This window comes from Paenibacillus tyrphae (assembly GCF_027925525.1).
GTDB classification, from domain to species: domain Bacteria; phylum Bacillota; class Bacilli; order Paenibacillales; family NBRC-103111; genus Paenibacillus_G; species Paenibacillus_G tyrfis_B.
Window position 1 is genome coordinate 115,344 of record NZ_BSDJ01000010.1, and the last position, 57,671, is coordinate 173,014.

Consider the following 57,671-nt stretch of genomic DNA (forward strand, 5'->3'; position numbering starts at 1 on the left):
GGCGCGTACAGTAACGGCAGTACATGGAGCATTGGTTCGTGACCAGGAACAGCACACGGTCCGGATAACGGTGGGTTAAGCCCGGCGTCGGGGAATCTTCGTCCTCGTGGAGCGGGTCCTCCAGGTCGTATTTCGTTTTCAGCAGCTCCGCGGAGATCGGCACCGACTGCAGGCGGATCGGGCAGCGGGGATCGTCCGGGTGCATCAGCGAAGCGTAATACGGCGTTATATTCAATGGAATCGTTTGCGTCGAAATGCGCACGCCTTCCTCTTCCTCGGGCGTCAAATTGACGACCTGCTTCAACTCGTCCAAGGTGCGGATCGTGTGCGTCAATTGCCACAGCCAATCGTTCCACTGCTCCTCCGTCACGTCTTTCCACAGTTCGACGTCTTTCCAATGCCTTTTGCTGCTGAGAGGGGGAACATTTGCTTTGCTTTGCGGGTCCATCATCGGTACGCTCATCCAGAGCACCTCCATTGATCGTTTTCACTTAATGTATAAGCAAAAACCATGCCAGTACTGGGAGATGCTGTGCCCACGCCGACAAAATTCCACCGCTACGGCTTCCTCGCGATCCCGTACCGGTTCAGCTTATACTGCAAAGCCTGCCGCTTGATCCCCAACGCTTGCGCGGCAAGGCTGATGTTGTACCCGTGACGCTTGAGCGCGTCGACGATCGCCTCCCGCTCCATCTGCTTCATCCGGTCGGTTAATTTCCCTGCCGGGAACGCGGTAAGGTCCGGCTTCCGCAGAGCGGGAACCGGCACGGGACAGGGAACTTCCCGCAGATTCGCGGGCAGGTGACGATCCTCGATGATCTCCTCTTCCGGCTCGATCATATTGAAGGCGGATTCGATGGCATGCCCCAATTCGCGGACGTTGCCAGGCCAGGCGTAAGCCATGAACCGCTGCATGGCCGACGGAGCCAGTCCCGTAATTTTCATGCCGAACATCGGATTGAACTTCTCGATAAAATGCTGCGCGAGTAGCGGAATGTCCTCCTGCCTGCGCAGCAGCGGCGGGAGCTGCAGGTTGACGACATTGAGCCGGAAAAAGAGGTCTTGCCGCAAAATGCCCTTTTCCAGCGCTTCCTGCGGTTCCATGTTCATCGCCGCCACGATTCTGACGTTCACCTGCTGCTCCGTCGTCCCACCGATTCGCCGCACGATGCCGTCCTGCAGCACCCGCAGCAGCTTGGCCTGAAGCAGCAGATCCAAGCTGTTGATCTCGTCCAGAAACAGCGTGCCGCCGCTGGCCTGCTCGAACAAGCCCGCACGGTCCACCGCTCCGGTGAACGCGCCTCGGGTCGTGCCGAACATGATGCCTTCCATCAGGTCGCCGGGTACGGCGGCGCAGTTCTGCGCGATGAACGGATGATTGCGGCGGACGCTCGCATTGTGCATGCTCTGGGCAAATAACTCCTTGCCCGTGCCCGTAGCCCCACAGATGAAGACGGGAGAGCTGGTGCGGGACGCTTTTTTGGCTGTAGAAACCGCTTCCAGAAACGCCGGGCTCTCTCCGATTAAGTCGCTGAAATGATAGCGGGCCGCGCCCGTCTTTTTGCCGTCCTTCTGCTTGGCTTGGTACAACTGGTGGCGCAGGTCCAGAATCTGGTCGTGAAGCTGGACGACGCTGGTAATGTCCTTGGCGACCTCCAGAGCGCCCGTAAGCTGATCGTTATCGAAGAGCGGATACGTGCGGTTGATGGTCGTAATGCGTTTGCCCGTGACGTTGACGTAGGTCTGTATTTTTTCGGGCACCTCTTGTCCGGTCTGCAGCACTTTGGCCAGCGTGCTCGTTTCGTGGGTTAAGGAAGGGTAGACGTGAAAAATATTTTTATGCAGCACCTGCTTCCGCGCAAGGCCGTCGATCTCCGCCATTTTGTCGTTATAAAAGACGGTCGTGCCTTCCCGGTTCACCAGATGGACGCCCACGTCGACCATATTTAATATTTTCTCGAAATATTGGGACCCGAATTCGTTCGGATCGGACATCAGGATCACCGCCTCCAGAAAAATCTCTCAACTAATAAAATATGACATGTCGAATAAGAAAAGAACATCGGCCTCCTCGCGCGAATAAGGTACGGAACTATTCTACTTGATAAAAACAATTAAGGCAAAAATTTGAAATGTTAAAAGAGTCGTCGGAGCATGAAATTTTGCATCCTGAGAAAACCTGGCGAAAAAAATTTTGCGCCGCCGAGAACCAAACGGAGACCGCCAACACTCTAATGGGGTGTATTCCTGATCGCAACAACGGTTGCGGCGGCCGGCTTGTTTATGGCTTCGATTCCGGCGGCGCAGGTGCCGCAGAAGGCTTTTGCAGCAGAACAGTTAATTGGAGACGGAGCTCGATCCGAAGACAGTGGAAGGGGCGCGTCAGGTGATGCAGGAGCTGTGGCATTACCGGGCCGCTTCCCGGTAATCAGGCGGGGCTCATCGGTCTTGTCCAGAACGGAAAGGCGTTGGAGCGCAAAAGCTTGAAGTTCGTCGGGAAGAACGGAGAGGCCTACTCGTACGTACAAGAGTTTTCGCCGCTGGATAAAGAGCAGCCCGTTCGTCTGACGACCTATACGATGCCGCAAATCGATTTTTATAAGGAGCTGGAAATGCGGATCCCGATCCGCTGATGGGTTTAAAGCCGTGCGGTCCTTGGTAGAAGGACTTGCACGGCTTTTTTTTCGATTTACAGCGAACTGAAATATACGATGGCGGCCAGAAGCAGGTTAGGGAATCCGATCATAAAACAGTACGTTGCCCACTTCCCTCTGGCTGCTCTATCCTTGGCGGTACTGATCCAATAGTTGGCCCTCGCCCGATCACCGCTTACGCTAGAAGCTGTAAGGATGGCTGCCGCTCCTGTAAAAATCAGCCCGACTATCCCGGCATACGTATAAAATATGGCGGGGTCTTGCAAAAACATAGCGGTCAGTGCGACAACGAGCAAGTAACCCAGCCCAAGGATGAGGGAGTTTCTCACAAGCGATCACGCCCCATTTTCGATGGAATCCTATCCAATTCGAACTTTCTCATTTAAGTTTACTATCGTTTAAAAAAATATTCCATAGTTCTTCGATCGGAACGACGGATCTGGCGCGATCGGTAACAGGGGCGCCGTCTGTCCAAAGGAACGGATAAATCGACACTCCCTGATTTCCATCGATAGGCCGAATCTCTTCTGCCCAGCCTTCCCACCGAAAAGTCTCATAAAATTTTTGCACATCGCCAAAGCAAGCCCAATATAAAAAATCCGAAAACCCCATATCCAGACTTTCCCACTCCAAGGTATCGGGAGCAAAATAAAATACATCTCCCGGTTTGCCCTCGAAGGCTCCGCCGTTCAGCGCAAAAAAGCCGCCTACTACGTCGTCGGCGATCAAGAACGATGAAGGAAGTCTTGTGCTTTTTCCATCGGCGCCGATTTCATTCCATGTGATCAAATTCCTCGGCAGCCGTCGACTGCCGGAACCCAAGATGCGCAGCCAACCGTTCTCGATGAGGATGCCGCCGGTATAATACGCAACAGTACCTAAGACGGATCGGGTCGTCACTTGCAGTTGATGCAGTACCTCTGCGGCTTCGTGCGGATTCGCGGGTAAAATTTCGACGGTATTGGCAGCCTTGGCAACCCAGTCCTGCACTTCCAGCCATGTGGACTCCGTTTCGTCAATCAGTTCATCCAACGATTTCATTTATAGCACCTCATTTCATAAGGACCTCTCTTCATCCAAAAATTATACAACAACACGATCTCGATAAAAAATTTAACGGTTCGGAGTTAACCAAAGTTAATATCCTTCGGTTATTCCATTTGGTACTCTAGATGTAACTATTTGGACCCAAAGTAACAAGGAACTTTCGAAGGAGTGAATTCGAGTTTGATCCATATCACATTACGGAGACTGTTCTGGTGCGCGGTCTTTTTGGCGAGCGTGTTTGCAGGGGGGAGTCAGCTTGCGCATGCGGCAGTCATGATGGAACCATTGCCGGATTCGGCGAACTTGCCGGAAAATATTTCGGGCGTTACATCCAGCTTGGTGCAGTCCGGCAACCGCATCATGGTGACCGGGGGGCAAAAGGCAAATTCGTCTACTTTTGCGCGGTATTCCTATACATTCAACCCGACGGATCGGTCCTGGACTTCGCTTGCGCCGCCCTTGCAGCTTTCTTATCACAAGCAAAGCATGCTGAAGGACGGAAGAGTGCTTGTCACAGGCGGGTCGAAGTTCGTCCCGGGGACAGGATACGTTTACAATAACGTGGCCAAAATTTACAGCCCCTACTCCAATACCTGGTCTGATGGCGCGTCATTGCCGGTAGGGAGTATATTCGGAAACACCCAAAGCACCTTGCTGGACGGCCGGGTGCTTATCGTAGGCGGTGCGAACGAGATTTGGTCGGGAATGGACCGCAGCACGATGTATAATCAGGCCTATGTATACGATCCGGGTATGAATCGTTGGGAGGAAGCGGCTCCTTATCCTTATCCCATTTACGATGCTGCACAGAGCACGCTAAAGGATGGACGCGTTCTCGTTACCGGCGGGCAGAGCCATTACGTCTACCGCTTCGATGCTTATTTGTACGATCCATCGAATAATACGTGGACCAAGGCGGGGAATCTGCCGTTTGAAGGCGACACGTTTTTCCGCCATGCCCAGGTGACGCTGCCGAACGGCAAAGTGCTGGTGATGGGAAAAAAGTATTTCTATATATACGATCCGGCGACGAACCAATGGACAAAGGATACGGCTACGATTCGACAGCTGACCAATGCCCAACTTTCGGTATTCGGGAATGATGTGTATGCTATGGGCGGATATGACGAGAATTGGGAAACCAATGTGAACGTATATAAGCTCACGTTTGATTTTACGCCGCCTACGGCCCCGGCGATTAGCGGCCCGGGCCCCGAGTGGAGCACACAAGACGTAACGGCGGTGATCACGCCGGGCACGGATGCGGACTCCGGGGTCGCCCGTACGGAGTACAGCTTATCCGGGGCGACGACACTCGGCTGGACGCCTTACAACGATGGAGACAAGATAACCATTACGAATGACGGACAAACCACGATTAGCGCAAGAACGATAGACCTCTCAGGCAATATAAGCCCAATCGCGACGGCCGTCGTCAAAATCGATCGCACGGCGCCGACGCAGCCGGTAGTCAAGCTTTCGGCAGCGTCATGGACGGCCTCCGATGTCGCGGTAACGATTACGTCCGGAACCGATAACGGCGGGTCCGGCGTGAATCGTACGGAGTTCAGCTTATCCGGTGCGACGACGCTGGCTTGGACGACGTATACCGGTCTGGTGACGATCACGGCCGAAGGCCAAACGACGGTAAGTGCGCGAACGATCGACAACGCAGGGAACATCAGCAGCGTCGGGACTGCCGTGGTGTCCATTGATAAGACGGCGCCGACGGCTCCGGCGGTTATTCCGGCGACCTCGCAATGGACCTCTGCGGCAAACGTCGCGGTGACGATCACAGGGGGAACGGACAGCGGCGGCTCGGGCGTAAACCGTACGGAGTACCGCTTGACGGGAGCGACGACGTTGGGGTGGACGACATACACCGGGCCATTGTCGATCGCGGCCGAGGGCCAAACGACGGTAAGTGCAAGAACGGTAGACAATGCGGGGAATACGAGCGTTACCGCCTCGACCGTCGTCAAAATCGACCGGACAGCCCCGACGGCGCCATCCCTTAGCGCATCCGCAGGTTCATGGACCGACTCGGATGTCACGGTGACGATCACGGGAGGAACGGATAGCGGCGGCTCGGGCGTGAACCGAACGGAATACAGCTTGACGGGAGCGACGACGCTCGCATGGAAGGCCTATACGGACCCAGTGACGATTACCGCCGAGGGTCAAACGACGGTAAGTGCGCGAACGATAGACAATGTGGGAAATATAAGTGTTATTGCCTCGACCGTCGTAAAAATCGATCGGACAGCCCCGACGGGGCCGACCCTTAGCGCATCCGCAGGTTCTTGGACGAATTCAGACGTCACGGTAACGATCACAGGAGGAACGGACAGCGGGGGTTCGGGCGTGAACCGAACGGAATACAGCTTGTCAGGAGCGACGACGCTCGCCTGGACGGCTTATACGGGCCCGGTGACGATTACCGCCGAGGGTCAAACGACAGTGAGCGCGAGAACGGTGGACAATGTCGGAAATATGAGCTCGACCAACACCGTTGTTGTGAAGGTGGATAAAACAGCGCCGACCGTACCGACAGTAAGTCCGGCGACCATGCAATGGACCTCCGCGCCGAACGTGGCTGTGACGATCACAGGAGGGACGGACAGCGGGGGCTCGGGAGTGAAGCGAACGGAGTACAGCCTGACGGGAGCGACAACGCTCGCATGGACGACGTATACGGGCCCGTTAGCGATTACGGCTGAAGGCCAGACGACGGTAAGTGCGAGGACGATAGATAATGCGGGGAATATAAGCGCTATAGCCTCGGCTATCGTGAAAATCGACCGGACGGCGCCAACGGCTCCTGCCCTTAGTTCATCCGCCGGTTCTTGGACGAATGCGGACGTCACGGTAACGATCGCAGGAGGAACGGACAGCGGCGGCTCGGGCGTGAACCGAACGGAATACAGCTTGTCAGGAGCGACGACGCTCGCGTGGACGGCCTATGCGGGCCCGGTGACGATTACGGCCGAAGGCCAGACGACGGTGAGCGCAAGGACGATAGACAATGCCGGGAATACCAGCGTTATTGCCTGGACCGTCGTTCGCATCGACCGGACGCCTCCGGCGGCCCCTATCATCACGGCGCCATTGGCAGGGGCGGTTCTTCCGAACAACAAGCCGACGGTGACCGGCACGACTGAAGCGAATGCGACCGTGAATATCACGTTGGACGGTGGGGCGAGCTCGACCGTGACCGCGGACGGAAGCGGCCGATGGTCGTATACTCCGGCCGCCGCGCTGGCGGATGGCGTCCACAAAGTCAAGGCGGTTTCGAAAGACGCCGCAGGCAACGAAAGTCCGGCTTCTGCGGAAATATCGTTTACCATCGATACGCAGCCTCCGGCACCGCCGATGATCGGAACACCGGTCAACGGCGGTTGGATCAATAGCCGTCGGCCGGTCATTACCGGTCAGGCGGAAGCGGGCGCGACCATAGCGCTGTATTTGGACGCGGCTCCGGTCGGCACGACGACCGCAGACGGCAGCGGCACGTGGACGTACCTGTGGCCTACGGATTTGGCTGACGGTGCGCACAGCCTGAAAGCTACCGCAGCGGATGCGGCGGGGAATGTCAGTCAGGCGTCCGCCGTGGTCTCTTTCACCGTAGATACGCAAGCTCCGGCCGCCCCGGTTATCCTTACACCAGCCGACGGGGCCATCACAGGCAGCAACCGGCCGATGATCTCCGGGACCGCCGAAGCGGGGGCAGTTCTTATTATTGATTTGGATGGAACCGAGACGGCAGCAGGGACGGCAAATGCCGGTGGCAACTGGTCTTATTCGCTACCGGACGCTCTGACGGATGGCAGGCATGCGATCAAAGTACGGGCGAAGGATGCGGCGGGAAATATTAGTCCCGCGTCCGCGACGGTGCATTTTACGGTAGATACCGAAGCGCCCGCGGCTCCGGTTATCCTTGCTCCGGCCGATGGTACGGCGACGAAACAAAGCAAGCCGGTTATTCGAGGAACTGCTGAAGCCTATGCCACCGTCCGTGTGGTCGTAAACGGAAGTCCGGCAGGCACTGTGATGGCGAATGCTGGAGGCAGTTGGACCTTTATTCCGCCTATCGTATTCGGCGATGACGTCTATACGGTTAGGGCGACGGCAACGGATGCCGCAGGCAATATTAGTCCGCCATCCGCGGAGATCAGGTTCACGGTAGATACGTTGGCCCCTCCGGCGCCTGTCGTGACAAACCCGGCTAACGGCGCCGTGACGAACCGGTCGAAGCCGACTATCGCGGGCAAGGCGGAAGCCAGTGTCACGGTGAGCGTGTACGTAGACGAAGTGCCGCTGGCGGAAACGGCTGCCGACGCGGGAGGCAAGTGGAGCTACACGCTTACGGATAGCCTGGCTGTAGGTACGCATGCTGTGAAGGCGCAGGCGACGGATGCGGCCGGCAATGCGGGACCGTTTTCCGCGAGCCATACGTTCACGGTCGTATCGGACAATGCATTACTGCAAACCTTGCAGCTCAGCGACGTCACGTTGAATGAAACGGTTACCGGGACGACTTACCGGTACACGGCACAAGTTCCGTTTTCGGTGACGGCAACTACGGTGACTGCCGTTCCTGTCGACGGAAACGCCTCGGTTCTGGTGCTGCAGGACGGCGAAGCCATTTCAGGACCGCTTCGGCTCCGTGTCGGAGCCCAGACGATCACGATTCAGGTGACGGCGCAGGACGGAACGACGGTTCAGCTCTACAACGTACTGGTGACGAGATCGCCCTCCAGCGAAGTGCAGTTGAGCGAGCTGACGCTGAGTCACGCAGCTCTGGCTCCGGAATTCCAAGGTGGGATGACGCGCTATACGGCGACCGTTACGAACGACGTCTATGCGCTGACGGTGCGGGCAAAGGCGGCGAGCAGCGAAGCCTCGATTCGCATCAACGGACAATTTTTTGCAAGCGGAGAGGCGGTCCTGCCTGTGGAGCTTCAGGTGGGAGCCAACCCGATAACGGTCGCGGTGACCGCGCAAGACGGAGTCACGACGCAGTCGTATACGGTGATGGTACACCGGAAGCCGAGCTCCAATGTCCTCTTGAACGGGCTCCTGTTATCAGAGGGAACTTTGAGCCCGGCGTTCGATAGCGGCATTGTTCATTATGAAGCGGCTGTCGAGCATGGGGTGACGAGCATGACGGTGACGGCATCGGTCTATGACCGGAATGCGCTGCTGACCGTTAACGGCAGAGAAGTGGCGAGCCATCAGCCGTCCCAACCGGTCGAGCTTCAGGTTGGCGTCAACCGCCTCGCGATAATGGTAACTGCCCAAGACCGCGTCAGCACGCAGGCCTACACGGTGGAGGTCACCCGCAAGCCAAGCACGAGCGCCGGCTTAACCGGTCTAAGGCTGACCGATGCGGCGCTGTCTCCGGCATTTGACAGTGAAATCACCGCATACGAAGCGAGCGTAGGCCATTCGCTCGGCAGTACGACAGTGACGGCGTCGGTCTATGACCCGAACGCTCGGATCTCGATCAACGGCAAGGTGACGCTTAGCGGGGAAGCATCTGCGCCGATTGCCTTGCAGGTTGGGGCAACAACGATTCGGATTACGGTAACGGCGCCGGACGGGCAAACTGTGCGGACGTATACGGTGCGCGTTCATCGGGAGGCTGCCCCGGAGCAGCCGTCGGACTCTTCCTCCGGGGGGAATGCGGGTGGAGGCGGCCCGGCTCCTGTCGAGGAGCCTAAAGTGCCGCAGAAGCCGGCAGTGCCCGACCGACAGCCCGCTGTACCCGATAAGCCTGCCGGTTCTTCGGCAGCTTGCGCCCCGGTGGCGAAGGTGCGTTTTACCGATATGTCCGGACATTGGGCGGAGTCATCGGTTTCGGAGGCCTCCGGCTGTGGCATCGTCGACGGGTTCGACGACGGAACGTTCCGGCCGAACGATCCAGTCACCCGAGTCCAGTTCATCACGATGCTGGTCCGGGCTAAGGGAATCGACAAGTCGGGGGGGATAGCTCCTGCTTCGGCAGCCTTCGCGGATCAGGAAGCCATTCCGTCTTGGGCCGCCGAAGCTGTGTTGATGGCCGTACAGCGCGGGATCGTTGACGGGTATGAGGACGGAAGCTTCCGTCCGGATGCGCAAGTGACGCGGGCCGAGATGACCGCGATGACGGCTCGCGCCTCTAACTTGCAAGCAGGGCCCGAAGCGGAGCTCTCGATGTTTACGGATGCGACGGATATTCCCGTCTGGGCCAAGGGCTATATTGCCGCCGCCCGGCAGCACGGGTTCGTTCAAGGGCGGGAAAATGGGCGCTTTGCGCCGCAGGAGCATACGACACGGGCGGAAGCGGCCGTGCTGCTGCTGCGGTGGGCTCGTTCGGCGGATCAATAAGCAGAAAGTAAAGAACGCAAACCTGGCAAGGTTGGAGTCGCCGGGTTTGCGTTTCTTTTTGCGGGTTAGAGAGGTTCGTCGTTCAAATAGCTGGCATCTCGTAAAGAGGTCGTCTGCCACTGCTTCAATTGCCGTTGGCGCGGTGTTATTTCGTTGCCAGGCGTGTCCTGCTCGAAAGTCGCATTTTGGTCAGCCCATATTTTCGCAAATACGATGCGTCTCGCTTCATAAAACGGGCATCTGCCGTTGATCTGAATACCGTGTACGGTCGGATATAATTCGGAATAGTTACTTCCACCACTTTATTAATCGGCGAATCCAAAAATATTATTTGAAAGTAACGTTATTTTTGAGTAATATTTATAATTGATATTGGTTGTGCGTATTTTTTTTGTTTCACGAAACGAAAGTGAGCACGATTGTTACACGAGCTGGGTTGACTCAACCCGCCTTACACCTAATGTAGAAGCACAGACGTTCCCAAGCGGGTATTGATAGCGGTAGAGTCTTTAATCCGCATCGAGCTTTTCCTGGCACCGGGGAAGATATAATCAAGAGAGAACTTGTTATGCGGCATGCTTGCAAATGAAGGTGCCTATGCACAACATTTTCAAAGGAGTGAAGTCAAATCATAGCTAAAGTCTTGCAAGTGATTCTGGCCGTTTTTATTTTTACAGGGGGCATTATAAAACTGTTACGTGTTCCGTTTCAGGTTGAGCATTGGCAGCACTACCAATACCCATTGTGGTTCATGTCAGTAACCGGATTTCTTGAACTGATTGGAGGTATAATGCTGATTGCCAGTATCCGGAACCGACGGTTGGCTATTGGGGCAGGCGCATTATTGGTAATTCTCTTGTTAGGAGCGATTCATGCCCATATTTTTCGGGCAAATCAACCGGTTGCAACCACCATTCCCGCATGGGTCTGTTTGATTTTGTCGATCATGGTCATTATCCGGAACCTGAAGAAAGTATAATTGGCACGATACAAGCAGTTGCGAAAGCAGCTATCCTTGTGTCTTAACGATTTTCTCTATCTTCTGCAATTTGTCGTGCCATTTTAAAGCTATTCATAAAGTATTCAAGCGGTAACTCTTCTTTGTAATCTTCGTCATGTTCAAAAAGTTTGAAGTTCGCTTTATGTTGAATTAAATCTTCGACTAAATCTTTCATTTTTTCCATCTCATTATTATTCACATAATCAACTTCCATAAGAGGATTGATATTACTAATACGAGTTTTAATCTCTGATAGATCTAAACCCGTATGTTTCTTGATAGTCATTAACAAATGACTAGCGCTTTCAGATAAAAGCGTTATAGCGATTCTCGTCATAGACAACTCTTCCTTCTTTTTTATATAAAATGCACGTAAGAAAGGGAGTTTTTCATATTGATTCCATTTTCCCTTTATGATTTCTAGCCAGATTTAAAACTTCAATACCAAAATTCAAGCCGTAGTCATCAGCATCATAAATACTCTCATACATTCGTCCAATATATTCAAAATCAGGACTCATATAATCTTCTGGAATAGCACCACCTATTTTTGATGAAAAATACCTATCCTCTTCCTCATCACTATAAATTCCAAGACCAATCTCTAATACATCTGGTTCTAGCCCTTCTTCATAGTATATGATACGCTCTTTTAATCGATTAATAGGAATACCTTCATTATTACTATTCAATTCTGCACCAATTGGTACTTCTACAATAATTGGAATATCTTCTTCATTAACATCTTGATATATTTGCCAACATAAAACCCCTTCAATATTCGGAAACTTCTCCTTATCGCAATAGATTTGCATTACAAATCCATATTGTTCATCTTCGAAATAAAATAGGGAATTTTTTCAGGTTTATGAGTTGGTACCCCTCCAATTTTATCAAGGTAAATATTTTTTTCATCTCCTGGAACACGTTCCCTCGTTTTCATGTAGAATACCCGTTTCATTTTTGCCTCCTGTTCTTCTAGTGTTTTGCAAATAATTTTATCTTATTATCATATCCAGCTTCTCTAGAGCTTTTTTTCACTTACACCAAAGTGAATATCTACAGGCCTATTATCAACATGAGGTTACTAAAGCATTATCAGCGTTACCCGTCCCCTATGTTGTAAAACCAATCTACTAAAAAGTAACGGCGGTTGCTAAGACTACTAGCGATACCACCTATTAGCTTGCCTGTTTTCTGCTTGTTCGGGGAGACGGAACGCTGTCATCATGCCGTAGATTATTGTTGGGGTTGTAAATGGGCTTACACAAAAATATGTTGACAGACCCTGTTAGAAGTTTTCTTGTTTCCAGTCAGTCTCACATTTTTTTTCGTAAGTTATAAAACCTTCAGTCGAATATCTTTTTTCAAGCATTCTGCTAGCTTCGTATTTACTACAATCCTTCTCCATATAAATTTCATCTTGTAAAAATAATATAAATATAGAACTAGAGGCATCGTTATTCGCCAAATAGAAGCCCAATAATTCGTTGTATTGAGTGCTAAAAAACAAACCTATATACTCTATTTTGAGTTTAATATTTTCCTTGCATTCAATTAATCCTTCATAACTAGCAAATAAATTAAAATCATCCAAATCGTAAATTCTATTCACTGAGATTAACGGATTCATGCCTTTTATATACAAGCCTATAACATCACCATTATCTTTCTCAAGGAAAAGGACATGGTCTAATCTCTCATTATCATCCTCATCATGTAAATAAATCATATTGGAAATTTCTTTTTGCTCGAAAAAATAATCAAACTTTTTTGTAAAAGATATTATATAGTTATTCATAGTCGTCCTCACTCTCTAATCAAATCTAATTCGGATTTTAACTTACTTGATAAACGATCTCCTTTTTTATTTAAGAAAGTCAATAGTTCGTTTGTATTTCGATTAACTAAAACAACTGCATCACCCTGAACAAAAGCGTCTACAGAGTCGATTGTATTCCACTCAAAAGGTTTCGAATTGCGAGATTTTTTGAGTCATTTACAATTGATAAAATGAACTCTTTCATCCCTTCTTTATCCCCTTTTTTAACTGGAACACCTAAATCCCTTGAAGTTTCATAAATATCTTGAGCATGTTTTTTAATTTTTTTTGGAATTTGGATTAAAATTCGCACCAACATTACCCGTCCCCTTAGTACTAATCGGTTATAATAACTTAAGGAATATTTTGCTGCAAACCGATTGGAATTTTTAAACTTCTTGGGGGCTTGATCATGGAACCGGTAGTGAAGCATGCATGGAATTTATCTGAAATGGATGCAGTCAAACTGCAACAAGAGTTGTCTTTAAAAATCGTAAAGGAAGATCAACTTAAAGAAGTTAATTATGTGGCTGGAGTAGACGTAGCGTACAGCGAACATAGTGACAAATTAATCGCGGCAATCGTTATTTTAGAAGCAAGTTCATTACATATCATAGAATCGGTTGTGGTGGAAGACATGGTTCATTTTCCATATATCCCCGGTTTGTTTTCATTCAGGGAGATTCCTCCTCTGCTCAAAGCATTCAAGCAAATAAAAACCCCTCCGCAGCTCATCGTCTGCGACGGTCAGGGAATGGCTCACCCCAGACGATTTGGATTAGCGAGTCATTTGGGAGTTCTATTCGACATTCCTACCATCGGATGCGGAAAAACGAAGTTATTAGGGGAGTTCCAAGACCCTGAAGTAAAAAGAGGTTCCTCTTCTCCATTAGTTGATCATAGGGAGGTGATCGGGGCTGTGTTAAGAACTCAGGATCATGTTAAACCTATTTTCGTGTCCATTGGTCATCGCATTTCCTTAGCCACGGCTTGCGAATGGATCTTAAAGCTCTCCCCGAAATATCGTTTGCCGGAAACAACGCGGCAAGCCGATCAGCTTGTGAATAAAGTTTTAGCCGGTCTTCAAAGAGAACAGGAATAAACGAAAGGGCGGATTTCCGCCCTATAAAAACTGTTACCCTATCATATTAGAACTCATATGAATTGTATGGTTGAACCTTTCTTTATCCTCTCTATGTCCACCCTTTCTCTAATATTTAACCCAATAAGAGGAAAATTGGCAATGGAAAAAGACACACTGACATCCTTAATCTCATATTCAAAGCTTGTCCCGTCTACATTACTTACGGCTATCTTTGAACCAATCAAGTTCTTTAATTTTGTAATTTTATAAGGATCCGTTTCATCTACACTAATCTTTAGCACCACACCGCGGTTTGGCAGATCAATAACGTCTTCTAACCTCATGATCTCCATAAGATCCGCTTCCTCTCTCAAAACGGCTTAACCAGCATCAAGTACAGCACGACCAGCGGGATGATGATGACCAGTGTGCCGAACACATCCCATGTACGGGAAGCTTTCCGATACGCAGCGGTAAGCGCGCCTTCCGTTTCGGCAACGACGCTTTCCTTCATCATTTTCCGTTGGGCGGGAATGAGGAGAATGCCCCAGATTAAGCCGCTGAGCACAAACAAGCCTTCCGACGCCGTCATCCAGTTCAGCTCTGCGAGTGAATACCCGTTCAAGGCGGCCATGATGTGGCCTGTTGCGAGCAGCAGGATGACGCCGGGCAGCGTAAACCAGTAATCGGCGTGCATCACATTGCGCGCCACCCGCCGGATGTGGGCCAGATCTTGACCGCGCTCCGCCGACAGCTTCCAGAACGCCGCCGTAATGATGTTGCCGAGGAACAGCACAGCCCCAAGCACGTGCAAAAAAATTAACGCTCCCATGTTCACTTCTCCTCCTTGTGTTGACTATCCAGCATTGCTGCGCATTCCAATAAGGCATCGATTTTGGCCTGGTGATAGCGAATGCCGATGGTAAGAGAAAGCAGCTGATGCTTGGGCATCTGCTGATGATACTGATCATGCATCCCTTGAAGGATGCTCAGCTTCGCTTCGTGCTGCTTGCGGCTTTGCCCGATCCAATCCAGCATTTCGCCCTCGTCCATCTTCCCGCCAAAAAACAGCCTCATGCACACATCGGAACGTACATTATCTTCCTCGACCGGCTGCTCGTAATATTGAGCCAGAACCGCCCGCCCGGCCTCCGTGATGGAATATTCGTTTTTGTTCGGGCGGTCCTCCTGTATAATCGTGCGTTTCTCGATACAGCCTTCCTTTTCCAAGTTTTTGAGCGTCGGATAGACGCTGCCGTAGCTTCCCTCGAAGAAAAAGGAGATCGGTCCTTCAAAATTTTTTTTGATTTCGTACCCGGTCATCGGCCGCTTGCTTAATAGGGCAAGGGCCACATACTTGGCCTGCAGCTGCATCGGCGCAGCCTCCTTTGATGATATAATCATTATTCATATTCATAATGTTAATATAAATGCGGCACGGCGATTTGTCCAGTTTTTTTCTTGCTATATGAAAAAAGCTCCCGAGATCTTGATGACCGGGGAGCGGATGTTCATTTATGGTCCCATTGACTATGACATTAATGATATGGTTTATAATGCGGATACCGAATAGAAAAGAGGGTGGACTGAATGAAGCAACGAAGTCTAGTAGTGCTAGGAATATCCGGAAGTTTGCGCGAGCAGTCGTCTAATACACGGCTGCTCTCGATCATCGGAGGAATGATGCCCGCCGGTATGGAGTTTCGTATGTATCAAGGGCTCGCGAGTTTACCGCATTTCAGTCCGGACTTAGACGGTGACGAAGCTCATTGGCATGGGGCGGTGCGCGAATGGCGGGAGGAGCTGCGAGCGGCGAATGCGATCGTGATCTGTACGCCGGAATATGCGCGGGGCGTGCCGGGCACGCTCAAGAACGCGCTGGACTGGATCGTATCCTCGGGCGAGTTCGTGAACAAGCCGACGGCGGTCGTAAGCGCGTCTCCGCATCCGGATGGCGGCGCTACAGCGCTGCAATCGCTGACACTAACTCTCAAGATGATGAGCGCGGCTATCCCGGACGAAGCGTCACTTGCCGTTCCGTTCGTTAGCAAGATGATCGGACCGGATGGCAGCGTGACGGATACGAACACCTTGTCATCGCTGCTCAATCTGGTTCGGGCGCTGTCGCAGGCCATTCCGGAGAAATAATTTGTTATGTGCTAATGGGGCAGTCGGTGAACGAATGCAGCATGAAACGCATGACATGACGCCGACTTCCCGCAGTACCCACCTCGACAAAGCCGAACTCTTTAAATTGCGGAACAAATCCCATAAAACGATAGCTTGGGGAATCGGGGGCAACAGGGTAAGCTTCAACAACGGCTGCACCTCTTTGCCTCGCATGTTCAACCGCCGCTTGAAGCAGTTGTTTCATGACCCCTCGTCCGCGAAACTCACGAGCTATATAGAAGCAAACCAAAGACCAAACATGATCGGGATTCTCATTGGTTTCGTATAATCCCCCCGAGATCACGATAAGTTGAACGCGGAGCGATGGAGCACCATGCTACGGGCTCGTCGCCCGCATATCCCAAGATACCTATGGGAATGTTCTTGAACCATGTTCCGGATTGCAGCTTTTTTGGTTACCTTCGTTTTCCGATCTTCAGGTTTCCCGCGCCAAACCATACACCAGCAATTTTTTGGTCCGCCCCGACGTTCAAAAAGCTTCTCAAAATCCGGCCAACGACCTTGATCGACTTCAAAGAAATCCAGCTTTACAAAAGGATTGGAAATATCCATTACCTTTATGACCTCGCATTTATCATGAATTCCTCTAAAATAGCTCTTAACCCATCCGGATCGCTAAGCATGGGCAGGTGCCCTGTGTCCAGACTTCGTACCCATTGGGGGGAAAGGTTCGAAATCATTTTATTTTGCAAAGAAGGACTGAACTCCTTGTCTTTGGTTAGCTTTACATATAACGTTGGAACCGCCGGCAGGGATACCTTGATTCGGTCCGTATACACGCGTATGGCCTCGGGTGTGAACCCTTTGATGATCTCCGCGGTTTGTTCTGCTGAAAGATCGCTGCACAATCCCGCACGAATTGCCGCTTCCGGCGGCTTCGTACCGATGATTCGCAAGATGGTTGAGATTAGCATTCTTTGGGGGAATGGCAGCACGGACAAAAAGGAACCGCCGTTTTTCGGAATCGCTGCCCCTACCGAGATATAGCCTGCTAAACGATCGTTTCGTTCAGATGCAAGCCGAAGACCGATCACTCCCCCAAGCGAATGCGCCACGATAACGAACCTCCGAGCTCCCCATTCGTCTACTTGTCTTTTTACATGAGTAACATAATCGTCTAGAGAAAGCTTTTTCCGCGATTCCATTGAATCTTGTCTTCGAGGATAAGTGGCCATCAGATAAGGATAATCAAGTCCATCCACAACTTTGCTCCAGATACGGCTATCCAGTCCCGCTCCGCTAAGGAAAACGAAACCTATCTTTTCTTGAGTGCCTTCTTGAATGGACATCTTCTTTTCCTCCATTGCCGGTTAAGATGATTACAAGTTAAATGTAGCATTTAAATACGACAAATTATGGCTTATTTATATGCTAAGATAAAAATAATACATGGAGGAGGGAAGGTATTGCAGAAGTCACAGCGGCTAATCCAAATGATGATGAGAATAAACGCCAGCAAGTCATTTACTGTCCGGGAGTTGGCCGATGAATACGGACTGTCCAGCCGAACGATTACGCGGGACTTGCAGGAACTAAGCGAGCTCGGTGTTCCCATCTACTCTGTCCAAGGAAGAGGGGGAGGTTATAGGCTGCTCCAGGAAAGGCTCCTCCCACCGATCAGTTTCTCTGAAGGCGAAGCCATTGCGATGTTTTTTGCATGCCAATCTTTGGATTATTTTAGTTCACTGCCATTTGGCGAGGGAGCAGATTCCGCGCTTCGCAAGTTTTACCACTATTTACCTGCGGATGTAAAAGAGAAGATTGATCGTTTAAAGAACAGGATCATGTTCTGGAGTCCCTATCGATGGATGTCTCCGGAGGTTCTCCAAACCTTACTGCAGGCTATTATGATTCGCAGCGTTGTTACCATCAAATACAAATCCGGCAGCGGCGTTTCGGAGCGCAATATTCAGCCCATCGGACTCTATGCGAGTTCCGGCTTCTGGTATTGTCCCGCATTTTGCTTTCTACGGGAAGAAATCAGGCAGTTTAGAGCAGATCGGATTCTGTCTGCCGCGATCAATGAATCGATTCCTTGCCGGGATGATATCACGCAGAAGACGCTAATGGATAAGCCCCGAAAAGACCAACAGGAACAAACGGTGCTCCGGCTGGAGCTGACGAAAAAAGGCGTCTGGTTGCTGGAATCGAATTCGCGGATCGCTCCCTATATCGTGTGCAATGAGGACGGAAGCGGGTATGCCGACATCCGGATCGCTGCAGAGGACTTGAGCTTTTACGTGGACTTTATCTGGCAATTCGGGAGTGATGTGAAAATAACGGGACCTATCGAAGCCATAACGTATATGAAACAAAAAATCGAGTCCGTGCGGCTGCTGTATTGTTAAACAGCTATCTTTTTGTGAATTCGCTACGTAATGACGTACCACCCTATCGTTTACGATCTGCTACAATGTGCGTCATCGGGACTAAAAATCAGTCCATTACTCCGAAAAGATGGTGAAATCATGGAGAACGAGTTTGCAGATAAGTACGAGCATTTATTGGTAGAGGAGAAGGAGTTATCGCAAAAAATCGCAACGTGCGAGCAATGCGTTACCGCCGTGCTCGGTTGTATTGAGCAGCATTCGGATTCGATTCATTTGCACACGGTCGAAGATGTGGTCGGCTTAATCCATACGATCAGCAGCGATTTGCAAACGGAGCTGTTGCATTTGAGACTGGAAAAGAGTGTAATGACAAGCAAGCTGAATACATAAGTAAAATCTTTCTTCGTTAAATTCCATATTACGGTATAGGAAAACCGTCATCTGGTTGTTTTTCTACAGTTTCACTTTATATCCCCCTGCTTCGCCAAGGAAATCCTTTCTTGTCAATCCAGTCTAACAGTTGCTTTGCATATCTTTCAAAAATCTCTTGGTCGATCCTTATATACGCCCAAAGCCATCTCGTCGTTGGCGGCGAAGTAATCGAATAGAGGAGGGGGCTCTTCTCGGCTTAAACCGGCAACATCCGTTTGACCTTCGGGTCAGGCGGATGTCCGGGAAGCGTAAGGTCTGTACAGCCGCCTTAATCGCAAAAACGTTCGGCAGGGTTACGCTGGCTACCTCATCGCTTTATACAAATCGATCTTACGATGAATCATGGCTTGATACGACATCAGTCGATCGATTTGCGATTTTACGTTTTCTCCTTGCTTTTCAAGCAGGCAGATACGTTGGTCGATGGTCTTGTTTCCCTGTACAAATTCCTTGATATCCGAAATGGACATCCCCGTCGCCCGAAGACAACAAATAAATTCGAGCATTTCAATGTCTTTTCTTTCATACAGGCGTATGCCGCTTTCATTGCGGTTCACGATCGGCATAATGCCTTCCTTCTCGTAATATCGCAAAGTATGAATGGATAAGCCGGTTTGCTCCGACACTTGACCGATCGTGTAGCTCATCGTTAATCCCTCCTGTTGAAGCCTATTCAAAATAAAGGCCCACCTGCAACAAGGTGAGCAATCGTAGTAATATCATTATAATTCCTGGTTCGTCGGCCTTACAATGATTTCATTGACAGCCGTATGTTCCGGTTGGGAAATCGCATATAGAATCGAATGGGCGATGGCTTCGGCCGGCAATGAAATTTGCAATGCATCGCTTATACTTTTTTTAATTTCTTCGTTCGAAATGGTATGTACCAACTCCGTTGATACGGCACCGGGACAAATAATCGTTGTGCGAATGTTATTTTCGGCTTCTTCTTGCCGCAAAGCATCGGTAATCGCCCGGACGGCAAATTTTGTTCCCGAATAGACAGCCCATGTTTTTCTTACGATATGTCCCGTCACGGACGAAACATTAATAATGTGCCCTTGTTTTCGTTCCCGCATATACGGAAGAACCGCAGCAATACCGTAAAGCACGCCTTTCATGTTTACGTCAATCATGCGATCCCATTCGTCTACCTTCTTTTCGTGCAAAAAAGAAAGCGGCATGATCCCTGCGTTGTTAATCAGAACATCCATTTGTCCGAAGGTGTCGAAGGTAAACTGCGCAAGCTCTTCCATTTCCTTATGAGAAGTAACGTCAGTCGTTTTAAAGACGGCTGTGCCGCCTTGTGTTTCAACGCTTGCTTTAAGATGCTGCAAGCGTTCCTCACGTCTAGCGGCAAGTACAACCTTGGCTCCGTTAGCGGCAAGCACTTTGGCCGTGGCTTCGCCGATACCGCTCGAGGCTCCGGTTAAAATAACGACTTTTCCTTCCACGTTCAACATACCAGACCATCCCTCCAGGTTTCGAGATTTTTCAAGTATAGAACCTAGAGTGCTCTCGAGGTCAAGGCTTTAGCTTAAAATATAAAACGACGATAATGCCGTACATTGGAAGCGGGCAATGGGGATGTGGCTGACCACCCGCCATGCAGGGCCTTAACAAAAGCCGAGAGAGGCATGCGTTTCGAAAACAGATTTTTGCAGCAACTTTCAATGAAACCCATCTCGCTCCTTATGCTCGTGACTCACTTGCGGTCTTCTTCTGCGGCCGCAGAAGAAATACTCCGAGCACGACCGCGAGTGCGAGAAAGACCGCGAAGAACCGGAAACCGATGTTCGAAGCATGGATCAGAGAGTCCTTTGATTGATGACCCAATTCTTCAACTCCCGCCCCGGATAACAGTCTCGAAGCGACATCGGACTTGGCGACCAACTGCACAACGGCCAGTGCAAGCGCCTGGCTGATTGCTCGGCACATGTTGTATACGGTCCAGAACATCCCGGATGCGGAACCTGCTTGCTCTTGTGGAGCGGCCGATAATACGGCTTTCGCAAGCGATGGCCAGGAAAGTCCCGTAGCGGCGGAAATGATCATAAGCGGGATGACGACAGCCATGTTCGACAGTTGGGGACCGAGCTGCCCAAGCATCAGGAGCGCGAGGCCGATCAGTAACGACCCGAGTAGAATCATTCTTGCGGGGCCGAAACGGTCGGCCAGCCTGCCTCCGAATGGAGCTGTGAAAAGTTGGGGAACGGACAGCGGGATTAGCATGAGTCCTGATTCCAATGGACTGAGATTTTGAGCACCTTGCAAATACAGCGTCAGAAGAATGGTGACGGCGAAATAACCGATACAGTAGCTCATCGTGATCCCGAGTCCTATCGAATAGTTCCGGTAAGCAAGGAGGCTCAGATGAAACAACGGATACCGCGCCCTCATCTCAATGAATACGAACGCAATCCACAGGAACATCGCTGTTACGAACAGCCCGAGTGTCTTTCCCGATGCCCATCCCCATGTCTGACCCTCAGACAAGGCGATAAGCAGGGCGGTCAGCCCGGGCCCGAACGTCAATAGGCCGGGCCAGTCAGTCTTGACCTTCTCACCCGTAAAAGTATCTCTAAGAAAGAGGATGCCGGCGGCTAGACCGATGACACCGATCGGAACGACCGAGTAGAACATGGAGCGCCATCCGAACTCGCCGATCAGTGCGCCCCCGAGAACTGGACCGATGAGCGAGCCGGTCACCCATGCGATGTTGTTGATGCCGAGAGCGACCCCGAGCTCATTGGGCGGAAATGTCCGTATCAAGATCGGAGTGGATGCCGCCATCGCCATAGCGGCGCCGGTACCTTGCAGCAGACGAGCTGCAATCAGCGCTTCGCCGGAGCTTGACATACCGCAAAGTGCAGTAGCAAGTGTAAACAAAGCGAACCCCCATAGAAAAACACGTTTCGTTCCGAGCATATCCGACCATCGGCCGGAAGGAAGCAGGAATACGGTACTTGTGATGTAAAACGAAGTAATCGTCCACATCCCTGTTCCGATCGAAAGGTGCAAATTCTCCATTAGCGGCGGCAGACCCGTGATCACGATCGTCGCGTCGAGATTGGTAATAAATGATACAAGCGTGACCACAAATAAAACGGACCATTTGCCCGACTGCATGATTTTCATCATCTTGTTTGCTCCTCCGTGGACCATTTCTTCTCATGGCCTAGCAGCCATCGTTTTCGCAATATACCTCCTCCATAACCGCCTAAGTCGCCATTCAAGTTGATAACGCGGTGACATGGAATCACAATCGCCAGTTGGTTGGCGCCATTCGCTTGGGCTACGGCGCGATAAGCGCCTGGCTTTCCAATCGCCACAGCAATGTCCGCATAGGAAGTCGTCTGACCCGGTGGAATCTCCCGCAGTTGTTCCCATACCCTCTTCTGAAAAGGCGATCCCAGTAGTCTCAACGGCGTGTTGAATTCCGTTAACTTGCCTTCGAAATAATCTTCCAGCTCACTCTCAATCGAACGAATTGGCGGTGCGCTGCCTGGAATAACCGCGGATTTTGTCCTTCTTCTCAGACGTTCAACCTCGCGTTCCAAGCCCCGGCGGTCTACGAATTCGAGCAAATAAAGTGTTTCATCGTCAGCGATTGCGATCATTGGGCCAAGCTGAGTATCCAACCACGATGCCTTCAAAATCGGTTGATTGCCCAACTGGGCAGGCGCTGCACCCATAATGCGCGAGAACGCGTCCCTGAAGCCGCTGCCGGATTCGTAACCGGCGGACAACTGGGCCTCGATGACCGCGCTGCCCGCCCGGATATGCTTCAGGGCGATTCCCATTCGACGGGCTCTTGCATATTCGACAAATGTCATGCCGAACCGCTTCTTGAACTGGCGGCGGGCCGTTGAAGCATCCACGGATAATTTCCGGAAGTCTTCTTCCGTCCAGCGTCGTTCCGGATTTTCTTCCACTGCGTTGACTAGCTTTTGAATAAGCTCCGAGACATGGCTGGGATGAGACAACGGACGGCAGCGCTGGCAGGGTCGGAATGATGCCAGAAGGGCTTCCTTTGCCGTCTCGTAAAATTCGCAGTTCTCAAATTTGGGTTTTCTTGCCGGACATGTTGGTCGGCAGAACACGCCGGTTGTCTTGACGCCGACATAGAAGATGCCTTCATATTCGGACTTTTTATCGATAAGCGCCCGGTAATACACGAGTTTTAGATCGGCCGGTATCATTCTGCCCCTCCTTTAAATCATGCAGTTTCAGATTCAATGGATGCCTTACGGAACCCATTATGATTATATCGCTTTCGAAAAAAAATACCGCCGAAAATCGGGCATTGATTTTTTTGCATATCAATCCATTGAGAGGGCTTATTTAGGGTCTTCTACTAAGTTATACCGAAAAACAACAACCAAAAAGCTTCATCTAACGATGCCGTGTTGGGCATGCCAGATGAAGCTTTTTGGTTTGCTTCGTCGCTTATTCCGCTTCCTCCGTCACCTCGTCCAACCTGACCGCCGCGTCGAAGACGGATTCCCCGGGGACGTTGGTGATGTCCTCTTTCGCCCGAACCTGCTGCTTAATGTTCTCGTAAAAGCTCTGAAACGACTGGTCGAGCAGCGCTTCGCGGTTCGGATCGTTATTGACGTCGGAATCGACTTCTAGGCTTCGGATATCCGCGGCACTTCCGTCTGCCGTCTTGTTGTTATCGGGGATCATAGCGCAATTCCCTTTCATTTTCTTTCCTTCAAGCGGTCACTTGTTGTTCAAGTTTCTCAGCACTTGGGCCGGCATTTCTTTGCGGTCTTCCTCGGCTTTCTTTTCTTTGGTCTTATCGTCCGGGTTCGCCGAATTGTACCGGGCTGCGTCCATCCCGTCCATAATATTCATGGGAAATCCCTCCTTTACCGATATCATGGCTTTTGCCGGCGGATTTTATTCCGCGGGCTCGCGAGCCTTCATATAAACTTAACCTTGTCCCAAGCGGTTTTATAATATAATGGTTCAACGAGAGGCAGGCATAATCTTCTAAACAACGAGGTGGAGCATGAACAAGACGGCACGTTCTTTCGGCTTTGCACTGCTGGCGGTTGGTTTGGCATTTCCTGCATGGATTGGCAGTATCTCCAGTGTCCGGGCGGAAGCTTCCGGCAGTCCATCCGTATCCTTGCTGTATTTCAACGACGGACACGAAATCAGTCCGGTGACCGACAAGCTCGGCACCCGCGGCGGTGTAGCCCGGGTGAAGACGCTGGTGGACAGCGTACCGGGTGAGAAAATCGTCGCTTTCGGCGGCGATCTGGGCGGCGGCACGTTATTCGGAGGCGTTTTCAAAGGGCATCCGATGGTGGAAGCCTTTAACCGGATTCCGGTCGATGTCGCGAATTTTGGGCAGCACGATTTCGACGCAGGTGTCCCCAATACGCTGGAGCTGATCAGCAATTCGCGCTTTCGGTGGATCTCCTCCAACTTGACCGGAAGCGACGGGAAGCCGTTCGCTCAAGTGCCGGAGTACGTTGTCATGGAGAAGCAAGGCATCCGTATCGGCATCCTCGGCCTGACCAGCGCCATGGAAACGACGATGCGGGACGAGCGGGTTAAAAGCCTGAACGTGATCGAATCCGCCCAAAAAGCGGTGGCCAAGCTGAAACAGTCAAAAGTGGATCTGATCGTGGCGTTAACGCAGGAGCCGGTTGCGGACGATAAAGCGCTGCTGGCGGCCGTCCCCGACATCCGGGCGATTTTTACCGAGGAAGAAGCGGAAGAGAAATCGTTCGTCCATGAGGTCGACGGCGGCATCCGGCTCATTTTCTCGCCTCAAGGCAATATGGGATCGATCATTCGACTCATCGTGAACAAAGAAACGGACGGGTCGATCCGTTTATCGCATGAAATTTTGAAAGTCGACGAAACCGTTCAAGAGGACAAGCCGCTGGCTGAGCTGGCTGCCGGGTACCAGGCCAAGCTGGATGCGGAGCTGGGCAAAAAGGTGGCCTCGTTGGCCGCAGATTTGCCTTACGGGGATAACCATGAATCCCGCTTCCGGGAAACGGCTATCGGCAATTGGATTGCCGACGCGTACCGCGATTATTACGGGACCGACATCGCTTTTGCAAACGGCGGCGGTATTCGGGCGAGCGCCAAAAAAGGCGATTTCACCTTAAAGGACGCCAAATCGATATTGCCCTTCGGCAATAAGATTGTGAAGGTGGAAGCGACCGGAGAGATGGTGCTGGCCGCGCTCGAAAACGGAGTGTCGGGCGTGGAGAAGCTGGCAGGTGGCTTTTTGCAGGTTTCTGGCATTGCCTACGAATACGACGCGGACAAGCCTTCCGGTCAGCGGGTGCGGAACGTTCGAATCGGCGGACAGCCGATCGATAAAGATGCCGTCTATACGTTGGCCTTGTCCAACTATATGTTCACCGGCGGCGACAATTACACGATGTTTGCAAAAGCAAAAGCCCTCGTAGGAGCGGGGGAGGCGCTAACGGATTTCGAACTGCTTGCGGCGTATGCTTCCAAGCTGAAGCAGATTCATGTCCAGCCGGAGGGCCGGATCGTCGTCAAAGGCTTCGCCGACGTACCGTCCGGTCATTGGGCACATGCCGCGGTCAAAGGGTTGACCGGTGCAGGCGTCAGGAGCGGCGCGGGCGAAGGGCGGTTCGCTCCCAATGCAGGCTTGTCTCGCAAGGAGGCAGGCGAGATGGTGTCCAAGGCATCGGCCCGGGAAGCACACGCCTCGGTATGGACCGAGCTCGGACTGGGCGGCGAAGATATGGCAGCCCCGGTTGTGCGGCAGGAACTGGCGCTCCTCGCCAAATGGCTGTACGAGAACAAAACAGGCAAAACGCTGCCCGTCGCAGCGAAGTCACCGTTTGTGGACGACGCGGCGATGCCGGACGGAATGAAAGCGGCAGCGGCCGGGCTGGCCCAGCTCGGCTTCGTCGAGGGGCGGCAGCCGAATCAGTTCGCCCCGCAGGAACAGGCGACGCGGGCGGAAGTGGCGCACTTGGTCTGGAACATCCTCCATAAATAAATTCAAAACAAGCCGGTGCTTACCTACTGCGAGGTAACGTCCGGCTTGTTTTCCATATTCAGCATTTATTCAGCTTACGCTCAACCAACGCTCAGCCCAAACTAAGGTTCCATTAATGTACAGCGCCTATACTTCAAAGTGTAAGTGAAACACACATTCGAAAACAAAAGGAGACAGGAAACCATGAAAACAATCGGAAAAAAATTGATGGCAGGAACTATTGCAGCAGGCTTTCTTCTCGGAGGAGCCGGATTATATTACACTCAAGCATATGCAGCAACAACGACCACGGAAAGCGGCACAACCGCAGATAGCGCGCAGCAGGGACATGGGCACGGGAAGTTCGGCAAGGGCGGCTTCGGCCGGGAAGAGCACGGCTTCCGCGGCGTGAACATTCTGAAAGAAACGGCCACGCTGCTTAACCTGGATGAGAAAACGTTAAAGGACGAGCTGAAGCAGAACAAAACGCTGGCGCAAATCGCGCAGGAAAAAGGGGGCTTGACGGAAGACGCCTTCATCCAAAAGCTGACCGACACCGAAACGAAGGCGATTGACGATGCGGTGAGCGCGGGCAAGATTACGCAGGATCAAGCGGACAAGCGTAAAGCCAATCTGGCAGATCACTTGAAGAAAGCCGTGACCGCGACGAAGCTGGAAGGTCATCACGGCGAAAAAGGCGAAAGAGGAGCTTTCGGGATGATGGGCAATCCCGAGAATCTGACGAAGATTTTGGGTATTACCCAGCAGGAGCTCGCCGACGCGATGAAAGCAGGCAAATCGCTGGCTGAAATCGCGCAGGACAAAGGCATTAGCCGCGACCAGCTCATCAGCCAAATCAAATCGAACCTGGACGATGCGATCGGCAAATTCGTAGACCGCAAGCCGGGACAGCACAAGGATGCGGTTTCTGCGGACTCCGCTAACAGCGCAAACTAAAACGATATAGAGAAAAGGTCTTGTCTCTTATATGGAGGCAAGATCTTTTTTTATGCCACTTCGCAACTGTCTTTGAGATACTGAACCATAAAATGGTAGAATAGGTTTGGATGCATTTTGAAAAACAGGTTTAGATTTCAATAGGGGAACAGGAGTAGATGGTTTTGAAAAAGGTTATGCTGCTTGGCATCGTCGGCGGACTGGCATGCACTGCTACAGGCTGCACCTGGATGTCTGATACGAGAGAACAGGACAAGCTCTCGGGCTCGATCAAGGTCGTATATTGGAGCAAAAACAGCTTTATGCAAAACTATGGGAATCTTTTCAGCGCCAAATATCCGGATCTCGCGGTTGAGGTTCTTCCTTTGGACGGACTTTACAAGCCGCAGCAGGATAATAAAAAAGCCTTTGACGATTACGTTCAGCTTCACAATCCCGATGTATTGTTGTTGGATTCGGAGCAATTCGAAAGATACGCAGGTTCCGGCAAGCTCAAAGCGCTGGACGCCGATATGAAAAAGGACGCCTATGATACGAAAGGCTATTATTCGGGCGTTTTGGAGTATCTGAAAAGAGCGGGGGACGGCAAAATTTATGGACTCGCTCCTTATTTTAACTGTGAAGCCGTTTTTTACAATAAAAAGCTGTTTGCAGAGTATGGCATCCCGTTCCCGGAAAATAAAATGAGCTGGAACGAGCTTATTTTGTTATCTCAACGATTTTCAAAACAAAACGAAGATCCCCCGGTCTACGGTTTGGAAGGCCGTCATCTGACGAATCCTTTTATATTCGCAACGACGGTTGGCGCCAGCTACGGGTTGAAATATTTGGACCCTGAGTCGAAGAAAATGACCTTGAACACGCCCGAATGGGCGAAAATTTTTAAGCTGGTTGCGGAGACGTTTCAGAAAGGGGATTTTTATAAGGCTGACCTGGCCTCAAGCCAGAGCCCGTCTCCGGGAAGCAAAAGAGATGATGTGCTGAAGCAGCAGTATCCGTTCTTACATGGGCAAATCGCCATGACGATTCAAGGTGTTGATTTCGTCGATGTACTAAGTACGATGTCAGGGCTCCCTTTTGAGTGGGATTTGGTTACGGTGCCCGTTGATCGGAGCAATCCCAATAGCGGCAATTCCATGTCAGTGAATGAAATTTTTTCGGTCAACGTAAACTCTCAAAATCCTGTGGCCTCTTGGAAGTTCATCGAATACGTGAATAGCGATGCCTTCGCCCGCATTATGACCAAATCGACCTTGAAAGCTTTACCTGCCCGATTGAGCGCTATGCCTAAAGAGGAACGAAACGTGAAAGCTTTCTACGAATTAATCCCGCCGAACGAATCGATGTATAAGAACTTCGACAAGCTGCCCGACCATTTTTTGATGACCTTCGATTCGATTATCAACGAGGAGATGGAGAAGTTATTAAAAGGTAAGAGTACGGCGGAAACGGCATTGCAACAAATCGAGGCCCGCTCGCAAGCCGAGCTGGATAAACCAAAGGATGAAATTCCGGTTGCTCCAAAAAGCTAGTTTTGGTAATATCGTGTAATTTGGGAGAGGGGGACTTACGATGAACTACCCGGTTTTCAAAGAAGCAGCAACGATTGGCGTAACCGCCCCGTCCTCCGGGGTACCTACGGCATTGCATGATTTACTCAAGCTCTCGTGCAGCCGCATGCAGAGCAGAGGCTTTGACGTCGTTTGCGGAGAAACGGTGTGGACGCAAGAGAAGGCTAAGTCCGCGCCGGCTCAAGTCCGCGCGAAGGAATTCAACGCCATGATGAACAATGATGCGATCGATATGATCATTCCGCCTTGGGGCGGGGAGCTGCTGATCGAGATTCTCGAGTACATCGATTTCGAACAGTTGCCGAGCAAGTGGATTTTGGGCTATTCGGATGTCAGCGCATTGCTGCTGGCAGTCACTTTAAAAACCGGCCTGGCGACGGCTCACGGAACGAATCTGGTCGATTTGCGAGGCGAATGTTCTGACGAAACCACCGCCATGTGGCAAGCGGTCTTATCGACGAAAACGGACGAATCCGTCCTCCAGCATTCCTCGCCGAAGTATCAGAAGGAATGGAAACACGCCGACCCTTCGCCGTGCATCTACCATTTAACTGAGCCTACGTATTGGAAAACCGTGTCCGGGGCAAAAGCGAACCTCCAAGGCCGTTTGCTTGGCGGCTGCATCGATATCATCCGACATTTGGTCGGCACCCCGTTCGGTGACGTGCGGCATTTCCAAAAGCGTTTTATTTATGAGGACCCTATCGTCTGGTATTTGGAAAATTGCGAGCTGCCCACAACCGATTTGCGCAGGTCGTTAGTGCAAATGAAGCTGGCCGGCTGGTTTGAGCATTGTTCCGGCATCCTGTTTGGCCGCAGCAGCGCTAATCAGCCGGTGGAAGGCTACACGGCTGAAGACGTTTATCAAGAGCTGGCCGAGGAGCTGCAGGTCCCTATTGTTTACGATATCGATTGCGGCCATGTCCCGCCGCAGATGACATTCATCAACGGAGCGTATGCCGAAATCGAGGTCGAAGGCGGCAAAGGGACGGTCAAGCAATTTTTTAAGCCATAGTCCATAAACCTACGCAAAAAAGGTCAAAAAGACAGCGTGTACATATCTGGAGCTTGTTGAGAAAGAGGTTTTAACTGATTTAGAGAAACATACGGAGGCGGGGTATCCACTGGAGAAGCGATAGCGGCCGCCTTTGTCTTCGGGAAATGTCCGCTGACAAGCGGCTTCCAATCAAATTTCCCGAGGACCCGGGGTCCCCGCAAAGTACTCGGATTCAGCTTCCTTGACTGGACTTCACTTTGTGGGGTGGAGCAGCGGTCGGAAGTGGATACCCCGCCCCTCGTACACCTCTATACATAAGTTGAACTCTTTCCCAACAAGCTCAGAACAACGTAAACGCGTCTTTTTGACCTTTTTTCATCTACAACGAAATCAAATCCCGCGACAGCTTGTTCAGCCGCTCGCAGCCGTTGTCCGTCACCAGCACCATATCCTCGATCATGATCGAGCCGACACCATAGCCGTAGTACGGCGTTTCCAGACAGATGACCATGCCCGGACGGAAGACGGTTTCCTCCGACGGGCTCAGGAACGGGGCTTCCTCGGCCGCGAGGCTCAGTCCCGCACTGTGCCCCAGATGGCCCCGGTTGTAATTCGGGAGGCCCGAGTGGCGGATCAGCGGCATCACTTCGTCAAAAGCGTGCTTCATCGGCATGCCGGGCTCGATCAGCTCCAGCAGCCGGTCGTGTCCGGCACGCAGCGCACCGTAGATGCGCTTCACCGTATCGGACGGCGAGCCAAGTACGAACGTGCGTGCAATGTCCGAGCCGTAGCCGGCCACATCGACGCCGACGTCGAATTTGATCAGATCGCCCGGCTGTCCCGGACGCGTATCGAAAATATGCGCAGGCGCAAAATGCGCCCCGACCGAAATCATGTGGAAGCGGGAGGGCGAGCCGTCGGCGTGGGTCAGCAGTGCGAGCCGGAAAGCATCGGCAATCTCGGCGGCCGAGCTGCCGGCCCGGATTCCCTTGATCGTCTCGGCGATGCCGATTTCGGCGTATTCGCAGCTTTTGCGCAGCTGCGCGATTTCCCAAGGCGTCTTGAGCGCGCGCAGCTCGGTCAGGCTCGCTCCGGCTTCCGTGAATTCCAAGTCCGGCACGGCTTCGCGCAGCGCATTCACGGCAGGATACCGCATGGAGTTCAGCTCCACGGCCACCTTGCCGCTATTGATCCCGTGTTCGGCCAGCACCTGCCCGAGCAGCCCGAACATCTCCTGCACTTGATGGTTCACGGGCCGCCGCCCCTCGTAATTGCCGCCGCGCAATCCGAGCGGATCGTCGACGTCGACCCAGGTCGGGTACGTGCGCAGCTCGCACCCAGGCAAATCCGCCGGAACGCCTGCGGCCTCAAATTCGTTCATGATGATCACCGTGCGGCGGCTTGGATCACGGAACATCACGGCCAGCGCGACTTCGTTCATGCGCAGCGTATACATAAACGTGCTGGGGTGGCCGGACAAATAGTAGAAATTTTCACAGCTTGACGCCACGAGTGCTTCCACATTTTCCCTCTCCATAATCGCCCGCGCCCGCTCCGCGACGTTCTTCAAATGCTCTGCTTTGCTCGGAATCACAATGTCCACTCCTTCGAATCTTACTCGTTACTCCGTCTCCGGCGAGCCTTCGATTTGCCGCAAAAACTTGCGGGCCCGGTCCGTCTGCGGCTGGACGAAAAATTGCTCCGGCGTACCTTCTTCCTGAATTTTGCCGTCGCTCATAAAAATAACCCGGTTCGCCGCTTCCCGCGCAAACTTCATCTCATGGGTGACGACGATCATCGTCATGCCTTCTGCCGCAAGCTGCTTCATGACGGACAGCACCTCCCCCGTCAATTCGGGGTCGAGGGCGGATGTCGGCTCGTCGAACAGCATGATCTGCGGCTGCATGGCAAGAGCCCGGGCAATTGCGACCCGCTGCTGCTGGCCGCCGGATAGCCGGGAAGGATATTCATTCTTTTTATTGAGCAATCCCACCTTGGCGAGCAGCGATTCTCCGATTTCGACGGCCTGCTTCTGGTTCATCTTTTTAACAATCGTGGGAGCCATAATCACGTTCTCCAAAGCGGTCATATGGGGAAACAAATTGAACGACTGGAACACCATGCCGGTTAACGTACGGATGTGCCGGATCGCCTGTTTCTTGCTTGCCGCGTCCATGGGAGCGGCCCATGCCGCATCGCCCACCCGGATCGAGCCGGCGTCGGGCTCCTCCAGTCCGTTCAGGCAGCGCAGCAGCGTGCTTTTGCCGGAGCCACTCGGGCCGACCAAGACCACGATTTCGCGGGAGCGGATATGTAGATTGATGTCGCGGAAGACGACCAGATCGCCGAAGCTTTTGCCGAGTTGGTTTACCTCGATCATGCAGATCACACGCCCTTAATAAGCTTTTGACAAACGAGATTCGATGCGGTCTAAAATGTACGAAAAGAACATGCTCATCACCCAATACATAATAGCAATGGCGATATAAAAAGGCATCGCGACATAATACTGCGCAATCAGCAGTTGGGCGGAGCGCAGCAGCTCGGTCACGGTAACGACGGACACGAGCGACGTCTCCTTCAGCATCCCGATGAACGTATTGCCCATCGGCGGGATCGCCACGCGGGCCGCCTGTGGTAGCACCACCCGCCGCATCGTCTGCCAGGGCGTCAAGCCCAGCGATAGAGCGGCTTCCGTCTGCCCCTTGGGCACGGACAGAATAGCGCCGCGGAACGTCTCGGACAAGTAGGCGCCGATATTGATACTAAGTGAAATAAAGGCCGCTGTGAGCGGCCCGAGCGTAATCCCGTAGTCGGGTAGTCCGTAATAGATAATGAAGATCTGTACCAGAATCGGGGTTCCGCGAATGATGGACACGTAACCTTTGGCCAGATTACTTATGAGCCAATTTCCTTTGAGGCGGGCGATGGCGACGACCATCCCGATGATGAGTCCGAAGAACATCGAGACGATCGTGATCAGCAGCGTATAATACGCGCCCGTTAATAGAAATTGGAAGTTCTGTAAAACCAGTTCCATGCCGTGCATCCTCCCGGTCCGCGCTGATTAGAAGTTCGGGTCTACGCCAAACCATTTTTGGAAAATCTCTTTGAACGTGCCGTCCGTCTTCATCTCGGCCAGCGCTTTATTGATCGCATCGAGCAGCTCCGGGTTGTTTTTGCGGATGGCGATGCCGGCAAAATCCTCTTTAATCGGATCGCCGACCGCTTTGACCTTGAACTGGTTTTTCTCGATCAGCGGCTTGATGGCGAATACGTTATTGATCGTCGCGTCGATGCGGCCGACGTTCAGGTCCTTCAGCGACGTAATGACATCGTTATATGTGGCGATTTCGAATGTACCGACCTTCGGCATCGCGACGTCGCGCAAATATTTCTCGTCGTTCGTGCCGAGGCCGACGCCGATCTTTTTGCCTTTGAAGTCTTCGAGCTTCTGGATCGTCGTGTTGTCGCTCTTGACGATGACGTTTACGGCGTTTTTCACGTAAGGGGTCGAGAAGTCCATCGTTTTCTTGCGGTCTTCGGTGATCGTGACCTGGCTCACGAGCGCGTCGTACTTGTCCTTTTGCAGCCCTTCGATCAATCCGGAAAATTCGCCGGTGATGAATTCGACTTGAACGCCCAGACGTTTCGCTACCGCCTTGGCAACGTCCGCATCGAAGCCGTCGATCTCGTGCTTGTCGTTCAGGAAGTTGTAAGGAGCATAGGTGCCCATGAGCCCGACACGGATTTTACCGGCTTTCTTGATTTGCTCAAGCGAGTTAGCGGCGGTTGTCGTCTCGGCCGGTTTCTTGCCGGCGTTCGCATCCGGTGTCGGGGCAGGCTTGCTTCCGCAGCCCGCGAGCGCGATCGCAAGAACGCTCAGCAGCGAAACGGATTTCACAAATTTGCTTAATTTGATAGACATAACAGTTGCCTCCTTGTGGGTCTTCGTAGATGGGTTATAGGTTATCCGAGCAAGCCCCGGAATTCGAACTTGGCGGTTTCTTCGGCGATTTGCGCCGGCGAATACGTGGATTGGAAATCGACGTCGTGCATCGGTCCGAACAGCCATTTGGACAGCACGCCGGTAATTAAACAGACGAGAATGTTGGCCCGCAGCGACAAATCGTTTGTCCCCGGCAGCATCCCGAGCTCGATGGCCCGCTCCATGTTGTTTTTGAACGCTTCCTCGAACGCGATCCAGGTCTGCGAGACGGCTTCCCGTACCGGCGGATCGGCCCCTTGGCCTTTCATAAGCAGCAGTGCCATCAGATCCCGGTTCCGGTCGGCGAATGCGAATAGATCCGTTAGCAGCCGCGCGGACGAGCTCACCATGTCGTCTACCGTACCCGCGTGCTTGCGGTAGCCCTGCTCGATGACTTGGATCAGCTTCTCTTTGCCGCCTTCGATTAACTCCAGCGCGAGCTGTTCTTTGCTTTGAAAATGCCAGTAGAACGTGCCTTGCGACACCCCCGAGGCTTTGACCACGTCGGAAATTTTGGTGCCGTGATATCCCTTGCGGGCAAATAAGTCGAGAGCCGCGGCCATCAGCTGCTGACGGCGGTCCTGATCTTGTTGTTGTTCCGGTAAAGCAGGCAGCTTCCATCGCCCCTCTCCACTTAACTGACGAGTCAGTTAAGGTTAATTCCGATGGGTTTACTATATTTTAAACACGCCCCCATGTCAAGTCCCAATATGTGAATCTTGTCGAAATTTGGAGGTGATCGTTTATAGAATATCCTAAGGAAATAAAAGTTATCCAGATATTGGGGATGGATTGTGGACATTTTTTTACAATAGGGAAGGTAAAAAGGTGATAAAGTTTACAATTACCATGGAAAAAATAGGCGATTCGTAGCATTTGGAATTTCGACATGGATGTTAATATAATACTGGCCGCCTATAAATTCCTTGTTTATGCAGGTTAAGTTATGGAAGGGTTTTTCGACAAATTTCATGGCATTGATGGATGGCGGTACGCTGGCACGAGGGGGAGAAGGGGCAATGTTCGCACAGATAAGACACGGACCGGGAAAAAGCACGCGGGATATATCTTAAGGCTTAGATCAGAAGGAGGATTTGGCTGTGAATGGTAAATTACGGACAGTTTTGTTCTGCTTATGGATGATACTTGGTTTGCAGGCGACACCGGTTATGGCTGCTTCGTATACGTACGACGAGCTGAACCGATTAATTTCGGCAACGACAGATAGCGGGGAGACCCTGAATTATTCTTATGATGCAGCCGGTAATCTTACTGGCGTGGAGCAGAGTCATTCCGCACCTGTACCAAGAGCTTTTACGGTAACCCAGCCTGCGCTTGTGAACAGCGACTTTGAGGGGGCTGTTGGCGTCGGCGGAGTTGGCGAAGCTTGGAGCGCTACTTTTTCACCCGGGCTTCAGGCCGGCTACGACGTGGTTACAACAAGCGTATACGGACAAGTTTACGCACTGAATCATGTTCAGACGATGAACGGAACGGCAGTCCGATCCGGAAGCATGAGTTTGTCACAAGAGATTCGCGTGAACGGGAATAACGAGTTCTCGCTGCAAGGACAGTTCAAGGCTGATTCATTAACAAACGGCCGGGTGGAAGCCAGCGTGGAATTTCTGGATGCAGCCGGGAAAGTTATAGAGACGGCAAAAGCAGCCGTATCCGATACCTCATCATTGGGCTGGATTTCGTTTCAGAAGGCAGTACATTCGCCTTCGCAAGCCGTAAGCGCCCGGATTGTGCTTGAGCTCGCATTCTCCGAATCCGGCGGGAGCGGCCAGGTAAGCTGGGACCACATTCGCTTTGAACCGCGTTAGACCAAAGCGGATGTCTGCATGCATCCTAGGAGCATTTTCTAATTTGATAGCGGAGGGTACCCTGTGTTTTCAATCGGACGGATCGTTTGCGCTTTATTTTTGTTAGCTGCAAGCTTCCTTTATTGGGAGAAGGAAGCTTATGCCGAGCCGGTGTCTTATGTTCTATCTCCCGGCAATTCGGTAGTCATTACGGCCTATCCTGACAGCCGTTCCATTATGGCGTCTGTTAAAGTTAGCGGAGGGCATGATTATGTCAGATACTTCGACAATGGGGCCGTATCCGACTACAAAACTTCCGACAAAGGGACGTCGTATTCCATGTCCGGGACTTACCGGATCGTTCTAACGAATACGTCGTCTTCGTCGATTACCCTGTCCAGCAATTCGATTCCTTACCAAATCGTAAGTTCTTCAACACCCGCATTAAAGAAGGTATGGCTGAGCCCGGGCGACAGCCTGGATATCACCAATACGACGGGGAAGAGCAGCAGCGTCACGGCGGGCGGGATCAGCGATTACGTCAAGTATGACGATGCCGGCGAGGTCGTTACGTATACAAAGGGGAAGGCCGTCGGGGAACTGACGCTCTCGGCCAAGAACCGGATTGCGTTAACCAACCGGGATAAAAAGGCCTATGAGGTATGGGGCCCGTACGAAACGATCGATTATTCCAAACGCACAACTCCCGCCGTTTATTATAAAACGTTGACGCCGGGACAAACTTTGGAAGCAGCCAACGTGTCGCCCAGAACGCTCAACCTGGCGGTGGGTGGTTTGTCGGATAACGCGATTTACGATGCGGACGGAGCGGTAAATTCGTACTCCCGGAAAAAGTCTTCGGGAACCGTACAGTTATCGTCTGGAAAACGGATGGTCGTGACCAATACGGATTCCAAGGCTTACGAGGTGTCCGGACCGTATGACGGCTTCACGTTTGCCGACCGTGCGCAGCCTGCTTCTTTTACACGGACGCTGTCGCCGGGACAGAGCTTGAAGGCGACCAATACTTCGCCCAAGAGCTTTAATGTCAGCTTAAGCGGTACATACGATTATGCGGAACATCGCGGTACGGGTCAGGTCGTTGCCTATGGACGCAATCAGCGGCTGAGCAGCAATGCCATCGGAGCGGCGAATTACTTGAATGTGACCAATACGGGTGCGTCCTCGGTCGAAGTTGCCGGGCCGTACGATGCTTTCTCCGTCGTTGAACTGAATCATCCGGCGCTTACCAGCCGCATGCTGAGTCCGGGACAAAGTCTGGAAGTCTCCAATCCGACGGCCTACACGGCGAATGTGACGGTTGGAGGCACCTACGATTACGCCTTATTCGATTCGTCCGGCATTACTTCGTATGCCCGGACCCAGAAGACGGCGAATAAGGCGGTAGATAGTTTGGAACGGCTCGCCGTTACCAACATAGGTGGCGAATCATCCGAGGTTTTCGGCCCCTACGAGACGTTCTCCTTCGCTGACCGTGCGCAGCCTGTTACGTTTAAAACGGTGCTCGCTCCGGGCCAAAGCGTCGATGCGCTGAATCAGGCTGCGAAGCCGTTCTATCTGAGCTTAAACGGTGAATACGATTATGCCCGCTACAGCGGCAAAGATAGCCTGCAGAGCTATGCCAGACGATCGACCGCTGCAAGCATGTACAACCAAGCCTCGGAACGGATCGCCATCACCAACGCAGGTGGAATCTCGATGGAAATTTCCGGTTCTTCCGACGCATACAAGATTACGTCCCGCACAATTCCTGCTCTGACGATCCGAACGTTATCGCCGGGTCAAAGCATGGAAGCGACGAACGTTTCGTCGGGAAGCGTGGACATCACGACGCTGGGCACGTACGATTACGCTTATTATACCGATTCCGACGACCTGACGACGTCCGGCCGAAAACGGGCGGCAGGAACCTTTACCGTGAGCCCATCCCGTAAGGTGGCGTTTACCAACTCGGGTACCTCGGCCTTGGAGGTATCGGTACCATACGACGTTATCCAGACCGCGGATCGGGTCAATCCCGCGCTGTTCGTAAAAAATCTTGCGCCGATGCAAAGCATGGAAGCCGTCAATGTGACGGCCAAAGATTATTACGTCCATATGACCGGCAAGTACGATTATGCCACTTATTCGTCGTCCGCCGGCCCGATGGTCAGCTATTCGGACGATAATTCGATCGGCTCGGTATTAACCGCCCATGGCAAAAAGATCGCCGTGATGAACACCGACACGGTTGCTATCGATGTATGGGGTCCTTACGATGCGTTTACGGTATCCGACCGGTCCGCGCCGGTGACGTTCGTTCAGGCGTTGAGTTCCGGACAGACGTTGAAAGCGGTCAATCTAGCCGGCGTAGCGTATTCCGTCAAATTGACAGGGCTGCATGATTACGCGAATTACAACGGCAAAGGCGAGGCCGGGTCGTACGGACGCAAGAAACCGGCAGGAAACCGGAGCGTTGGCTCTTCCGATCAATTGATCGTAACGAATGCCGATGCCGGGACGATTCAGGCCAAGGGTCCGTATGATGCTTTTCAGCTCGCGTACCGCACGGAGCCGGCGCTGTTCGTGAAATCGTTAGCCGCCGGACAGAGCATGGAGGCGGTCCATACGGGACTGAAAGCCTCGACGATCACGACGGACGGGATATCGGATTACGGGATCTACGATGCTGCCGGAGCGCTCAAGTCGTATTCAGGCGATAGCGGCAGCGGTTCCAAGCAGGTGGATCCAGGCGAGCGCATCGCCATTATGAACACGGAGGGCCCGGCTCTGGAAGTGAACGGCCCTTACGATATTTTCCGGGTATTCGACCGCGCGACGCCGGTTTCTTTCGTTAAACAGCTGGCTCCCGGCCAAACCATCCATGCCCTTAATGGAGCGGGAACGTCATTCTCTATTCGGATGAGCGGCGCTTACGACTATGCCAGCTACAAAGGCAAGAGCTTGCCGGAATATTACGGACGGGCGGTTCCAAAAGGCAGCAAAGGAATCGGCTCCGGCGATCGGCTCGTTGTGACGAATGCCGATGCACAGAGCATGACCGTGAAGGGGTCTTACGATGCGTTTCAAATTTCCGACCGGCCCGACCCGGCCTTATTTGTAAAAACGTTAGCCCGGGGACAAAGCATGGAAGCTGCCCTTACGGGAACCGGCTATACGACGGTCTCCATCAAAGGCACGCACGATTATGCCATATACGAAGGCTCTGGTCCAGTCAAGTCGTATGTTCAGGACTCCAACGATACGAGCAAGCAGGTGAACCCCGGCGAACGCATTGCGATTATGAATGCCGAGCTGGACGCTTTGGAGGTCTTTGGTCCGTTTGACATGTTCCGGATCACAGATCGGGCGACGCCGGTTTCGTTTGTCAAGACGTTGGCTCCGGGCCAGACGCTAGCTGCCAAAAACGATGCGGCTTCTTATTTCTCAGTTAAAGTCAATGGCAAGCACGACTATGTGATTTATAAAAGCAACGGAAACGTCGAGTATGACGGACGGGGCTCTGCTGCCTCTGTGCGGGGAGTCAGTGCGGGCGGACAAGTCGTGCTGACGAACGTCGATGCACAATCCGTTCGGGTAAAGGGTTCGTACGACGCTTTCCGGGTCACCGATCGTACCGATCCGGCGTTCTATATCCGGACGCTTGACTTCGGTCAAAGCGTAGGGCTCATGAACGTGACGGGAGCCTCGATTTATATCGATGTCTTGGGCGTCTCCGATTATACGATTTACAATTCGGACGGCAGCGTATCTTCTTTTGTAAAAGGAGCCAATCCAAAAAGCATTTCGCTTAGCCCGTTCAAACGGATCGTGATCGCTTACGCGGATAAAGCGCCGTTTCAGATCGCCGTTCCTTTCGATGCGGTGACGGTCGATGACGGCAGCGGCCCTGTCGCATTTATGAAAGAGCTGGCCCCTGGCCAAAGCATGGAAGCCGTTAACATTTCCTCCAGAGAATTTAGCGTCAAAGCTTCCGGCGTTATTGACGTTGTTAAATACAACGGCTCCGGGGACATCACGTTCTACGACAGAGAAGGTACTTTTGGGAGTATTCCTCTTGTCGCTTCCCACCGGATCGCGATCACTAACCGGGATAGTCAGACGATTGTGGTGACAGGCTCCAAGGACGTTTTCCGCATAACGGACCGTACCAATCCGGCACTGATGGTCAAGACGTTGGCCTCCGGCCAAAGCCTCGAAGCTGGGGCAGCGACAACGGCTGGAACGAGCCTGCGTACCAGCGGCAAATTCGACTATGCCGTCATGAACGAGAACGGAAGCATTCAGCCGTATCAAAAAGCTTTTGAAGGCTATGCTTTAACGGTCGCATCGGGTAAACGGGCGGCTATCACGAACACGGAAGCTGCGAATCTGACGGTATGGGGACCGTACGACACGCTTCAGATGACCGACCGAAGTGGGCCGGCGATTGTTTCGGCATCCGTCGCACCGGGTCTAAGCATGCAAGCGGCCAACCGGACAGGAAGCCCGCAATCGATTGCGGTAAGAGGCTCTTTCACTTATGTGAAAGAAGACGGAACACAGCATCCGGGCGTAAGTCCGCTCATGATTCCAGCTGGTGTGCGTTACGGTATCCTGAATACCGGAACAGCCGAGTTGGATGTATTCGGCCCTGCCGATGCTTTTGCATTCGAGACGGCCGACAAGCCGATCTCCGGCGTAGGCGCTGTCGAAGAGATCCGCAAGCTGGATCCTTCGCAATATGATACGCAATCCCTGCATGCCGATCCGATCGATACGGCAACCGGTGCGCAAATCATCCAACGCACGCTGCTTACTGCACATGGTGCCGCAGATGTGCCGTTTACGGTACAGTATTACTCCCTGCTCTTGAATTCGGGCGTGATGGGTCCGGGCTGGGGGCATTTGTACGACATCCGCTTGGAGGATACAGGCGATGGTAAGCTGAGCGTTCATTGGAACGCGAATCGTAAAAATACGTTCACTTCGAAAGGCAGCGGGCTCTACGTCTCCGACGAAGCCGCCGTGAAGCTGGACAGGCTGGTCCGCCGGGCGGACGGTTCTTATACCTTGACCCGCAAGGATGGCACCGTCTATGAATTTTCGTCAGCAGGCCGCTTACTCTCTTTGGGCAACAAGCAGGGCCAAGCTTTATCGCTTAACTATAACGCCTCCGGGCAGCTGGCCTCGGTAACCGAGCCGCTATCCGGTATAGGAATCGGACTAAGCTATGACGTCAATGGACGGCTTGCTGTCGTGCAGGACCCGCTCCAGCGCCAGGTGAAGCTGTCTTACGATGCGAAAGGCCAATTGGAGAAAATCACCGATGCCGCAGGTCAGGAAACGGTATACAGCTATGATGATAAAGGCCGCATTCTCACGGCAACGGAGCAAGGCGTTCGGACATTCAGCAACACGTACGACAGCCAGGGCCGGATCATTGCGCAGCAGGATGCCGTTGCAGGGCATCGTACAACGAAGTTCGAGTATGTCGAAAAAGACGGTACCCTCGTTACCGCGGTTACTGATCGTGAAGGCAGTATCAACATACTGACCCACGACAAGAATTACCAACTGCTTCGCGTCCGGGATGCACTGGGTCAGGAGACGGGCTACACCTATGATAGCGAAGGCAACCGGACACAGGTTACGGATGCGGAGAGCAAGTCGGATACGTTTGCGTATGACGGCAGGGGGAACCTGCTCAGCGTTACAGACGCATCCGGTCAGAAAGTAACCATGACCTACGACGACGACAGCAACCTGCTCACAGTCACCAATCCGCAGAACGAGCAGATCGTCAGCCATTATGATGCCAAAGGCCGACTGATCGGGGTCACCGATCCGGAAGGTCATCTAACGACCTATGCGTATGACGCGAACGGGTTGATGACTCAAGCGACCGACGCCTTGTCCAGACAAACGATCTACGGTTACACTAACGGTTTGCTTACTTCCGTAACCAATCAGGAAGGAAATAAGGTCACTTACTCTTACAATGCCGCGGGTCGCGTCGTCGGGATCAAGGGAAATGACGGCAAAGAGACGTTGCTAATCTATAATGCGAACGACCAAGTGCTCAGCGTGACGGACCCGGCAGGACAGACGGTCTCGTACACGTACGATCCGATGGGGAACCCGTTGACGGAAACGGATGCCAAAGGAAACGTGACGCAATATTTCTATGATGGCAACGGAAATCTTACCAGTGTGAAAAATGCGCTGAACCAGGAAACCCGTTTCGAGTACAATGGCGAAGGCCGCTTGGTGAAAGAAACGAATGCGCTTGGGCAAAGCACGTTGTACTTTTACGATGCGAAGGGCAGATTGGTACGGTCGACTAATGCGCTTGGCGAATCCACCCGCTACGATTACGACGTCAAGGATCGAATGATCGCCGTCTATGATGCGATGAACCGTAAAATCAGGTCGGTGGAGTTCGATTCGCAGGGCAATCCGATCACCATCACGGACGCTTTGAACCGCAAAGTCACGCAGCAGTTCGATGCACTGAACAGGCTAACCCAGTGGACGGATCCGAAAGGACGCCAGACGCAGCTTGCCTACGATAAGTTGAACCGTCTGGTCGAGGTTACCGACGCCAAGCATGGCAAAGCCGCGCAAATTTTTGACGCGGTCAGCCAAATTACCGGCGTTACTGACCCGAATCGCAATGAAACGAAGTACGTCTATGATAAAGCAGGGCGGTTGCTCAGCGAGACGAATGCCGCAGGCCATGCTCATACCTATGCTTACGATGCGAACGGACGGCTTGAACAAGAGACGAACGGACGCGGACAAGCTACGGCTTATCGTTACGACCAAGCGGGAAGGCTCGACCGGTTTACCGACCCCGAAGGGACTGTGACGTACACGTACGATGCGAACGGCAACATCACGGCCGTTACGGATCAATCGGGGAAAACGGCTACCCGGGAATACGATAAACTCGATCGGGTGATCAAGTATACGGATATGGATGGGAACGTGCTGCAATACGGCTATAACGAAATCGGCCAATTGACGACATTGACCTATCCGGACGGGAAGAAAGTAATTTATACGTACGATGCCGCAGGCCGATTGACGGAAGTAACGGACTGGACAGGACGGAAAACCGCGTACGGATACGATGCGAACGGCCGTCTTCTGACCACCACCCGCCCGGACGGCAGCGTGGAAACCCGGGATTATGACGCAGCCGGTCAGTTGAGGAAGCTGTGGGACCGCGCCGCCGACGGCAGCTATATCAGCCGATATCAATTCGATTACGATGAAGCGGGCAACGTCATTCAAGAACGCAATGAAGCGGCTACCCAGCGCGCACAAGAAGTCACGGCGGCCGTGTATGGACGAAGCGCGGCAGGAACGGTCACCTCGGCAACATATGCTTCCATGACGAATCTTCCGGGCATGGTTTCGGGAAATATTTCCATGACATATACGTCGGATAACCGCCTTGCGACGTTTAACGGAAATCCCGTGACCTACGATCAGGACGGGAACATGATTTGGGGCCCACTCGGCGGGACGATGCAGGAGTATCGTTTCGATGCACGCAACCGGTTGATTACAGCAGGCGGAGTAAGCTACGCTTATAATGCCGAGAACCAGCGTATTGCCGTGACTTCGGGCGGACAGACCACGCGGTATGTCGTGAATCCGAATGCTTGGCTGCCGCAGGTGCTGGTGGAGAAGGACGACCAAGGAAAAGCCAAGGCTTACTATGTCTACGGTCTGGGACTGATCGGCCGGGAAGAAGCGCCGGGCGAATATCGGACATATCATTACGACCGTCGCGGCAGTACGATCGCCTTGACCGACGCCAAGGGACAAGTGACTGATCGTTATACGTATGGGCCGTACGGGGAAACGTTGAAGCACGAAGGGAACACAGACAACCCGTTCCAATACAACGGACGTGACGGGGTCATGACGGACCCGAATGGTTTGTACTACATGAGGGCTCGATATTACCAGCCGGAGATCAAACGTTTTATCAATCGCGACGTACTGACCGGAACAATCTCCGAAGCTTCGACGCTAAACCGGTACGCTTATGTGAACGGTAACCCAGTCTCGTATGTGGACCCGTTTGGCCTGAGCCGGGATGGTGATTCATCCTTCCTGCTACAGGGGGGCAACTTCCTCGTCGATGCGGTGCCGTGGGTAGGTACGCTCAAAGGCTTCCAGCAAGCATTCTTGGGCACTAACTTCGTAACAGGCGAACGATTGTCTACAGGCGACCGCTGGGCGGAAGGTATCGGAAGTGCACTCAGCCTGGTCCCGATTCCGGGATTGAAGCACGTGGGCAAATATGCAACCAAAGGCGTCATCGCCGCGGAGAAGCAGCTTGAGCGCTTGTTTATGGGGCCATGGATGAAAAAAGCGGAAAATACAGCCAAGAAGCTGATCAGCGGGTGCAACTGCTTTACCGCCGGGACGAAGGTTCTCACAGACGAAGGGGAGAAAAATATCGAAGACATTGAGGTCGGAGATAAGGTTCTTACCAAGTCTGACGAAACCGGAGAAGTGGCGTATAAAGAGGTTACGGCTACTTTCAACCATGAGACGGATGAGATTTATAAGATTCATGTGGGTGGTCAGACGATTGAATCGACCTATAATCATCCGTTTTGGGTAGAAGGTAAGGGGTGGGCGTTCGTCAAAGACCTCAAGCCCGGTGACTTGCTTGTTCAGAGTGATGGGCATACACTCGAGGTAGACAGTATCGAACTGGAGCATAAGCACGTCACGGTTTACAACATGACGGTGGATGAGTTCCATACCTACTTTGTCAGTGACCTTGGGATTTGGGTGCATAACACTAATTGTTTTTACATTCGTCAAGCAGCCAGCGGGGTTACAAAGAAGCATGTTCCCCAAACAGGTGATTGGAGACCGGTAGGTAAATCATGGGGACTTTTTCAAAAAGAAAATCAAATATCAATAAAAGAGAGTTTCAGAAGAGACGATGGATATATTTCTTTTAAAGCGTACGATAAAGAAGGAACTTTAATTGGTAGGTTTGAAAAAGGTCAAAGAGATGGTTATCGAAGTAAAAATATTCATCCTGACCATATCCATTTAGAAAATGCTTTAGGGAATATTCATTGGTGGTTTAATGATTAAAAATGATTTAATGGAGGATAAGTACAATTGTATGGAAATCGTAAGAAACGACGGCAGGTATACGATTAAGTATATTGGTAATTTAAGCAAAGAAAACCTAGCCAATCTTCTTTTACTTTTTAAATCAAAAAATTCTGACGAACAATTACTGTTTGAAGCTTTTTGTGCCGATCCATACTTTTGGAATGAGGATATGGTTGAAAATGACAAAAATTACTACTATCAATCATTTCTCGACAATACAATATTGTTTCATAATGAAAGTACTAAAATAGGTCTAACGGACAAAATAATTACCTTATTACAAGAGGGTTATGGTGTGAAGGGAGACCAAAAATCAATCTTGAATGAATTTTTGTCAGGAAATATAGTAGTAGCTGAAGAAGTAATCGAAAAGGTTAAATCTCTTATTTACGAAACAGTTTTAACTGAAGTTAATCCACATGTTTATAATTTTACTAAAGATAAGATAGTTTTTGTCAATAATACTTGGTTTGATATGGAAACTGATAAATTAAAATCAAATCCATTGGTAAAAGTTTCATGGTATACCGTACAAACCATAGAAGAAATTATTGGAGCTATTGATTTAACCGAAGTTTATTTTAAGTGTTTAGTGCATAAGAAAAACAACAGCTTTGGAAATTATTCCTTTGCACTGATCTACTATGAGGCAGAATCTGATTTTCACATGGAAGTTATCGAAGTGACCCCCGGTTCCTTTGAGGAAGAAGTTTTACCAAAAATAAATGACTTTGTGCGTGACCTCAGGTGAAATACTAGTTATAATCAGATCCTTGAATAATTTTTTCAAGGATCTTTTTTTCTACTCCTATCTATAATGAATTAAAAAGGCTGCAACTAGATAAAAAGTTTGTCAAGGCAAAAGATATGGGCTACGCTAAAGCGCGCGAAGGGGCAGACGGGATAATAAGTCTAACGAGCAACTAAATTATTAAGCATAAAGGTTATACCTATACTCACAAAATAAAAGTTGTAGGTGCGCCAAATCATGTAAGAATATATGGAAGAATTGATGAAAATGGTGCTATGGTTTTTGATCATATGACGGATGGAAAACGATGAGAAAAGTGGTGATAAGCCGTGAATTTGAAATCCATTGAGCAGATTTTTAATGATAGTTATGATTTCGAGAAATTGAAAAGAAATACAGAACACCTTCTTGAAAAATTAATACAAAATAGCGACAATAATTCCCTCAAAGATGCGGAGGGAGAATTACCAAAAGGGCTAAAATATTCAGACTTGAAAATAAAATACAACTGCACAAATATTTTTGTGAATAACAATGACAGAGAGTATCCGTATTTTAGAATATCCCTTCATTTGGTTCATCCGAAGACAGGGATTCGACTTTTCTACTATGATGTGGATTATAATATTGACGGCGAGTTCTCTGATGAATACTTTAGTAGAGATTAATAGCGCTAGTTATATTTCCAAACCTTGAGGTTAGTAGTCCTCAAGGTTTTTCTTTTCCTTACCCGGTTCCGAATGAATATTGTACTCAGCGTAGACGAACGAATAATGCGGAAAAAAAGATCTTCGTCGCGTAGCGAAGAAGTATTCGTGGGTATCCAAAAGATAATGCAGCGGCAAGAATATCTGTTTCCTTTCCAGCCCTCCACAACACCCAACCAACGGAAAAAAAGGTCAAATAATCGGACGCTTTGGCTATTCGGTATTGTCCGCGAACGTTCTAAGATAAAGGGAGAATACCGAATGCAGAAAGGGTGCTCTTATGGCGACGTTCGATGTGCAAAACGGGCAATTTTGTCTGGATGGGGAACCGATCCGTCTTGTTTCCGGTGCGATTCATTATTTTCGGGTGGTGCCCGAGTATTGGCGGGATCGTCTGCTTAAGCTGAAAGCCTGCGGCTTCAATACCGTAGAAACGTATATTCCTTGGAATCTTCACGAGCCGAAGCCGGGCCAGTTCCGTTTTGACGGGCTGGCGGACGTGGTTCGTTTTGTTGAGATCGCTGGCGAGGTCGGTCTGCATGTGATCGTTCGGCCAAGCCCGTACATTTGCGCGGAGTGGGAGTTCGGCGGCTTGCCGGCTTGGCTGCTCGCCGATCCGGGTATGCGGGTGCGCTGTATGCACCGGCCGTATCTTGACCGCGTCGACGCGTACTATGATGTGCTGCTTCCGCTGCTGAAGCCGCTGCTGTGCACGAACGGCGGGCCGATTATCGCGATGCAGGTCGAGAACGAGTACGGCAGCTACGGCAACGACCGGGCGTACCTGGTTTATTTGAAGGATGCGATGCTGCAGCGGGGGATGGACGTGCTGCTGTTCACCTCCGACGGTCCGGAGCATTTCATGCTGCAGGGCGGCATGATTCCCGGCGTGCTGGAGACGGTGAACTTTGGGTCCCGGGCGGAGGAAGCGTTCGAGATGCTGCGGAAGTACCAGCCGGACGGACCGATCATGTGCATGGAATATTGGAACGGGTGGTTCGACCATTGGGGCGAGCAGCACCATACGCGGGACGCGAAGGACGTAGCGGACGTATTCGACGATATGCTCCGTCTCGGCGCTTCGGTCAATTTCTATATGTTCCACGGCGGAACGAACTTCGGCTATATGAGCGGGGCGAACTGTCCGGAGCGCGATCATTACGAGCCGACGATCACCAGCTACGATTACGATGTGCCGCTGAACGAATCCGGCGAGCCGACGGATAAGTTTTACGCGGTGCGGGAAACGCTGGCCCGCTACATGGAGCTGCCGCCGCTGGAGCTGCCGCACCCGATTCCGAAGGCCGCCTATGGAAGTGTGCCGGTTCGCGAAGCGGCCTCGCTGTTCGGGCAGCTGGACAGCCTGTCGGAGCCGGTTCGCCACACGTGCCCGGAGCCGATGGAGGCAGTCGGACAAAACGACGGGTTCATCCTGTACGAAACGTTCATCTCCGGGCCGCGGGAGGAACGGGAGCTCGTGCTGCAGGATTGCCGTGATCGGGCGTTGGTTTATGTGAACGACGAATTCATGGGTGTAATCGAGCGCTGGGACCCGAGCCAAAAGGTAGCGTTCGCCGTGCCGGAGGGCGGAGCGACACTGCGCATTTTGGTCGAAAATATGGGCCGGATCAACTACGGGCCGTTCATGCTCGACCGCAAAGGTATCACGGAAGGCATCCGCCACGGCAACCAGTTCCTGTTCGGTTGGAACATCTATCCGCTGCCGCTGGAGGACGTAGCCCCGGTCAGCTTTAACGGGAAGGAAGCGGAGCCGGGATACCCTGGCTTTTACCGCGCGGTGCTGCCGATCGAGGGGCAGCCGGCGGATACGTTCCTGCGCCTCGATGGTTGGAACAAGGGCATCGTGTATGTCAACGGCTTCCATCTGGGCCGCTACTGGAAGCGCGGGCCGCAGCAGACGCTGTATATCCCTGCGCCGCTGCTGCGGCAAGGGGAGAACGAGATCGTCGTGTTCGAGCTTCATGGAATGGAGAAGCGGGAGCTGACGTTCACGGATCGGCCGGAGCTTGGACCGGTATCGCAAGTAACGGTATAATAAGGTAACGATGAATGAGGCCGGTGCCGACCTGTCAAGGGTTGGCGCCGGTCTTTTACGTTTTGTGGGAATCTTTGCAAACCCGTTTCAAGATGACACCGGCCTGCGAAACGTGTTACATTGAGGAAAAGCGTGGATTTGGCCAGAAGGGAGCGGTCACCGGCATGGACCGTTTATTCCATTTTCCTAATATGACACAGACGCTGCAGGTGACCGGCTGTCACTTTGGCATCAAGCCGCCGGGTTGGCGGTACCCGCGGCATCATCATCATTTGTATGAGCTGATCTGCTGCCTGGAGGGGGAATCGGTGCACGAAATTAACCGGACCTCCTTGACGCTTCGTCCGGGGGACTGGCTGCTGATCAAATCGGGCATCCGTCACGAATCCGCGGCAGCCGCAAGCTCGCATTACCGGTTCTTCAACGTGCACTTCGACTTGGACGATGCGGAGGTGCGGAGCGTGCTCGGAGCTGCGCCTTACTCCCATATTCCGTCCGGGTCTGCGAGCCGCGGGAAGCTTCCGTTCTATGTTCAGGAATTGGAAGAAATGATGCGGCAGTACGCCGCTCCCGATACGCATGGAGATGTGTCCTGGCACGAGGAGCTGAATCCCCGGTTCGAGGACCGGCTGCTGCTGCAATCGTACACGCTGCTCATCGTTCGGGATGTGCTTGCGTTAATCCGGGAGCGGGATGCGCACGCCGGTCAAGCCTCGTCCAAGGAGGCTACTTTATTTGCGATCGATGTCGCACATGCGATCGAAGAGCGGCTGGCTGGAAGCTTTCATGAAGAGGCGACGATTTCCGCCGTGGCGGAGGAGCTTCACCTGAGCCGCAGCCAATGCTCGAAGCTGTTCTCCAAGGTGTACGGCTTATCGCCCAAGCAGTACGTCAGCCGAAGAAGGCTGAGTCTGGCGAAGGAGCTGCTGGTGACGACGAACCTGCCGATGACGGAGATCGCCGAGCGGCTCGGGTTCCAATCCGCGAGCCACTTCTCCCGGCAGTTCCGCCGGTGGACCGGCCAAGCCCCAAGCGATTACAAGCCGAAGCACGACGGCTGCTCGTAACTCCGCGGCCGCGGTACGCGTGCTTTTCCGCTGCACGCTGCCGCGCCTCACGGGTGTTGTCCGCCGATATTACTTGTCGACTCTGCGGCTGCCTCCCGAACGAAAGATCCTCCATTTTGTAAGCGTTTCAATTCATTGTGGCCCGAAAGCCGCGGCATCTCTGCTACGCCACAAGCGGAGCAGTTCCGCCTCGCGGGCCGGCTCCAGTCCGGCTTTGCGCTTCTCCTCCGGTGGTCGGCTTCGATCCCATGCGAGGGTGTCGCGAACCGTATCGATTAATGGTCTGGTCGTCAGTCCGGAAGCGAATGCCTTTGTATTATCCATGGCGAACATGCCGATCAAGCTGTCGCTTTGCAGCCAGAGAGGGAGCTCGATCCATTGGCCGACCTGCTGCTCTCTCAAAAACGGCTCGGTGACCCAGGTGAACTCGGCAGGACGGCTGCTGAATCGGGCGCACGCGTCCACGAGCTGCTCCATCGTAAAGTCGCCGCCGCTGGCATGAAACGTGCCGACCGTCCGCTTTTCAACTAAGTCAATAATCCACGCGGCGAGGTCTCTCACATCGATCACCTGAATACGCCCTTCTTTTGGCGGCACAAGCACTTCTCCCCCTTGTGCGATCCGATGGGGCCAGTACGTGAAGCGGTCCGAATAATCGTGCGGGCCGACGATCAGTCCGGGCCGGATGTGCAGCGCTCTGCCGGGTATAGCGGCTTCGACCGCTTTCTCGCAAAGCGCTTTGAGCGCGCCGTAATGCTGCGTCACGTCCTCGGTGCTTTCATCGGAAAGAATTGCGACAGGGGCGTCTTCCTTTACATGTAACCGCGTTAGATCCTCATACACCGATACGGACGAAATGAACGTATAATGTCCTACACGATCCTTCAGCAGTTCAACCGAGGAGCGTACGACGCGGGGAACAAAGCCGCACGTGTCGATCACCGCGTCCCACGTTCTGCCCTGCAGCAGTTCAAGCCCGCTTTCACGGTCCCCAATAATGTGCTCCGCTTGGGGAAAAGCGTCTTGACTGTGCTGGCCGCGATGAAAGAGCGTCAACGTATGCCCCCGCTCCAGCGCCGTCTCCGCCAAAGCCCTCCCCAAAAACCGGGTACCGCCCAAGATTAACAGGTTCATGAAGCCACCACCTTTATAAAAATATATATTTACGTAAAAATATTTTATTACGTTATGTAGTGGTTTGTCAATGAAACGCATTCAGCTCAATAATTGTTGGCTGCCAAATATGTTTTAAAATTGACAATAAAGTTTTGAAGCGAAGGTGCACAAGTGAATTTTTAGTGAGAGATAAGCTGGAACCACAGCGAATACTACAACATCACGCGCCCCTACCATGGTAGGGGCGTTTATTTATTTTTTTAAAGGGACGGTTATCTCACTCGTGATCTAGGTTGGAAAACTGGAAGAATCCATCACACTTTGTCGAAAGTCGAGTATCGATATTTGATGCTACTAAATTGGATGGATCGTGTTGTGGATATAAGAGAGCAATATCCGCTTGAATTTGCAAGGACATTGGAAATATCGGAACAGCAGGGGGAAAAGAAGTGGTGAGAACTGTAAAGGTAGTTAGTGATTTTCAGGAGCAAGGAATCGACTGGGGAATCATCATTGATACGCGACTGCCGATGACTATGGTTCGAAATATCGATTGGATGTTTGAAGGAAGGTTTCTCGATAGTCGGCCTGGATTAGCGGAAGATGACGTCTATCCCATACTCGTTTTCTACGCGAAGCCTCAAAGATTCCGATCCAATAGGCATAGAGCCCCGTACCAATGTAGCTGTTCGATAAGTCTTCGCACTCGACACGTTATGAACAATCTCAGATGAAAAACTTACTGGAATAAACATTAAACGTCTACTACGATGAGATCAAAGGAATTGAGCAAAATAAAGAACTGGTTCCTAAAGCGGAGCCAAGCTAAAAGCGATTGTACGTGTGATCCGTTGAACTGCATATTAGCCACTTCTTCACGGATGCCAACGGACGTGAAAATCGGCGCGAACACGTTCTGCAAAATTTGCGATCTGAAAGACGTCGATACCGTGATATGCAACAAGCCGGCTCCGGAGGAATGGAAGGCCGAGCTTGAGAAAAAAAGATATCATTTAGATCGTGGCGGAATAATGGACGAGGACAGGTTCACGCGATGTAACAAACGTAACCATGGCACACCTGCTGGCGATGACCGGGTCCCATGGTTTTTTTCTATTTTTGCTCCTCTACCCGTTCGCTATTTACCGCCGTTCGTCGCATCCGCATCCCTGTCCCCGTCCGCTTTCTTGCGGAATATTTCCCCTTCATTGATTTGCTCGATAAACGTTTGCAGCCATGCGTAGTACTCCGTCGCGTGCACAAGCTTGTGCAAGTCTTTCAACGCCTGCTTTCGCACGTCGTCGGGCGTATCGATGTGCAGAATGAGCTCCTTCAGCTCCGGGGTGACCTCGCCGATGGCATTGACCATCACGTCCATCTCGCGCTGTAATTTCGTCGCAAAAAAATTTTGGAATGCCGTATAGAAGTTGCTTTCGGCCTGGTACAAATCTTTCCGTTCCTTCTTGTTATCCAGCTTAACGACCATTTTGGAGTCGACCAGCGCACGTACGGCGTAGCTCATGTTGCTCTTGCTCATCCCCATGACATCCTTCATTTTCTCAAGCGTCATCGGCTCATCTTCAAAAAACATAATCCCGTACAGCTTGGCCACGGAAGGCACAATGCCATACAAATCCATCGTATCGGCGATCGCGTCGATGAATTTCTCCTTAAGCTGAAGCCGTTTCTCCGACCAACTGTTCTCCATGCTCGAACACATCCTTGCATCGTTGGATTCGTTCAAAAAATATTGGACTCACGCTCATTATATACCACATTTCGCGGTTTCCTCTATGGCGAAGGCGGTTTTTCCGGAAAATGCAAAAGTTTTCTCGTGTTTATCGAACAATGAAAATTGAATATTGAATACTTCTATAAGGTGGCACGATCTGTTTTAACAGCCGAAATTCACTTTTAATAAGGGTTTATTGCCATTATAACGTTCGGAGAAATATTTTGGCTAGTAGGCTGAAAATAATATATTCAAAAAATATTGAATTTTCATATTGATTTCTCAAGGCGGTTGTCTTATACTGAGTCTCACAAGTTAATAAAACGGTTGCAGACTTGGAGAAGACCGGAATCACGAGATGGCGAAACGCTTTAATGAGGAAGCGCTGCCGTTGTCGATCGGTCTTCTTTGTTTTCAACGAAAAGGAGGGGCTTTTACGAAATGGATGTACCTGTATCGCAACATGTTGTTCAAAGCGGATCTAGACCGAGGAAGGTCAAATCAAGAGCGATGGCCAACTTTGGAGTGGGCATGCTGTACTTGAGTCCCATGCTCGTGTTAATGACGGTATTCACTTTTTATCCAATCATGAAAACGCTTTATTATAGCTTCTTCGCGACGAACGCCAAGGGCGAGCCCGTATTGTTCGTAGGCTTGGACAACTACACGGACCTGCTTGCGTCGGACAGCTTCCGAACGAGCATGAAGTCGACCTTCCTGTACGTGCTGTACACGGTGCCGGTCGGTGTGGCGCTCGCCCTGTTTCTGGCCGTCATTGCCAGTGAAAAGCTGCGCGGCATCGAATTTTTCCGCGTGATCTTTTCTTCGACGATCGGCGTTTCGGTCGCTGCCGGGTCCACCATCTTCATGTTCCTGTTTCATCCGAGCGTCGGCTTTCTGAACCATGCGCTTTCCTGGTTCGGGGCGGAGCCGATCAAATGGCTGACCGATCCCCACTGGGCGCTCTTTTCGGTTGCGGTCACCTCGATCTGGATGGGCCTCGGGTTCAACTTCATCATTTTGCTCGGCGGGCTGCAGGGCATTCCGGAGGATATCTACGAAAGCGCGACGATCGACGGCGCCGACTATTGGACGCGGCTGTTCCGGATCACGCTGCCGATGGTTTCTCCAAGCCTGTTTTTCGTGATAATTGTAACCGTTATCAATTCGTTCCAGTCGTTCGGGCAGATCGATATTTTGACCCAGGGTGGACCTGCGGAATCGACCAACCTGATCGTCTACTCGATTTTCCAGAACGCATTCATTCACTACAAATTCGGCTTGGCCAGCGCGCAGGCGATTCTCCTGTTTCTCGTCGTGCTGCTCGTAACGATCGTTCAGTTCAAAGTCGGAGAAAAGAAGGTGCACTACCAATGAAATCCACGTTCAAAACCGTCATGCTGTACGTGCTGCTCGGCTTGTCAGCGCTGCTGATCTTTTTCCCGATTCTGTATGCGGTACTTGCCAGCTTCCTCAGATCGGACCAGTTGCTGGTCGGCAACATCATTCCGACATCGCTCTCCTTTGACAATTTCCTGAGGGCGATCCATACCGTGCCGCTGATGACATTTATGGCGAACAGCCTGATCGTCTCGACGACGGTCATGGTTGGACAAATCGCCGTCTGCAGCCTGGCCGCTTTTGCGATCGTGTTTATCGATTTTCGGGGCAAGCATGTTTTCTTCATGGTGCTCATCTCTACGATGATGATTCCGTGGGAAGCGATCGTGATTCCGAATTATTTGACGGTCGTGCATCTGAACTGGCTCAACACGTATCAAGGGTTGTCGGCTCCTTTCTTCGCGCTGGCTTTTGGGACGTTCCTGCTGCGGCAGCATTTCCTGACCATTCCGAAAGATTTGCAGGAGTCGGCCGAATTGGAGGGCTGCGGACGATTTCGCTTTTTCGTATCGTTCATCTTGCCCCTTTCCAAGCCGATGGTCAGCGCCTTGGGCGTGTACGGATTTTTGACGACGTGGAACATGTACCTGTGGCCGCTCCTGACGACGACGAACAACCATGTCCGCACCGTTCAGATCGGGCTCAAAATGATGATTTCCCAGGAGACGAGCACGAATTGGTCCGCCGTTATGGCGGGAGTCGTCATAGTCCTTATGCCGACCTTGCTTTTCCTCTTCCTCGGTCTGAAGCAGTTGAAACGCGGCTTGATGGCCGGGGCGGTAAAAGGATAAACCAACTAACTTGAATCCAATCGAAAAAGGGGTAAACAACGCATGAAAAAATGGATGCTTCTGCTGCTGGTGTTCGCTCTTGTCGTATCGGTTTTCGGATGTAGCAACTCCGCCGGCTCCGACGGCAAAACGGAAGCCCGCAAATCGGACGACGGTAAAATCAAGGTGACGTTCTGGCACGCGATGAGCGGCGATCTCGGGAAGCATGTGCAGACGATCGTCGATAAGTACAACGCCTCGCAAAACAAAGTGAAGGTCGAAGCCGTGTTTCAAGGCAGCTACGAGGAAGCATTGACAAAGCTGAAATCGGTAGGCGGAACGGCGGAAGCACCGACCATCGTGCAGGTCAACGAAGTCGGTACGAAATATATGATCGACAGCGGCTTTATCCAACCGGTGCAAGATTTTATGGACAAGGAAAAATACGATATTTCCCAGCTGGAGCCGGGTATTCTGAGCTACTACCAGGTAGACGGCAAGCTATATTCGCTTCCTTTCAACGCGTCAAACGCCGTTCTTTTCTACAACAAAGACAAATTCAAAGCGGCCGGGCTCAACCCGGAGCAGCCGCCGAAGACGTTCGGCGAAATTCGCGAAGCGGCCAAAAAGCTGTCCAAGGGCGATGAAAAAGGGTTTGCGATCCTCATCTACGGCTGGTTTATCGAGCAGCTTCTCGCCAACCAGGGCGCCGATTTCGTCGATCAAGGAAACGGCCGCAGCGGAACGCCGACAAAGTCGCTTATCAACGGTCCGGAAGGGCTTGCCATCTTCAAATGGCTGGACGACATGAACAAAGACGGCTCGCTCGGCAACTACGGGCGCAAATGGGATGACATTCTCGCCGCGTTCCAGGCCGGGAAAGTCGCGATGTATCTCGATACGACGGGCGATACGACCTACAACGTACAGAACGCGCCGTTTCAGGTGGGGACAGGCTATTTGCCGGTTCCGGACGGCAAGCAGCCGCAAGGCGTCGTCATCGGCGGAGCCTCGCTCTGGATGATGAAAAGCGTCGCCCAAGAGGAGAAGGACGCGGCCTGGGACTTCATGAAATTCGTCGCCAAACCGGAGACGCAAGCGGAATGGGCGTCCAATACCGGCTATTTCCCGATTACGAAGGCGGCTTACGACCAAAAAACGTTGAAAGACACGTATGCGAAATATCCGCAATTCCTGACGGCTGTCGATCAGTTGCACAACTCGAAGTCGTCGACGGCGACGCAAGGCGCGCTAATTTCTGTATTTCCGGAAGCGCGGCTTGAAGTGGCGACATCGATCGAGAAGCTGTACGGCGGGCAGGATCCCCAATCGATCGTCGACGCGCTTGCGGGCAAAATCAACAAGCTGCTGGAAGAAAGTAACAAAGTGAACGCGAAAAAATAACGAAACGACGGAGCTGTGCCGGGGGGCGTCAACTCACTGACGTCCGGACAGCCCGTCATTTTTTCAAAAACGGAGGAAATCGCGCATGATTATCGCTCACCGAGGAGCTTCGAACTATGCGCCGGAAAATACGATGGCGGCGTTTCGCCTGGCGCTGGAGATGGATAGCGACGGCATCGAGCTCGATCTGCAGCTGACGAAGGACGGACACGTCGTCATATGTCACGACGAAGAGCTGTCCCGCACGACGAACGGCAAAGGGCTGATCAAAGATTGCACGCTGGACGAGCTCAGACGGCTCGATGCCGGAAGCTGGTACGGCGAGTCGTTCGCGGGAGAACGCATTCCGACGCTGGAGGAGTTTCTGACGCTCGTATGCGACACGAAGCTGATCGTCAATCTGGAAATCAAACATATACCGTACTATTACGAAGGCATCGAAGAGAAGATCGTGCAGGCGATCCAACGGTTTGGCATGGTTGACAGGGTGATCGTTTCCTCCTTCGACCATTACGCGCTGCGCAAAACGGCGGAGCTTAATCCGGACATCGAGCTCGGCCTGCTGTTTGCGACACGGCTGATCGAGCCTTGGCGGTACGCTGCCGGATTGCCATTTGCGGTGCGCAGCATGCATCCCGACTATTCGTTCGTCGACGCGGAATATATCGCGCGCTGTCATGAATACGGCTATGCCGTTTATCCGTATACGGCCAATTCCCCTGAGTGGTACAAGGAGATGCGGCGGCTAGGACTTGACGGCGTTATTACGAATGTGCCTGATGTCATGAAATGAAGGCAACGGTTGGCCGATCCTCCCGGTCATCGGACCCGGGATGGCAAGATCCCAGCATAGTAGAGAGGAGGAGGCGGTTAGGATGAAGTGGATCTATTTGTCGCTCGCCATACTGTTCGAAGTGGCCGGTACAACAAGCATGAAGTTTTCGCAAGGATTGACGAAGCCCGTCCCTTCGATTTTGATGTTCGTGTTTTACAGCCTAGCGTTTTCGATTCTCAGTTTGGCTTTGAAAAAACTCGAGGTCGGGACGGCGTACGCGATATGGTCCGGCGTTGGCACGGCGCTGATCGTTTCCATCGGGATCATGTTTTTCGATGAGGTGTTTACCATCCGGAAAATGATGTTTATCGGCCTCATCATCGTCGGGGTGATCGGTCTGAATATGAGCGGAACGGCCCACTAGGCAAGGAGGAAACGGGATGCCCTACGATCCGTTACTGAAACTGTTCATCGCATTGCTTTTGGGCTTGCTGATCGGCATCGACCGCCAGCTCAAGCATAAGCCGCTCGGGCTTAAAACGAGCATGGTCATCTCGGTGGCCAGTTGCCTGATCACGATCGTTTCGATCCAATCGGTGCAAAAATTTTCGGTTCCCGGCCATACGAACATGGATCCGCTGCGGCTTGCAGCCCAAATCGTCAGCGGCGTCGGTTTCATCGGCGCGGGCGTCATTTTGCGGCGAAGCAACGACGTCATCTCCGGTCTGACGACAGCGGCTATGGTATGGGCGGCTTCGGGCTTGGGAATCGCGACGGGCGCGGGCTTCTACGAGGAAGCGCTGTCCGCGGTTTTGCTCATTATTGCGGCCGTAAACCTGCTTCCGGAGTTCATCAAGCTGCTCGGTCCGCGCAAACTGCGGGAGCGCGACTGGTCGGTGACGATTGTCGTCCGCAACAACCGGGAAATGTCCCGGCTGATTGACGAGTTCGAATCGCAGGGCATGAAAGTGAAGCATATGAAAATCAAAGATATCGGCGAAGACGGGCAGCAGGTCCAGATGGTCGTTTCTGCTCCGGAGAAACGGAGAACGGCGTCGATCTATTATGCCGTTAAACAATTGAATCACGTGTTTGCCGTTGAAGTGGAAAACATCAGCTCGTGAGGCGCGTGAATGGCATCGTGAACGGTCATTTCGGCATTGGGGATATTCAGTTCTCATCATCAACATTTGACGATAAAGGAGGGGGTCCGACATGCGTACAATCAGCCAGCCCGTTATTCCAGCCGTCAGGCATCTGAAAGACTTCGAAGAGCTGCTGCAATCGAATCACGAATATTTGATTTTGCTGGATGCGCATCTGGCACGCGTGAAATCGATCGTTCGGCAGGCGGAACAGTTCGGCAAGAAGATGATCCTGCATGTCGATCTGATCGAGGGATTGAAGGCGGACGAGCATGCGGTCGAATTTTTGGCGCAAGAGGTGAAGCCGGCGGGCATCATTTCAACCCGGAGTCAAGTCGTGCAGGCCGCCAAAAAGAA

The 57,671-nt window shown here is 52.0% G+C and carries 51 protein-coding genes (2 of these 51 cut by a window edge); 24 read left to right on the plus strand and 27 right to left on the minus strand.

Features of this window, described 5'->3' with window-relative positions:
* A protein-coding gene (gene ablA, locus QMG93_RS14065; RefSeq protein ID WP_127459581.1) for a lysine 2,3-aminomutase crosses the window boundary here: on the minus strand, positions 1 to 448 show its 5' portion. The gene continues 974 nt to the left of window position 1, outside the view; the window shows 448 of its 1,422 coding nt (coding positions 1–448); it begins with the start codon at positions 446 to 448; its stop codon lies beyond the left edge, outside the window.
* A 110-nt stretch (positions 449 to 558) separates the two neighbouring features.
* Positions 559 to 1,995 carry a sigma-54 interaction domain-containing protein gene (locus QMG93_RS14070; protein WP_281937407.1) on the minus strand — a complete coding sequence of 479 codons (1,437 nt, stop codon included), beginning with the start codon at positions 1,993 to 1,995 and terminating at the stop codon, positions 559 to 561.
* A gap of 488 nt (positions 1,996 to 2,483) precedes the next feature.
* Between QMG93_RS14070 and QMG93_RS14075 the strand changes: the two genes are divergently transcribed.
* Positions 2,484 to 2,633 (plus strand): hypothetical protein, encoded by a 150-nt coding sequence (locus QMG93_RS14075; protein WP_281937408.1) that lies wholly within the window; start codon positions 2,484 to 2,486, stop codon positions 2,631 to 2,633.
* A gap of 56 nt (positions 2,634 to 2,689) precedes the next feature.
* Here the strand turns inward: QMG93_RS14075 and QMG93_RS14080 are convergent, their stop codons facing one another.
* Positions 2,690 to 2,983, minus strand: a complete 294-nt coding sequence (locus QMG93_RS14080) for a DUF5316 domain-containing protein (RefSeq protein WP_281937410.1) — start codon at positions 2,981 to 2,983, stop codon at positions 2,690 to 2,692.
* Between the two features lie 49 nt (positions 2,984 to 3,032).
* Complete coding sequence (locus tag QMG93_RS14085; protein WP_281937413.1) at positions 3,033 to 3,695, minus strand: DUF2625 family protein; 663 nt, start codon at positions 3,693 to 3,695, stop codon at positions 3,033 to 3,035.
* A gap of 186 nt (positions 3,696 to 3,881) precedes the next feature.
* On the opposite strand from QMG93_RS14085, the gene QMG93_RS14090 reads away from it, so the two are divergent.
* Positions 3,882 to 10,070: an OmpL47-type beta-barrel domain-containing protein gene (locus tag QMG93_RS14090; protein WP_281937415.1), complete on the plus strand. Its 6,189-nt coding sequence runs from the start codon at positions 3,882 to 3,884 to the stop codon at positions 10,068 to 10,070.
* Positions 10,071 to 10,698: 628 nt separating this feature from the next.
* On the plus strand, positions 10,699 to 11,049 hold the full coding sequence (locus QMG93_RS14095; RefSeq protein ID WP_281937662.1) for a DoxX family protein: 351 nt from the start codon (positions 10,699 to 10,701) through the stop codon (positions 11,047 to 11,049).
* A gap of 43 nt (positions 11,050 to 11,092) precedes the next feature.
* On the opposite strand, the gene QMG93_RS14100 is transcribed toward QMG93_RS14095, so the two are convergent.
* The 5 genes from QMG93_RS14100 to QMG93_RS14120 form a co-directional block, all read right to left on the minus strand.
* The gene (locus QMG93_RS14100; protein ID WP_281937417.1) at positions 11,093 to 11,407 is read right to left on the minus strand and encodes a hypothetical protein; all 315 of its coding nucleotides are present in this window, start codon (positions 11,405 to 11,407) and stop codon (positions 11,093 to 11,095) included.
* Positions 11,408 to 11,459: 52 nt separating this feature from the next.
* Entirely contained in the window at positions 11,460 to 11,885 is a 426-nt protein-coding gene (locus QMG93_RS14105) for a hypothetical protein (RefSeq protein ID WP_281937419.1), read from the minus strand.
* Positions 11,885 to 12,031, minus strand: a complete 147-nt coding sequence (locus QMG93_RS14110; protein WP_281937421.1) for a hypothetical protein — start codon at positions 12,029 to 12,031, stop codon at positions 11,885 to 11,887. The genes QMG93_RS14105 and QMG93_RS14110 overlap by 1 nt, the downstream gene beginning before the upstream one ends.
* A gap of 330 nt (positions 12,032 to 12,361) precedes the next feature.
* A complete protein-coding gene (locus QMG93_RS14115; protein ID WP_281937423.1) occupies positions 12,362 to 12,871 on the minus strand; it encodes a hypothetical protein in 510 nt (169 codons plus the stop codon).
* 139 nt (positions 12,872 to 13,010) lie between these two features.
* On the minus strand, positions 13,011 to 13,211 hold the full coding sequence (locus QMG93_RS14120) for a hypothetical protein (RefSeq protein ID WP_281937425.1): 201 nt from the start codon (positions 13,209 to 13,211) through the stop codon (positions 13,011 to 13,013).
* 93 nt (positions 13,212 to 13,304) lie between these two features.
* Here QMG93_RS14120 and nfi point away from each other — a divergent pair, with 93 nt between their 5' ends.
* Entirely contained in the window at positions 13,305 to 13,994 is a 690-nt protein-coding gene (gene nfi, locus QMG93_RS14125; protein WP_281937427.1) for a deoxyribonuclease V, read from the plus strand.
* Positions 13,995 to 14,047: 53 nt separating this feature from the next.
* Here the strand turns inward: nfi and QMG93_RS14130 are convergent, their stop codons facing one another.
* The 3 genes from QMG93_RS14130 to QMG93_RS14140 are packed head-to-tail and all read right to left on the minus strand — an operon-like array spanning position 14,048 to position 15,350.
* Entirely contained in the window at positions 14,048 to 14,329 is a 282-nt protein-coding gene (locus QMG93_RS14130; RefSeq protein WP_281937429.1) for a hypothetical protein, read from the minus strand.
* Positions 14,330 to 14,346: 17 nt separating this feature from the next.
* Positions 14,347 to 14,808 (minus strand): DUF2269 domain-containing protein, encoded by a 462-nt coding sequence (locus tag QMG93_RS14135; protein ID WP_281937431.1) that lies wholly within the window; start codon positions 14,806 to 14,808, stop codon positions 14,347 to 14,349.
* Positions 14,809 to 14,810: 2 nt separating this feature from the next.
* Positions 14,811 to 15,350, minus strand: a complete 540-nt coding sequence (locus tag QMG93_RS14140) for a PadR family transcriptional regulator (protein WP_281937432.1) — start codon at positions 15,348 to 15,350, stop codon at positions 14,811 to 14,813.
* A 216-nt stretch (positions 15,351 to 15,566) separates the two neighbouring features.
* On the opposite strand from QMG93_RS14140, the gene QMG93_RS14145 reads away from it, so the two are divergent.
* Positions 15,567 to 16,124: an NADPH-dependent FMN reductase gene (locus tag QMG93_RS14145; RefSeq protein ID WP_281937433.1), complete on the plus strand. Its 558-nt coding sequence runs from the start codon at positions 15,567 to 15,569 to the stop codon at positions 16,122 to 16,124.
* Between the two features lie 4 nt (positions 16,125 to 16,128).
* Here QMG93_RS14145 and QMG93_RS14150 read toward each other — a convergent pair whose 3' ends face one another.
* Together QMG93_RS14150 and QMG93_RS14155 are read right to left on the minus strand one after the other, a co-directional pair.
* The gene (locus tag QMG93_RS14150; RefSeq protein ID WP_281937435.1) at positions 16,129 to 16,449 is read right to left on the minus strand and encodes a GNAT family N-acetyltransferase; all 321 of its coding nucleotides are present in this window, start codon (positions 16,447 to 16,449) and stop codon (positions 16,129 to 16,131) included.
* 274 nt (positions 16,450 to 16,723) lie between these two features.
* The gene (locus tag QMG93_RS14155) at positions 16,724 to 17,455 is read right to left on the minus strand and encodes an alpha/beta fold hydrolase (RefSeq protein ID WP_281937438.1); all 732 of its coding nucleotides are present in this window, start codon (positions 17,453 to 17,455) and stop codon (positions 16,724 to 16,726) included.
* A 117-nt stretch (positions 17,456 to 17,572) separates the two neighbouring features.
* Here QMG93_RS14155 and QMG93_RS14160 point away from each other — a divergent pair, with 117 nt between their 5' ends.
* Positions 17,573 to 18,514 (plus strand): helix-turn-helix transcriptional regulator, encoded by a 942-nt coding sequence (locus tag QMG93_RS14160; RefSeq protein ID WP_281937440.1) that lies wholly within the window; start codon positions 17,573 to 17,575, stop codon positions 18,512 to 18,514.
* Between the two features lie 120 nt (positions 18,515 to 18,634).
* Positions 18,635 to 18,886: a hypothetical protein gene (locus QMG93_RS14165; protein ID WP_281937442.1), complete on the plus strand. Its 252-nt coding sequence runs from the start codon at positions 18,635 to 18,637 to the stop codon at positions 18,884 to 18,886.
* A 344-nt stretch (positions 18,887 to 19,230) separates the two neighbouring features.
* On the opposite strand, the gene QMG93_RS14170 is transcribed toward QMG93_RS14165, so the two are convergent.
* The 6 genes from QMG93_RS14170 to QMG93_RS14195 form a co-directional block, all read right to left on the minus strand.
* Positions 19,231 to 19,575 carry a MerR family transcriptional regulator gene (locus QMG93_RS14170; protein ID WP_216790498.1) on the minus strand — a complete coding sequence of 115 codons (345 nt, stop codon included), beginning with the start codon at positions 19,573 to 19,575 and terminating at the stop codon, positions 19,231 to 19,233.
* A gap of 75 nt (positions 19,576 to 19,650) precedes the next feature.
* Positions 19,651 to 20,391 (minus strand): SDR family oxidoreductase, encoded by a 741-nt coding sequence (locus tag QMG93_RS14175; RefSeq protein ID WP_281937446.1) that lies wholly within the window; start codon positions 20,389 to 20,391, stop codon positions 19,651 to 19,653.
* A 229-nt stretch (positions 20,392 to 20,620) separates the two neighbouring features.
* Complete coding sequence (locus QMG93_RS14180) at positions 20,621 to 22,069, minus strand: DHA2 family efflux MFS transporter permease subunit (RefSeq protein ID WP_281937448.1); 1,449 nt, start codon at positions 22,067 to 22,069, stop codon at positions 20,621 to 20,623.
* A complete protein-coding gene (locus QMG93_RS14185; protein WP_281937450.1) occupies positions 22,066 to 23,130 on the minus strand; it encodes a bifunctional transcriptional activator/DNA repair enzyme AdaA in 1,065 nt (354 codons plus the stop codon). The genes QMG93_RS14180 and QMG93_RS14185 overlap by 4 nt, the downstream gene beginning before the upstream one ends.
* Positions 23,131 to 23,377: 247 nt before the next feature.
* Positions 23,378 to 23,617, minus strand: a complete 240-nt coding sequence (locus QMG93_RS14190) for a hypothetical protein (RefSeq protein WP_281937451.1) — start codon at positions 23,615 to 23,617, stop codon at positions 23,378 to 23,380.
* Positions 23,618 to 23,653: 36 nt separating this feature from the next.
* Positions 23,654 to 23,788 carry a hypothetical protein gene (locus QMG93_RS14195; protein WP_010500956.1) on the minus strand — a complete coding sequence of 45 codons (135 nt, stop codon included), beginning with the start codon at positions 23,786 to 23,788 and terminating at the stop codon, positions 23,654 to 23,656.
* Between the two features lie 157 nt (positions 23,789 to 23,945).
* Here QMG93_RS14195 and QMG93_RS14200 point away from each other — a divergent pair, with 157 nt between their 5' ends.
* The 4 genes from QMG93_RS14200 to QMG93_RS14215 all read left to right on the plus strand — a co-directional run bounded on the left by QMG93_RS14200 (position 23,946) and on the right by QMG93_RS14215 (position 29,456).
* Entirely contained in the window at positions 23,946 to 25,934 is a 1,989-nt protein-coding gene (locus QMG93_RS14200) for a 5'-nucleotidase C-terminal domain-containing protein (RefSeq protein WP_281937454.1), read from the plus strand.
* A gap of 183 nt (positions 25,935 to 26,117) precedes the next feature.
* The gene (locus QMG93_RS14205) at positions 26,118 to 26,870 is read left to right on the plus strand and encodes a hypothetical protein (protein ID WP_281937456.1); all 753 of its coding nucleotides are present in this window, start codon (positions 26,118 to 26,120) and stop codon (positions 26,868 to 26,870) included.
* Positions 26,871 to 27,034: 164 nt separating this feature from the next.
* Positions 27,035 to 28,402: an ABC transporter substrate-binding protein gene (locus tag QMG93_RS14210; protein ID WP_281937458.1), complete on the plus strand. Its 1,368-nt coding sequence runs from the start codon at positions 27,035 to 27,037 to the stop codon at positions 28,400 to 28,402.
* A 40-nt stretch (positions 28,403 to 28,442) separates the two neighbouring features.
* Entirely contained in the window at positions 28,443 to 29,456 is a 1,014-nt protein-coding gene (locus QMG93_RS14215; protein ID WP_281937460.1) for a S66 peptidase family protein, read from the plus strand.
* A 361-nt stretch (positions 29,457 to 29,817) separates the two neighbouring features.
* On the opposite strand, the gene QMG93_RS14220 is transcribed toward QMG93_RS14215, so the two are convergent.
* Genes QMG93_RS14220 through QMG93_RS14240 form a run of 5 tightly spaced genes read right to left on the minus strand, consistent with a single transcriptional unit; the run spans position 29,818 to position 33,989 of the window.
* Positions 29,818 to 31,032 carry a M24 family metallopeptidase gene (locus tag QMG93_RS14220; RefSeq protein WP_281937462.1) on the minus strand — a complete coding sequence of 405 codons (1,215 nt, stop codon included), beginning with the start codon at positions 31,030 to 31,032 and terminating at the stop codon, positions 29,818 to 29,820.
* 27 nt (positions 31,033 to 31,059) lie between these two features.
* On the minus strand, positions 31,060 to 31,818 hold the full coding sequence (locus QMG93_RS14225) for an amino acid ABC transporter ATP-binding protein (RefSeq protein ID WP_281937465.1): 759 nt from the start codon (positions 31,816 to 31,818) through the stop codon (positions 31,060 to 31,062).
* Positions 31,819 to 31,833: 15 nt separating this feature from the next.
* A complete protein-coding gene (locus QMG93_RS14230) occupies positions 31,834 to 32,478 on the minus strand; it encodes an amino acid ABC transporter permease (protein ID WP_010500973.1) in 645 nt (214 codons plus the stop codon).
* Between the two features lie 27 nt (positions 32,479 to 32,505).
* Positions 32,506 to 33,366 carry a transporter substrate-binding domain-containing protein gene (locus QMG93_RS14235; protein ID WP_281937468.1) on the minus strand — a complete coding sequence of 287 codons (861 nt, stop codon included), beginning with the start codon at positions 33,364 to 33,366 and terminating at the stop codon, positions 32,506 to 32,508.
* A gap of 41 nt (positions 33,367 to 33,407) precedes the next feature.
* Entirely contained in the window at positions 33,408 to 33,989 is a 582-nt protein-coding gene (locus QMG93_RS14240; protein ID WP_281937469.1) for a TetR/AcrR family transcriptional regulator, read from the minus strand.
* Between the two features lie 537 nt (positions 33,990 to 34,526).
* Between QMG93_RS14240 and QMG93_RS14245 the strand changes: the two genes are divergently transcribed.
* The 6 genes from QMG93_RS14245 to QMG93_RS14270 all read left to right on the plus strand — a co-directional run bounded on the left by QMG93_RS14245 (position 34,527) and on the right by QMG93_RS14270 (position 48,971).
* Positions 34,527 to 35,252 (plus strand): RHS repeat domain-containing protein, encoded by a 726-nt coding sequence (locus QMG93_RS14245; protein ID WP_281937471.1) that lies wholly within the window; start codon positions 34,527 to 34,529, stop codon positions 35,250 to 35,252.
* 63 nt (positions 35,253 to 35,315) lie between these two features.
* On the plus strand, positions 35,316 to 44,366 hold the full coding sequence (locus QMG93_RS14250; RefSeq protein WP_281937473.1) for a polymorphic toxin-type HINT domain-containing protein: 9,051 nt from the start codon (positions 35,316 to 35,318) through the stop codon (positions 44,364 to 44,366).
* Positions 44,367 to 44,397: 31 nt separating this feature from the next.
* Complete coding sequence (locus QMG93_RS14255; RefSeq protein WP_281937475.1) at positions 44,398 to 45,141, plus strand: hypothetical protein; 744 nt, start codon at positions 44,398 to 44,400, stop codon at positions 45,139 to 45,141.
* A gap of 329 nt (positions 45,142 to 45,470) precedes the next feature.
* Positions 45,471 to 45,809: a hypothetical protein gene (locus tag QMG93_RS14260; RefSeq protein ID WP_281937477.1), complete on the plus strand. Its 339-nt coding sequence runs from the start codon at positions 45,471 to 45,473 to the stop codon at positions 45,807 to 45,809.
* 319 nt (positions 45,810 to 46,128) lie between these two features.
* On the plus strand, positions 46,129 to 47,904 hold the full coding sequence (locus QMG93_RS14265; protein WP_281937478.1) for a glycoside hydrolase family 35 protein: 1,776 nt from the start codon (positions 46,129 to 46,131) through the stop codon (positions 47,902 to 47,904).
* 164 nt (positions 47,905 to 48,068) lie between these two features.
* A complete protein-coding gene (locus tag QMG93_RS14270) occupies positions 48,069 to 48,971 on the plus strand; it encodes an AraC family transcriptional regulator (RefSeq protein WP_281937480.1) in 903 nt (300 codons plus the stop codon).
* Between the two features lie 132 nt (positions 48,972 to 49,103).
* On the opposite strand, the gene QMG93_RS14275 is transcribed toward QMG93_RS14270, so the two are convergent.
* Together QMG93_RS14275 and QMG93_RS14280 are read right to left on the minus strand one after the other, a co-directional pair.
* On the minus strand, positions 49,104 to 50,105 hold the full coding sequence (locus QMG93_RS14275) for an NAD-dependent epimerase/dehydratase family protein (RefSeq protein WP_281937482.1): 1,002 nt from the start codon (positions 50,103 to 50,105) through the stop codon (positions 49,104 to 49,106).
* Positions 50,106 to 51,225: 1,120 nt separating this feature from the next.
* Positions 51,226 to 51,795 carry a GbsR/MarR family transcriptional regulator gene (locus QMG93_RS14280; protein WP_281937484.1) on the minus strand — a complete coding sequence of 190 codons (570 nt, stop codon included), beginning with the start codon at positions 51,793 to 51,795 and terminating at the stop codon, positions 51,226 to 51,228.
* A gap of 534 nt (positions 51,796 to 52,329) precedes the next feature.
* Here QMG93_RS14280 and QMG93_RS14285 point away from each other — a divergent pair.
* The 7 genes from QMG93_RS14285 to QMG93_RS14315 all read left to right on the plus strand — a co-directional run.
* Positions 52,330 to 53,196 (plus strand): carbohydrate ABC transporter permease, encoded by an 867-nt coding sequence (locus tag QMG93_RS14285; protein ID WP_281937486.1) that lies wholly within the window; start codon positions 52,330 to 52,332, stop codon positions 53,194 to 53,196.
* Positions 53,193 to 54,011, plus strand: coding sequence for a carbohydrate ABC transporter permease (locus tag QMG93_RS14290; RefSeq protein ID WP_281937488.1), 819 nt, complete (start codon positions 53,193 to 53,195; stop codon positions 54,009 to 54,011). Before QMG93_RS14285 ends, QMG93_RS14290 begins: the two co-directional genes overlap by 4 nt.
* Before the next feature lie 42 nt (positions 54,012 to 54,053).
* The gene (locus QMG93_RS14295) at positions 54,054 to 55,394 is read left to right on the plus strand and encodes an ABC transporter substrate-binding protein (RefSeq protein ID WP_281937490.1); all 1,341 of its coding nucleotides are present in this window, start codon (positions 54,054 to 54,056) and stop codon (positions 55,392 to 55,394) included.
* Between the two features lie 85 nt (positions 55,395 to 55,479).
* On the plus strand, positions 55,480 to 56,187 hold the full coding sequence (locus tag QMG93_RS14300; RefSeq protein WP_281937492.1) for a glycerophosphodiester phosphodiesterase: 708 nt from the start codon (positions 55,480 to 55,482) through the stop codon (positions 56,185 to 56,187).
* A gap of 82 nt (positions 56,188 to 56,269) precedes the next feature.
* Positions 56,270 to 56,593: a DMT family transporter gene (locus QMG93_RS14305; protein WP_281937494.1), complete on the plus strand. Its 324-nt coding sequence runs from the start codon at positions 56,270 to 56,272 to the stop codon at positions 56,591 to 56,593.
* A gap of 16 nt (positions 56,594 to 56,609) precedes the next feature.
* Positions 56,610 to 57,293 (plus strand): MgtC/SapB family protein, encoded by a 684-nt coding sequence (locus tag QMG93_RS14310; protein WP_281937497.1) that lies wholly within the window; start codon positions 56,610 to 56,612, stop codon positions 57,291 to 57,293.
* A 91-nt stretch (positions 57,294 to 57,384) separates the two neighbouring features.
* A protein-coding gene (locus tag QMG93_RS14315; protein ID WP_281937500.1) for a glycerol-3-phosphate responsive antiterminator crosses the window boundary here: on the plus strand, positions 57,385 to 57,671 show its 5' portion. The gene runs 277 nt beyond the window's last position; only the first 287 of its 564 coding nucleotides appear in the window; its start codon is at positions 57,385 to 57,387; the stop codon falls past the right edge of the window.

Excerpts from the sequence above, each read along its gene's own strand:
- QMG93_RS14255 (WP_281937475.1), top strand. The coding sequence starts at position 44,398 with ATGGAAATCGTAAGAAACGACGGCAGGTATACGATTAAGTATATTGGT.
- QMG93_RS14100 (WP_281937417.1), bottom strand. The coding sequence starts at position 11,407 with ATGACGAGAATCGCTATAACGCTTTTATCTGAAAGCGCTAGTCATTTG.
- QMG93_RS14295 (WP_281937490.1), top strand. The coding sequence starts at position 54,054 with ATGAAAAAATGGATGCTTCTGCTGCTGGTGTTCGCTCTTGTCGTATCG.
- QMG93_RS14195 (WP_010500956.1), bottom strand. The coding sequence starts at position 23,788 with ATGAATATTATGGACGGGATGGACGCAGCCCGGTACAATTCGGCGAAC.
- QMG93_RS14105 (WP_281937419.1), bottom strand. The coding sequence starts at position 11,885 with ATGCAAATCTATTGCGATAAGGAGAAGTTTCCGAATATTGAAGGGGTT.
- QMG93_RS14130 (WP_281937429.1), bottom strand. The coding sequence starts at position 14,329 with ATGGAGATCATGAGGTTAGAAGACGTTATTGATCTGCCAAACCGCGGT.
- QMG93_RS14110 (WP_281937421.1), bottom strand. The coding sequence starts at position 12,031 with ATGAAACGGGTATTCTACATGAAAACGAGGGAACGTGTTCCAGGAGAT.
- QMG93_RS14200 (WP_281937454.1), top strand. The coding sequence starts at position 23,946 with ATGAACAAGACGGCACGTTCTTTCGGCTTTGCACTGCTGGCGGTTGGT.
- QMG93_RS14240 (WP_281937469.1), bottom strand. The coding sequence starts at position 33,989 with ATGGCCGCGGCTCTCGACTTATTTGCCCGCAAGGGATATCACGGCACC.
- QMG93_RS14140 (WP_281937432.1), bottom strand. The coding sequence starts at position 15,350 with ATGCAGCTGCAGGCCAAGTATGTGGCCCTTGCCCTATTAAGCAAGCGG.
- QMG93_RS14225 (WP_281937465.1), bottom strand. The coding sequence starts at position 31,818 with ATGATCGAGGTAAACCAACTCGGCAAAAGCTTCGGCGATCTGGTCGTC.
- QMG93_RS14145 (WP_281937433.1), top strand. The coding sequence starts at position 15,567 with ATGAAGCAACGAAGTCTAGTAGTGCTAGGAATATCCGGAAGTTTGCGC.
- QMG93_RS14300 (WP_281937492.1), top strand. The coding sequence starts at position 55,480 with ATGATTATCGCTCACCGAGGAGCTTCGAACTATGCGCCGGAAAATACG.
- QMG93_RS14305 (WP_281937494.1), top strand. The coding sequence starts at position 56,270 with ATGAAGTGGATCTATTTGTCGCTCGCCATACTGTTCGAAGTGGCCGGT.
- QMG93_RS14115 (WP_281937423.1), bottom strand. The coding sequence starts at position 12,871 with ATGAATAACTATATAATATCTTTTACAAAAAAGTTTGATTATTTTTTC.
- QMG93_RS14215 (WP_281937460.1), top strand. The coding sequence starts at position 28,443 with ATGAACTACCCGGTTTTCAAAGAAGCAGCAACGATTGGCGTAACCGCC.
- QMG93_RS14180 (WP_281937448.1), bottom strand. The coding sequence starts at position 22,069 with ATGATGAAAATCATGCAGTCGGGCAAATGGTCCGTTTTATTTGTGGTC.
- QMG93_RS14190 (WP_281937451.1), bottom strand. The coding sequence starts at position 23,617 with ATGATCCCCGATAACAACAAGACGGCAGACGGAAGTGCCGCGGATATC.
- QMG93_RS14310 (WP_281937497.1), top strand. The coding sequence starts at position 56,610 with ATGCCCTACGATCCGTTACTGAAACTGTTCATCGCATTGCTTTTGGGC.
- QMG93_RS14285 (WP_281937486.1), top strand. The coding sequence starts at position 52,330 with ATGGCCAACTTTGGAGTGGGCATGCTGTACTTGAGTCCCATGCTCGTG.
- QMG93_RS14280 (WP_281937484.1), bottom strand. The coding sequence starts at position 51,795 with ATGGAGAACAGTTGGTCGGAGAAACGGCTTCAGCTTAAGGAGAAATTC.
- QMG93_RS14135 (WP_281937431.1), bottom strand. The coding sequence starts at position 14,808 with ATGGGAGCGTTAATTTTTTTGCACGTGCTTGGGGCTGTGCTGTTCCTC.
- QMG93_RS14120 (WP_281937425.1), bottom strand. The coding sequence starts at position 13,211 with ATGTTGGTGCGAATTTTAATCCAAATTCCAAAAAAAATTAAAAAACAT.
- QMG93_RS14205 (WP_281937456.1), top strand. The coding sequence starts at position 26,118 with ATGAAAACAATCGGAAAAAAATTGATGGCAGGAACTATTGCAGCAGGC.
- QMG93_RS14175 (WP_281937446.1), bottom strand. The coding sequence starts at position 20,391 with ATGTTGAACGTGGAAGGAAAAGTCGTTATTTTAACCGGAGCCTCGAGC.
- QMG93_RS14290 (WP_281937488.1), top strand. The coding sequence starts at position 53,193 with ATGAAATCCACGTTCAAAACCGTCATGCTGTACGTGCTGCTCGGCTTG.
- QMG93_RS14155 (WP_281937438.1), bottom strand. The coding sequence starts at position 17,455 with ATGTCCATTCAAGAAGGCACTCAAGAAAAGATAGGTTTCGTTTTCCTT.
- QMG93_RS14165 (WP_281937442.1), top strand. The coding sequence starts at position 18,635 with ATGGAGAACGAGTTTGCAGATAAGTACGAGCATTTATTGGTAGAGGAG.
- QMG93_RS14230 (WP_010500973.1), bottom strand. The coding sequence starts at position 32,478 with ATGGAACTGGTTTTACAGAACTTCCAATTTCTATTAACGGGCGCGTAT.
- QMG93_RS14170 (WP_216790498.1), bottom strand. The coding sequence starts at position 19,575 with ATGAGCTACACGATCGGTCAAGTGTCGGAGCAAACCGGCTTATCCATT.
- QMG93_RS14085 (WP_281937413.1), bottom strand. The coding sequence starts at position 3,695 with ATGAAATCGTTGGATGAACTGATTGACGAAACGGAGTCCACATGGCTG.
- QMG93_RS14275 (WP_281937482.1), bottom strand. The coding sequence starts at position 50,105 with ATGAACCTGTTAATCTTGGGCGGTACCCGGTTTTTGGGGAGGGCTTTG.
- nfi (WP_281937427.1), top strand. The coding sequence starts at position 13,305 with ATGGAACCGGTAGTGAAGCATGCATGGAATTTATCTGAAATGGATGCA.
- QMG93_RS14265 (WP_281937478.1), top strand. The coding sequence starts at position 46,129 with ATGGCGACGTTCGATGTGCAAAACGGGCAATTTTGTCTGGATGGGGAA.
- QMG93_RS14235 (WP_281937468.1), bottom strand. The coding sequence starts at position 33,366 with ATGTCTATCAAATTAAGCAAATTTGTGAAATCCGTTTCGCTGCTGAGC.
- QMG93_RS14070 (WP_281937407.1), bottom strand. The coding sequence starts at position 1,995 with ATGTCCGATCCGAACGAATTCGGGTCCCAATATTTCGAGAAAATATTA.
- QMG93_RS14185 (WP_281937450.1), bottom strand. The coding sequence starts at position 23,130 with ATGATACCGGCCGATCTAAAACTCGTGTATTACCGGGCGCTTATCGAT.
- QMG93_RS14270 (WP_281937480.1), top strand. The coding sequence starts at position 48,069 with ATGGACCGTTTATTCCATTTTCCTAATATGACACAGACGCTGCAGGTG.